The 56,482-nt window shown below is 64.1% G+C and carries 55 protein-coding genes (2 of these 55 cut by a window edge); 24 read left to right on the top strand and 31 right to left on the bottom strand.

From position 1 onward, the window contains the following. Positions 1–292, bottom strand: the beginning of a protein-coding gene (locus tag LQ232_RS03665) for a glyoxal oxidase (RefSeq protein WP_230179021.1). It extends 1,277 nt beyond the left edge of the window; only the first 292 of its 1,569 coding nucleotides appear in the window; the start codon lies at positions 290–292; the stop codon falls past the left edge of the window. Positions 293–532: 240 nt separating this feature from the next. Here LQ232_RS03665 and LQ232_RS03660 point away from each other — a divergent pair, with 240 nt between their 5' ends. The 7 genes from LQ232_RS03660 (at position 533) to LQ232_RS03630 (ending at position 6,251) form a co-directional block, all read left to right on the top strand. Continuing rightward, complete coding sequence (locus tag LQ232_RS03660; protein WP_230179020.1) at positions 533–1,813, top strand: polyhydroxyalkanoate depolymerase; 1,281 nt, start codon at positions 533–535, stop codon at positions 1,811–1,813. 16 nt (positions 1,814–1,829) lie between these two features. Beyond that, positions 1,830–2,495 (top strand): electron transport complex subunit RsxB, encoded by a 666-nt coding sequence (rsxB, locus tag LQ232_RS03655; RefSeq protein WP_230179019.1) that lies wholly within the window; start codon positions 1,830–1,832, stop codon positions 2,493–2,495. Between the two features lie 111 nt (positions 2,496–2,606). After that, the gene (locus LQ232_RS03650) at positions 2,607–3,692 is read left to right on the top strand and encodes an alkene reductase (protein ID WP_230179018.1); all 1,086 of its coding nucleotides are present in this window, start codon (positions 2,607–2,609) and stop codon (positions 3,690–3,692) included. A gap of 150 nt (positions 3,693–3,842) precedes the next feature. Continuing rightward, entirely contained in the window at positions 3,843–4,070 is a 228-nt protein-coding gene (locus LQ232_RS03645) for a hypothetical protein (RefSeq protein WP_230179017.1), read from the top strand. Between the two features lie 115 nt (positions 4,071–4,185). Beyond that, positions 4,186–4,800 (top strand): LemA family protein, encoded by a 615-nt coding sequence (locus LQ232_RS03640; protein WP_230179016.1) that lies wholly within the window; start codon positions 4,186–4,188, stop codon positions 4,798–4,800. Positions 4,801–4,813: 13 nt separating this feature from the next. Further along, positions 4,814–5,731, top strand: coding sequence for a YgcG family protein (locus LQ232_RS03635; protein WP_371820081.1), 918 nt, complete (start codon positions 4,814–4,816; stop codon positions 5,729–5,731). Between the two features lie 49 nt (positions 5,732–5,780). Beyond that, entirely contained in the window at positions 5,781–6,251 is a 471-nt protein-coding gene (locus LQ232_RS03630; protein ID WP_230179015.1) for a TPM domain-containing protein, read from the top strand. Here the strand turns inward: LQ232_RS03630 and LQ232_RS03625 are convergent. Next, positions 6,248–6,991: a DNA-formamidopyrimidine glycosylase family protein gene (locus LQ232_RS03625; RefSeq protein ID WP_230179014.1), complete on the bottom strand. Its 744-nt coding sequence runs from the start codon at positions 6,989–6,991 to the stop codon at positions 6,248–6,250. The genes LQ232_RS03630 and LQ232_RS03625 overlap by 4 nt on opposite strands. Positions 6,992–7,068: 77 nt before the next feature. On the opposite strand from LQ232_RS03625, the gene nth reads away from it, so the two are divergent. Continuing rightward, positions 7,069–7,713: an endonuclease III gene (gene nth, locus LQ232_RS03620; protein ID WP_230179013.1), complete on the top strand. Its 645-nt coding sequence runs from the start codon at positions 7,069–7,071 to the stop codon at positions 7,711–7,713. A gap of 16 nt (positions 7,714–7,729) precedes the next feature. Here the strand turns inward: nth and LQ232_RS03615 are convergent, their stop codons facing one another. Both LQ232_RS03615 and LQ232_RS03610 read right to left on the bottom strand, forming a co-directional pair. Further along, a complete protein-coding gene (locus tag LQ232_RS03615) occupies positions 7,730–8,698 on the bottom strand; it encodes an SGNH/GDSL hydrolase family protein (RefSeq protein ID WP_230179012.1) in 969 nt (322 codons plus the stop codon). A 100-nt stretch (positions 8,699–8,798) separates the two neighbouring features. After that, positions 8,799–9,707, bottom strand: coding sequence for an NAD-dependent epimerase/dehydratase family protein (locus tag LQ232_RS03610; RefSeq protein ID WP_230179011.1), 909 nt, complete (start codon positions 9,705–9,707; stop codon positions 8,799–8,801). A 50-nt stretch (positions 9,708–9,757) separates the two neighbouring features. On the opposite strand from LQ232_RS03610, the gene LQ232_RS03605 reads away from it, so the two are divergent. Then, positions 9,758–10,822, top strand: a complete 1,065-nt coding sequence (locus LQ232_RS03605; RefSeq protein WP_230179010.1) for a CDP-6-deoxy-delta-3,4-glucoseen reductase — start codon at positions 9,758–9,760, stop codon at positions 10,820–10,822. Here LQ232_RS03605 and LQ232_RS03600 read toward each other — a convergent pair. From LQ232_RS03600 to LQ232_RS03575, 6 genes are all read right to left on the bottom strand, one after another. Further along, entirely contained in the window at positions 10,807–11,517 is a 711-nt protein-coding gene (locus tag LQ232_RS03600) for an ABC transporter ATP-binding protein (RefSeq protein ID WP_230179009.1), read from the bottom strand. The two genes, LQ232_RS03605 and LQ232_RS03600, sit on opposite strands and share 16 nt — an antisense overlap. Next, entirely contained in the window at positions 11,514–12,302 is a 789-nt protein-coding gene (locus LQ232_RS03595) for an ABC transporter ATP-binding protein (protein ID WP_230179008.1), read from the bottom strand. Before LQ232_RS03595 ends, LQ232_RS03600 begins: the two co-directional genes overlap by 4 nt. Beyond that, positions 12,299–13,378 (bottom strand): branched-chain amino acid ABC transporter permease, encoded by a 1,080-nt coding sequence (locus LQ232_RS03590; RefSeq protein WP_230179007.1) that lies wholly within the window; start codon positions 13,376–13,378, stop codon positions 12,299–12,301. Before LQ232_RS03590 ends, LQ232_RS03595 begins: the two co-directional genes overlap by 4 nt. Further along, positions 13,375–14,298: a branched-chain amino acid ABC transporter permease gene (locus LQ232_RS03585; RefSeq protein ID WP_230179006.1), complete on the bottom strand. Its 924-nt coding sequence runs from the start codon at positions 14,296–14,298 to the stop codon at positions 13,375–13,377. The genes LQ232_RS03590 and LQ232_RS03585 overlap by 4 nt, the downstream gene beginning before the upstream one ends. 129 nt (positions 14,299–14,427) lie before the next feature. After that, positions 14,428–15,900, bottom strand: coding sequence for an aldehyde dehydrogenase family protein (locus tag LQ232_RS03580; RefSeq protein WP_230179005.1), 1,473 nt, complete (start codon positions 15,898–15,900; stop codon positions 14,428–14,430). A gap of 42 nt (positions 15,901–15,942) precedes the next feature. Beyond that, the gene (locus tag LQ232_RS03575) at positions 15,943–16,215 is read right to left on the bottom strand and encodes a hypothetical protein (protein ID WP_230179004.1); all 273 of its coding nucleotides are present in this window, start codon (positions 16,213–16,215) and stop codon (positions 15,943–15,945) included. A 145-nt stretch (positions 16,216–16,360) separates the two neighbouring features. Here LQ232_RS03575 and LQ232_RS03570 point away from each other — a divergent pair, with 145 nt between their 5' ends. Together LQ232_RS03570 and LQ232_RS03565 are read left to right on the top strand one after the other, a co-directional pair. Next, on the top strand, positions 16,361–16,603 hold the full coding sequence (locus tag LQ232_RS03570) for an RNA-binding S4 domain-containing protein (protein ID WP_230179003.1): 243 nt from the start codon (positions 16,361–16,363) through the stop codon (positions 16,601–16,603). Continuing rightward, positions 16,600–18,252 (top strand): acyl-CoA synthetase, encoded by a 1,653-nt coding sequence (locus LQ232_RS03565; RefSeq protein ID WP_230179002.1) that lies wholly within the window; start codon positions 16,600–16,602, stop codon positions 18,250–18,252. Before LQ232_RS03570 ends, LQ232_RS03565 begins: the two co-directional genes overlap by 4 nt. A 609-nt stretch (positions 18,253–18,861) precedes the next feature. Here LQ232_RS03565 and LQ232_RS03560 read toward each other — a convergent pair. Then, positions 18,862–19,341: a hypothetical protein gene (locus tag LQ232_RS03560; protein WP_230179001.1), complete on the bottom strand. Its 480-nt coding sequence runs from the start codon at positions 19,339–19,341 to the stop codon at positions 18,862–18,864. A 131-nt stretch (positions 19,342–19,472) separates the two neighbouring features. Between LQ232_RS03560 and LQ232_RS03555 the strand changes: the two genes are divergently transcribed. Genes LQ232_RS03555 through LQ232_RS03545 form a run of 3 tightly spaced genes read left to right on the top strand, consistent with a single transcriptional unit; the run spans position 19,473 to position 22,505 of the window. Then, a complete protein-coding gene (locus LQ232_RS03555; RefSeq protein ID WP_230179000.1) occupies positions 19,473–21,026 on the top strand; it encodes an AMP-binding protein in 1,554 nt (517 codons plus the stop codon). Further along, the gene (locus LQ232_RS03550; protein WP_230178999.1) at positions 21,023–21,787 is read left to right on the top strand and encodes a class II aldolase/adducin family protein; all 765 of its coding nucleotides are present in this window, start codon (positions 21,023–21,025) and stop codon (positions 21,785–21,787) included. The genes LQ232_RS03555 and LQ232_RS03550 overlap by 4 nt, the downstream gene beginning before the upstream one ends. Before the next feature lie 13 nt (positions 21,788–21,800). Further along, the gene (locus LQ232_RS03545) at positions 21,801–22,505 is read left to right on the top strand and encodes a hypothetical protein (RefSeq protein WP_230178998.1); all 705 of its coding nucleotides are present in this window, start codon (positions 21,801–21,803) and stop codon (positions 22,503–22,505) included. On the opposite strand, the gene LQ232_RS03540 is transcribed toward LQ232_RS03545, so the two are convergent. From LQ232_RS03540 to LQ232_RS03525, 4 genes are all read right to left on the bottom strand, one after another. Beyond that, positions 22,499–23,383 (bottom strand): acyltransferase, encoded by an 885-nt coding sequence (locus LQ232_RS03540; RefSeq protein WP_230178997.1) that lies wholly within the window; start codon positions 23,381–23,383, stop codon positions 22,499–22,501. The two genes, LQ232_RS03545 and LQ232_RS03540, sit on opposite strands and share 7 nt — an antisense overlap. Positions 23,384–23,464: 81 nt before the next feature. Beyond that, positions 23,465–25,228 (bottom strand): ABC transporter ATP-binding protein, encoded by a 1,764-nt coding sequence (locus LQ232_RS03535; RefSeq protein WP_230178996.1) that lies wholly within the window; start codon positions 25,226–25,228, stop codon positions 23,465–23,467. Continuing rightward, entirely contained in the window at positions 25,215–26,978 is a 1,764-nt protein-coding gene (locus LQ232_RS03530; protein WP_230178995.1) for an ABC transporter ATP-binding protein, read from the bottom strand. Before LQ232_RS03530 ends, LQ232_RS03535 begins: the two co-directional genes overlap by 14 nt. Before the next feature lie 3 nt (positions 26,979–26,981). Continuing rightward, a complete protein-coding gene (locus LQ232_RS03525) occupies positions 26,982–27,224 on the bottom strand; it encodes a VF530 family DNA-binding protein (protein ID WP_230178994.1) in 243 nt (80 codons plus the stop codon). A 60-nt stretch (positions 27,225–27,284) separates the two neighbouring features. Between LQ232_RS03525 and LQ232_RS03520 the strand changes: the two genes are divergently transcribed. Both LQ232_RS03520 and fghA read left to right on the top strand, forming a co-directional pair. After that, positions 27,285–28,391 carry an S-(hydroxymethyl)glutathione dehydrogenase/class III alcohol dehydrogenase gene (locus LQ232_RS03520; RefSeq protein WP_230178993.1) on the top strand — a complete coding sequence of 369 codons (1,107 nt, stop codon included), beginning with the start codon at positions 27,285–27,287 and terminating at the stop codon, positions 28,389–28,391. A 1-nt stretch (position 28,392) separates the two neighbouring features. After that, positions 28,393–29,238: an S-formylglutathione hydrolase gene (fghA, locus tag LQ232_RS03515; protein ID WP_305878443.1), complete on the top strand. Its 846-nt coding sequence runs from the start codon at positions 28,393–28,395 to the stop codon at positions 29,236–29,238. Between the two features lie 25 nt (positions 29,239–29,263). Here fghA and LQ232_RS03510 read toward each other — a convergent pair whose 3' ends face one another. Further along, positions 29,264–32,923 carry a hypothetical protein gene (locus LQ232_RS03510; RefSeq protein ID WP_230178992.1) on the bottom strand — a complete coding sequence of 1,220 codons (3,660 nt, stop codon included), beginning with the start codon at positions 32,921–32,923 and terminating at the stop codon, positions 29,264–29,266. A gap of 90 nt (positions 32,924–33,013) precedes the next feature. Here LQ232_RS03510 and dbpA point away from each other — a divergent pair, with 90 nt between their 5' ends. After that, on the top strand, positions 33,014–34,432 hold the full coding sequence (gene dbpA / locus LQ232_RS03505) for an ATP-dependent RNA helicase DbpA (RefSeq protein ID WP_230178991.1): 1,419 nt from the start codon (positions 33,014–33,016) through the stop codon (positions 34,430–34,432). Positions 34,433–34,530: 98 nt separating this feature from the next. Beyond that, positions 34,531–36,906 (top strand): YgiQ family radical SAM protein, encoded by a 2,376-nt coding sequence (locus LQ232_RS03500; RefSeq protein WP_230178990.1) that lies wholly within the window; start codon positions 34,531–34,533, stop codon positions 36,904–36,906. Here LQ232_RS03500 and LQ232_RS03495 read toward each other — a convergent pair. Continuing rightward, positions 36,903–37,454 (bottom strand): glutaredoxin family protein, encoded by a 552-nt coding sequence (locus LQ232_RS03495; RefSeq protein ID WP_230178989.1) that lies wholly within the window; start codon positions 37,452–37,454, stop codon positions 36,903–36,905. The two genes, LQ232_RS03500 and LQ232_RS03495, sit on opposite strands and share 4 nt — an antisense overlap. Positions 37,455–37,563: 109 nt before the next feature. Here LQ232_RS03495 and LQ232_RS03490 point away from each other — a divergent pair, with 109 nt between their 5' ends. Beyond that, a complete protein-coding gene (locus tag LQ232_RS03490) occupies positions 37,564–38,334 on the top strand; it encodes a ParA family protein (RefSeq protein ID WP_230178988.1) in 771 nt (256 codons plus the stop codon). Between the two features lie 21 nt (positions 38,335–38,355). Here LQ232_RS03490 and LQ232_RS03485 read toward each other — a convergent pair whose 3' ends face one another. After that, the gene (locus LQ232_RS03485; RefSeq protein WP_230178987.1) at positions 38,356–39,207 is read right to left on the bottom strand and encodes a PA4780 family RIO1-like protein kinase; all 852 of its coding nucleotides are present in this window, start codon (positions 39,205–39,207) and stop codon (positions 38,356–38,358) included. A 77-nt stretch (positions 39,208–39,284) separates the two neighbouring features. Between LQ232_RS03485 and LQ232_RS03480 the strand changes: the two genes are divergently transcribed. After that, positions 39,285–39,803, top strand: a complete 519-nt coding sequence (locus LQ232_RS03480; protein WP_230178986.1) for a GNAT family N-acetyltransferase — start codon at positions 39,285–39,287, stop codon at positions 39,801–39,803. On the opposite strand, the gene LQ232_RS03475 is transcribed toward LQ232_RS03480, so the two are convergent. After that, entirely contained in the window at positions 39,804–40,688 is an 885-nt protein-coding gene (locus LQ232_RS03475) for an HDOD domain-containing protein (protein WP_230178985.1), read from the bottom strand. Positions 40,689–40,789: 101 nt separating this feature from the next. On the opposite strand from LQ232_RS03475, the gene LQ232_RS03470 reads away from it, so the two are divergent. Beyond that, complete coding sequence (locus LQ232_RS03470) at positions 40,790–41,377, top strand: chalcone isomerase family protein (protein WP_230178984.1); 588 nt, start codon at positions 40,790–40,792, stop codon at positions 41,375–41,377. On the opposite strand, the gene LQ232_RS03465 is transcribed toward LQ232_RS03470, so the two are convergent. Next, complete coding sequence (locus tag LQ232_RS03465; RefSeq protein WP_230178983.1) at positions 41,370–42,791, bottom strand: cytochrome P450; 1,422 nt, start codon at positions 42,789–42,791, stop codon at positions 41,370–41,372. The genes LQ232_RS03470 and LQ232_RS03465 overlap by 8 nt on opposite strands. 101 nt (positions 42,792–42,892) lie before the next feature. Here LQ232_RS03465 and LQ232_RS03460 point away from each other — a divergent pair, with 101 nt between their 5' ends. Continuing rightward, positions 42,893–43,822 (top strand): tRNA-dihydrouridine synthase, encoded by a 930-nt coding sequence (locus tag LQ232_RS03460; RefSeq protein ID WP_230178982.1) that lies wholly within the window; start codon positions 42,893–42,895, stop codon positions 43,820–43,822. A 3-nt stretch (positions 43,823–43,825) separates the two neighbouring features. Here the strand turns inward: LQ232_RS03460 and ppk2 are convergent, their stop codons facing one another. The 4 genes from ppk2 to LQ232_RS03440 form a co-directional block, all read right to left on the bottom strand. Next, complete coding sequence (ppk2, locus tag LQ232_RS03455) at positions 43,826–44,671, bottom strand: polyphosphate kinase 2 (protein WP_230178981.1); 846 nt, start codon at positions 44,669–44,671, stop codon at positions 43,826–43,828. A gap of 60 nt (positions 44,672–44,731) precedes the next feature. Further along, a complete protein-coding gene (locus tag LQ232_RS03450) occupies positions 44,732–45,847 on the bottom strand; it encodes a PA0069 family radical SAM protein (RefSeq protein ID WP_230178980.1) in 1,116 nt (371 codons plus the stop codon). Between the two features lie 58 nt (positions 45,848–45,905). Continuing rightward, a complete protein-coding gene (locus LQ232_RS03445) occupies positions 45,906–46,604 on the bottom strand; it encodes a YkgJ family cysteine cluster protein (RefSeq protein ID WP_230178979.1) in 699 nt (232 codons plus the stop codon). A gap of 243 nt (positions 46,605–46,847) precedes the next feature. Beyond that, the gene (locus tag LQ232_RS03440; protein WP_230178978.1) at positions 46,848–48,074 is read right to left on the bottom strand and encodes a hypothetical protein; all 1,227 of its coding nucleotides are present in this window, start codon (positions 48,072–48,074) and stop codon (positions 46,848–46,850) included. 536 nt (positions 48,075–48,610) lie between these two features. Here LQ232_RS03440 and rpoH point away from each other — a divergent pair. Next, complete coding sequence (gene rpoH / locus LQ232_RS03435; protein ID WP_230178977.1) at positions 48,611–49,537, top strand: RNA polymerase sigma factor RpoH; 927 nt, start codon at positions 48,611–48,613, stop codon at positions 49,535–49,537. A gap of 4 nt (positions 49,538–49,541) precedes the next feature. On the opposite strand, the gene LQ232_RS03430 is transcribed toward rpoH, so the two are convergent. From LQ232_RS03430 to tal, 3 genes are read right to left on the bottom strand one after another with little or no spacing between them, the layout of a single operon-like run. Continuing rightward, positions 49,542–50,201, bottom strand: coding sequence for an HAD family phosphatase (locus tag LQ232_RS03430; RefSeq protein WP_230178976.1), 660 nt, complete (start codon positions 50,199–50,201; stop codon positions 49,542–49,544). Continuing rightward, the gene (pgi, locus tag LQ232_RS03425) at positions 50,198–51,841 is read right to left on the bottom strand and encodes a glucose-6-phosphate isomerase (RefSeq protein WP_230178975.1); all 1,644 of its coding nucleotides are present in this window, start codon (positions 51,839–51,841) and stop codon (positions 50,198–50,200) included. Before pgi ends, LQ232_RS03430 begins: the two co-directional genes overlap by 4 nt. 17 nt (positions 51,842–51,858) lie before the next feature. Beyond that, entirely contained in the window at positions 51,859–52,818 is a 960-nt protein-coding gene (gene tal / locus LQ232_RS03420) for a transaldolase (protein WP_230178974.1), read from the bottom strand. A 100-nt stretch (positions 52,819–52,918) separates the two neighbouring features. Between tal and zwf the strand changes: the two genes are divergently transcribed. Continuing rightward, positions 52,919–54,376 (top strand): glucose-6-phosphate dehydrogenase, encoded by a 1,458-nt coding sequence (zwf, locus tag LQ232_RS03415; RefSeq protein WP_230178973.1) that lies wholly within the window; start codon positions 52,919–52,921, stop codon positions 54,374–54,376. 19 nt (positions 54,377–54,395) lie between these two features. On the opposite strand, the gene LQ232_RS03410 is transcribed toward zwf, so the two are convergent. The 4 genes in view from LQ232_RS03410 to mlaD are tightly spaced (at most 33 nt apart) and all read right to left on the bottom strand, a layout consistent with a single transcriptional unit that may run on beyond the window. After that, on the bottom strand, positions 54,396–54,683 hold the full coding sequence (locus tag LQ232_RS03410; RefSeq protein WP_230178972.1) for a lipid asymmetry maintenance protein MlaB: 288 nt from the start codon (positions 54,681–54,683) through the stop codon (positions 54,396–54,398). 5 nt (positions 54,684–54,688) lie between these two features. Then, positions 54,689–55,378 carry a phospholipid-binding protein MlaC gene (locus LQ232_RS03405; protein ID WP_371820079.1) on the bottom strand — a complete coding sequence of 230 codons (690 nt, stop codon included), beginning with the start codon at positions 55,376–55,378 and terminating at the stop codon, positions 54,689–54,691. Between the two features lie 33 nt (positions 55,379–55,411). Next, positions 55,412–56,254, bottom strand: coding sequence for a VacJ family lipoprotein (locus tag LQ232_RS03400; protein ID WP_230178971.1), 843 nt, complete (start codon positions 56,252–56,254; stop codon positions 55,412–55,414). Beyond that, positions 56,251–56,482 carry the final stretch of an outer membrane lipid asymmetry maintenance protein MlaD gene (gene mlaD / locus LQ232_RS03395; protein WP_230178970.1) on the bottom strand. The gene runs 251 nt beyond the window's last position, so only the last 232 of its 483 coding nucleotides appear in the window; the start codon falls outside the window, past its right edge — the gene reads right to left on this strand; its stop codon occupies positions 56,251–56,253. Before mlaD ends, LQ232_RS03400 begins: the two co-directional genes overlap by 4 nt.

Below are 56,482 nucleotides of genomic sequence, written 5' to 3'. Positions count from 1 at the left end.
CCTTGGTGTCCGAGCCATAACTCATGACGCGACCATCGGGGAGCAGCACGACGTGGATGGGGATGATCGGCCAGTTGGCCACCGGGCCGAAGGTGCCTTTGGTGGCAGCATCGGTCGGGATGGTGCCGGTGGTGGGCGTGGTGGTACCAGGCGTGGTGGTGGTGCCGCCGCCTCCGAACAACTTGAACAGGTCGTCGAAGAAACCGGCATGGCTGGTGGCGGGCAACAGGCCCAAAGTGCCTAGCAGCAGTGCTGTGCAGGCGTGCGAAACGCGCGGAAATCGGTGGATCATGGAGTTGCTCCCCTGGGTGTAACCAAATTTATCACGCGGTTTTTCCAGGTCATCCCTCATCAAGGGGGTGCATGCCCCCCGGAATTGCGGGGTGGACGTGCAGTTGTTGCGCTTCTTGGAAAGGCCCACACGGTGCAAAGATGATCAAAGTCGTCTATGCTGCACCGCACAATGCGCCCAAAAGGTGCGTTGTTTCGAGGTAGCGATAAACAGGCCCGAATTGCACAACTGAGGTCGCCCATGCTCTATCAAATTTACGAAACCAACCGCGCCTGGATCAGCCCGTTCTCCGAGTTCGCCAGTGCCGCATCCAAGCTGTACAGCAACCCTTTGTCCCCTTTTGCCCAGATGCCTCAGGCTCAGCGGGTGTCCGCAGGCTTCGATTTGGTGCACCGCCTCACCAAGGAATACGAGAAGCCCGAGTTCGGCATCAACAAGGTGACCGTGTCTGGCACCGATGTGGTGATCCAGGAGCAGGTGGTCGTGGCCAAGCCCTTCTGCCGCTTGCTGCGCTTCAAACGTTTCACCGACAACGCCAAGCTGCTGGGCACCATGCGTGACCAGCCTTCCGTGTTGGTCGTGGCGCCGCTGTCGGGCCACCATTCCACCCTGCTGCGCGACACCGTCAAAACCCTGCTGCAAGACCACAAGGTCTATATCACCGACTGGATCGACGCGCGCATGGTGCCGATCGACGAAGGCGCTTTCCATCTGGACGACTACGTCAACTACGTGCAGGAGTTCATCCGCGCCGTGGGCCCCGAGGTCCACGTGATTTCCGTGTGCCAGCCTACGGTACCGGTGCTGGCCGCCGTTTCGCTGATGGCCAGCCGTGGCGAAACCACCCCTTTGACAATGACCATGATGGGTGGCCCCATCGACGCCCGCAAATCGCCCACGGCCGTCAACAACCTGGCCATGAACAAGAGTTTCGAATGGTTCGAAACCAATGTGATCTACCGCGTGCCGCCCAACTACCCAGGCGCCACCCGCCGCGTGTATCCGGGGTTCTTGCAGCACACCGGTTTCGTGGCCATGAATCCCGATCGCCACCGCGAGTCGCACTACGACTACTTCCTGGACTTGATGCGGGGCGACGACGACAGTGCTGAAGCCCACCGCGTGTTCTACGACGAGTACAACGCCGTGCTGGACATGCCGGCTGAATACTATCTGGACACCATCCGGATCGTGTTCCAGGATTTCGCCTTGGTGAACGGCACCTGGGAGGTCCGCAATCCCAAGGGCGAGCCCGAACTGGTGAAACCTGCCGACATCAAAACCACCGCATTGCTGACCGTGGAAGGCGAACTGGACGACATCTCCGGCGCTGGCCAGACCGAAGCGGCCCACGACCTGTGCTCCGGCATCCCTGCGTCGCGCCAGAAGCACTACACCGTGGAAGGCGCCGGCCACTACGGCATCTTTGCTGGTCGCCGCTGGCGCGAGATGGTCTACCCGGAAATCCGCAGCTTCATCTCGGCCAACAACAAGTCGGCCAAGGTCAAGAAAGCGGCATGACGTAGACTGCGGCGCCATGTTGGACGCCGCCCGGATCAATGCCCTTTTGCCGCAGACGCAGTGCACGCGCTGCGGCTTTCCTGATTGCGCGAGCTACGCGCAAGCCATCGTGGCGGGCGAGGCTGGCATCAACCAGTGCCCGCCCGGTGGCGAAGAAGGCGTGCAACGCCTGGCCCGGGCCACGGGGCTGCCTGCCCAACCCTTGAGCGCAGCGCATGGCACGGAAGGCCCGCGCCACCTGGCCGTGATTGACGAGAACTGGTGCATTGGCTGCACCTTGTGCATCAAGGCTTGCCCGGTCGATTGCATCGTCGGGGCCGCCAAGCAGATGCACACCGTGATCGAAGACCTGTGCACGGGCTGTGAATTGTGCATTCCCGCCTGCCCGGTGGACTGCATCTCATTGGTGCCCGTGAGCGAGGCCCCCATTGCGCCAACCGGCTGGGCCGCCTGGAGCCCCGCCCTGGCCCAGCAAGCCCAAGGTCGCTACGAATTTCACCAATTGCGCGTTGAGAAAGCCCGTCAGGACAACGACGCGAGATTGCAAGCCAAGGCCGAGCGCAAGCTGGCGAATCTGGCCGAAGAATCGCGCCTGACCGACCCGGTCCAGTTGGACGACAAGCGATCGGTGATCGAGGCCGCCCTGGCCCGCGCACGGGCACGCCGCAGCGCCACCCCTTGAAGCGGCACCCGGCGCAAGCACAAAAGCCAGCAACCTGTCTTGCACACGTTCTTTGACAAGTGACTAGTCTGCAGCTTCCTTCTGCATCCAATCGTCATCTGGGAGATCCGCATGTCAGGCCTGTTCGATCCCATCACCATCGGCCACCTCGAGTTGGCGCACCGCATCGTCATGGCACCGCTGACCCGCAATCGCGCGGGCCCACGGCAAACCCCGACCGACCTGATGGTCACCTACTACGCGCAGCGTGCCAACCCGGACACGGGCGCCGCCCTGATCATCACCGAGGCCACGCAGATCAGCCCGCAAGGCCAGGGCTACCTGGACACGCCGGGCATTTACAGCGCCGAGCAAGTGGCCGGCTGGAAGAAGGTGACCGACGCCGTGCACGTTCACGGCGGCAAGATCGTGGTGCAGCTGTGGCACGTGGGGCGCATCTCGCACACCTCCTTGCAACCCGATGGCGCAGCGCCCGTGGCCCCATCCGCCATCCAGGCCGACACCAAGACTTTCACCGCCAAAGGCTTCGAGCCCGTGTCGGCCCCGCGTGCCTTGGCGCTGGACGAATTGCCTGGCATCGTCGAGCAATACCGCGTGGCGGCGCGCCATGCCATCGAGGCAGGCTTTGATGGTGTGGAGATTCATGCCGCCAACGGCTACCTCCTGGATCAGTTTTTGCGCGACAAGACCAACCACCGCACCGATGACTACGGCGGCTCGATCGAGAACCGCACACGACTGCTGACCGAGGTGCTGCAGGCCGTGGTGGACGAGGTGGGCGCGGAACGCACGGCCATCCGCATTTCGCCGGTCACCCCCGCCAACGACATCAGCGACAGCAACCCGCAAGCACTGTTCAACCACGTGGCCGAGCAGCTGGGCCAATTCAAACTTCTTTACGTGCACGTGATTGAAGGCGCCACCGGTGGTCCGCGGGACAACATTCCGCTGGACTATGCGGCACTGCGGCAGCGCGCCAACGCACCATGGATGGTCAACAACGGCTATGACCTGGCGTTGGCCAAATCGGTGCTGAGCCTGCATGGTGCCGATTTGATCGCTTTTGGGCGGCCTTTCATCAGCAACCCGGACCTGAAGCTTCGGCTGCACGACGGTGCGCCCCTGGCCTCGCTGGACAAGGACACGCTGTATGGCGGAGGCGCCAAGGGCTACACGGATTACCCGCCCTTAGATTAACGCTGTCTGGCATTTGCGACGGTTATTGCCGAAAACAGAGCTGGTTTCCCCCTATTCAAGGGTCATCCGCCTGTCATGGTTGGCCCGCAAAATGCATCCTCACGAAATGGGCACCGCTTGCGCCGTGGCCCATGTTGTGGAGATTGAAACATGCGCGCCTTGATGAACCTTGCCATTGAACCTGCCCTGCACCTCTTCGAGGTGTCGGCGTTGGTGATCCTGAGTCCGACCTCGCAACAAGCGGTCATTCGCGTGTTGAAGGTCTTGGCCGACACGCCCATGGGCGCGGTCAAGATCGTGCGTGACCGCTACCCCAGGTCACGTGCCCACCAGGTGATCTCGCGCCACAACCTGCCGGACAACCTGTCCTTCGCTTGACGCATGACAAGGGCCCCAAAGGCCCTTGAAACAAAGCTGTTCGTTCCCAGTTATGCTGGTGTGCCGATGCGGAAATCCCATCGGTATTTCATACCAGGCTGAGGAAAGAATTGCGATGACTGCTCCTTCAAAACAGCGCTGGCTGAGCGCTTTGGCCACCGCCACGATCGTTGTCTCCCTGTCGGGTTGCGGCTACAACGAGTTCCAGACCCTGGATGAGCAAAGCAAATCGGCATGGTCCGAAGTGCTCAACCAGTACCAGCGCCGCGCCGACCTCATCCCCAACATCGTCAGCACCGTCAAGGGCGAGGCCAGCTTCGAGCAGGACACGCTGACCAAGGTGGTTGAAGCGCGCGCCAAGGCCACCAGCATCCAGGCCACCCCCGAGCTGGTCAACGACCCAGCCGCTTTTCAAAAATTCCAGGCCGCGCAAGGCGAGTTGTCGAGCGCGCTGTCGCGCCTGCTGGTCGTCACCGAGAACTACCCCAACCTGAAGGCCAACCAAGGTTTCCAGGATCTGCGCGTGCAGCTGGAAGGCACCGAGAACCGCATCACGGTGGCGCGCAACCGCTACATCAAGACGGTGCAGGACTACAACATCAAGGTGCGCAGCTTCCCCACCAACCTGACGGCCAAGGTGTTCAGCTACGATCCCAAGCCCAACTTCACGGTGCAGAACGAGGCGCAGATTTCGTCGCCGCCCGTGGTCGATTTCAACACCAAGAAGTGACGGGCACGCCATCGTGAGGCGCGCGCTGTCCTGGCCCTTTTGGCTGCGCTGGACATGGCTGACCTGCCTGGCCACGTTGTCGGTGTTGCTGGCCACGGGGCCCGCGCACGCCGCCGATGACGGTGGCGGCGTGCTGCCCGTGCCCGCACTCAGCGGCCGGGTCATCGACCAGACCAACACCTTGAGTGAGGCCCAACGCGCAGCGCTGGACACCAAGCTGGCCGGCGTTGAAACCCGCTTGGGCACGCAGATGGTGGTGCTGATGGTGCCCTCCACCCAACCCGAAGACATCGCCACGTACGCGCAGCGGGTGGGCGATGCCTGGAAGATCGGCCGACGCGAGGTGGGCGATGGCCTGTTGCTGGTGGTGGCCAAGAACGATCGGCGCGTGCGCATCGAGGTGGCCAAGACCCTGGAAGGGGCCATCCCCGACCTGGCCGCCAAGCAGATCATTACCCGCGCCATCACGCCTTCCTTCAAGGCCGGCGACTACGCGGGCGGCTTGGATCTGGCCATTGATCAACTGGCCGCGCGCGTGCAGGGCGAGAACCTGCCCCTGCCCGAGGCGGCTGCACCCGAGAACCCTGGCTTCCAGTGGAACGACCTGGGCGTGTTTTTGTTCGTGGGCGTGCCCGTGGTGGGCGCCCTGCTGACGTCCATGCTGGGCCGCAAAGCGGGCTCGGTGACCTCGGGCCTGGTCGTGGGTGGGCTGGGCTGGCTGGTCACCGCCAGCACCTTGATTGGCTTTGGTGTGGGCCTGGCCTCGGCCCTGGTCGTGGCCGCCATGGCCAGCGGATCCCGCGGACGCGGCGGCCCCTTCATTGGTGGCGGCGGTTTTGGCGGGGGCGGTGGCTTTGGTGGCGGAGGCGGCGGGTTCTCGTCCGGCGGCGGTGGCGATTTTGGCGGTGGAGGGGCATCCGGTGACTGGTGATCATTCAAAACCGCGCGCACCCTGGCTGCGGTGGGCCCGCCATTGGTGGATGGACGAAGACCACGCGCGGCGGCGGCTGAGCGCTGCCGGCCTGGCTCGCCTTCAGGCCCAAGTCAAGGCCAGTGAGGCCAAGCACTTGGGCGAGTTGCGCCTGTGCATCGAAGGGGGCTTGAGCTGGTCAGACCTGTGGCGAAAGCAGACCGCCAGATTGCGCGCCCTGCACCTGTTCAGCACCTTGCGCGTGTGGGACACCGAGCACAACAACGGCGTGCTGATCTATCTGTTGCTGGCCGACCGCCGCATTGAGATCCTGGCCGACCGGGGCATCATGGCCCGGGCAGGGCACGAGCCTTGGGCTCACATTGCCCAGCAACTCGCGGCCAGCTTGCACGACGGCCACTTCGAGCAAGGCCTGAGCCAAGCCATCGAGGCCGTCACGCAATTGCTGGTGGTGCATTTCCCGGTTGATCCTGATCGCGGCAACCCCAATGAGTTGCCCGACAAAGTCGTGGTGATCTAAACCTCACCGTACCGGATCTGGCAACGTTCGCAATAGAAACTTCGGCGCTGGGTGAGGCCCAGCTTGCCTTTGTGGAAAGGGATGGCGCGCCGAGGGCACATCGCCTTGGTGTGGGCCAGCCAATGCTGCTTGAGCACAAAGGCTTTCTTCCACGCCAGGAACTCGAAGCTGTATACCCGCGCCTCCTTGAGCAACTCACGCAGCTTGGCGGCGGGCATGGCGCCCAGGTTGCTCAAGGGGTGCACACGGATGCGGAACAGGACTTCGTTCTTGATGATGTTGCCCACGCCCGAGAACACGGTCTGATCCAGCAAGGCATCGCAGGCCAGCGTCTGAGGCATGGCCACCAACTTTTTGAGAGCCAGCTTGGGGTCCCATTCATCGGCCATGACGTCGGCGCGCCAATCGTAGGTGTCACCCAGCGCACCTTCAACGAACTTCACCGAGCAAGTGTAGAAGTTCAACTCCTCGCCATGGGCAAACTGCAGTTGCAAGGTGGGCACCGCATCGGCCTTGCGCTCATTGATGCGGTAGCTGCCAAACATCAGCAGGTGAATGCGCACGGTCAGGCCGGGCAACTCGATCAAGAAATGTTTGCCCCAACTTCGGATGGCCAAGATGGGTTGTTGGACCAGCCTGGTCTTGTCGATCAAGGCGCGGCCTTCGGCTTTGACGATGGTCTTGCCCGCGAAACCGGCGGCCAATTCTTTCAAGATCACGATGGAGGGGCCTTCGGGCATGGGCGCTTCTTCCTGGCTAAGCCGAACATGGACCCATGCCAAGCAGCAAGCAGCGCGCCCACCGCTAGACTGGCGCCATGAAAGCCGCCGACATCGTCCCCTTTTTTGCCACCCTGCAAGCCGCCAACCCCGAACCCGAAACCGAGCTGGAGTACAGCACGCCGTTCGAGTTGCTGACCGCCGTGCTGCTGTCGGCCCAGGCCACTGACGTGGGCGTGAACAAAGCCACCAGGAAGCTGTTCCCGGTGGCCAACACGCCGCAAAAAATCCTGGACCTGGGCTTTGAAGGGCTGTGCGATTACATCAAGACCATCGGCTTGTACCGCAGCAAGGCCAAGCATTTGCTGTTGACTTGCCAGATGCTGATCGACCTGCATGGTGGCGAAGTGCCGCGCAGCCGCGAAGCCCTGGAAGCCCTGCCCGGCGTGGGCCGCAAAACCGCCAACGTGGTGTTGAACGTGGCCTTTGGCGAGCACACCCTGGCGGTGGACACGCACATCTTCCGCATTGGCAACCGCACCGGCTTGGCGCCAGGCAAGACGCCCTTGGCGGTGGAGCTGAAGTTGCTCAAACGCGTGCCACCGCAATACCTGCAGCACGCCCACCATTGGCTGATCTTGCACGGGCGTTATGTGTGTCAGGCGCGCAAGCCGCGCTGCTGGGAATGCAGCGTGGCCCGCTATTGCTCGTTCAAGCCGAAAACGCCCGCACCGGCGTCTTGACCACCATAGGCGTCAATCAAATCGCCTTGGCGCGCCTGCGCGCGGCAGATCCCGCGATCAACAGACCGACCAGGGCCAATCCCGCCGTGGCGGGCTCAGGTACCGCAGCGGCCATCGATTGCCCCATGGCCAGGTGCATCCGAGCGGTGGGGTGCACGCCATCCCACAGTGTGTACAGGTCCGGGTTGGCGCACAAAGTGCCATCCGAGCCGGTGTAGTTGCCCGTCCAGCACGCCGCGGTGGAGGTGCCGCCCTCTGCCAGGACAAGGTCCCGGGCAGCGTTCAGTGCCGGGTTGGGGTCGAAAACCCGGATGGTCGCGCCCGCCAGGCTGCCCTGCAGCCCCTGCAAGGCCGAGGTCAGGTTGGTGTTGAACAGCACCGACAGTGCATGGGCCTGCGCTTGCGCCGTCGTGCCGCCGTTGATCGCCTCCAGCGTATTCGACAGGTCGGGCAGCAGAGGCACGAAGAAGTCCCGAGCGCCGGCGCTGTAAAGCTGGCTGACCTGGCCGGTCAGGTTGGCGATGGCCGGCTGGACCACCGCCAGCTTGTCATCGGCCCCGAGAAAATCATTGCCACCGCCCCACAAAAAATAAAGCGCCGAAGCGTCGGCGGTCTTGCCGGCGGCGCTCAAGCTGGAGGTGAACTGATTGACCTCGTTCTGGATGCCCGGCAGGCCAGGGATGCCAGCCCGGTTGGTGGTGCCCGTGAGCGCGCCGCCAAAGGCGTAGTCGACCAGCTTGAGGCCCAGCGTCTGCGCCATCACCTCGACCGCCACCGGGCCATTGCTGAAGCGGCCATTCCAGTAGGGCGCGGTGGGGATGCCAACGCCGAGGTTCGATTTGGTGGCCGCAAACACATTGCCGTTGTCGGACAGGCTGTCGCCAAACGCCACGATCTGGCTGTAGGCCGCGTTGGCCGACATGAAAGGCGACGCCATCAAGACCACGGCCGCGCCGATCGAGGTGAGTGCTGTGTTGAAACGCATGGGATGCTTCCTCTGAATTTTTGGTGGTTGAAATTCAAACATCATCGGCCACAAACACGCGGCACCGCCCTGCAAGCCCTCCCCCATGAGAGGGCCTTGATCAGCCCAGGGCCAAACCCTCGCGGATCGTCGGGCAGCGCAACCGCAGCCTCAACTCCGCATGCAGGCGGTGGTTGTCCAAGCGGCGGGACTCGCTCAGGAAGGACATCTGCATCGGCGACATGGCCAGCGTGGCCTCGGCCCGGCTCAGGCGGGGCGGGCGCGGCAGACCGCACAGGTCGGCCACCAGGTCGAAGTAATCGCCCATCAGCATGTCCTGGTCATCGCAGGCGTGAACGACACGGCCCGGGCGCCCCCGCCACAACGCGGCCACGCAGGCGCGCGCCAGGTCGTCGGCCTGGATGTGGTTGGTGAAGACGTCGTCTTCGCGGTTCAGCACGGGCGATCCTTTGAGCACACGATCGCGGGGATGGCCGCCTTCGCGGTTCACCGCGTAGATGCCGGGGATGCGCAGGATGCTGGCACGCGCGCCAGCATGGCGGCCCCACCACCGCACCAGGGCTTCCGCATGGACACGGCGTTGGGCGCGCGGCGTGGCCGGCGCCACGGCCCGGGTCTCGTTGAAGCGGGCACCAGCCGCGTTGCCATAGACACCAGTGGTGCTGCCATAGACCAGGCTGCGCACCCTGCCCCGCCGCGACAAAGCCTGCAACAGGTGGCGGGTGCGCGTGTCTTCGCTGCCTTGCCCTGGCGGGGGCGCCAGGTGCACCACCCGCGACGCCAGCCCGGCCAACCTGGCCAACGTTGCCGACTGGTCCAGGTTGCCCACCAAAGGCACCAGGCCTGCCCGGCGCAAGGCCTGGGCGCGCTCAGGCTGCGACGTCAAGGCCAGCACGCGGCAACGCGGCAACAACTCGCGCGCCACGCGCAAGCCCACATCGCCGCAACCCACGATCAACACGCGGGTCTGGCGGAAGCGGGCTGGACGGCTGATGGACGGAGCGGGCATGGACGACTGAGGGACAATGGGAGGCCATTTTGACCGCAGTGGAGCGCGTTTTGAGCTTTTCCGTGACCATCCTGCCCAGTGGGCGCCAATTCTCGATGCAACGCGACGAAACCGTGCTGAGCGCGGCCATCAGCGACAACGTCGGCCTGCCCTATGGCTGCAAGGACGGCGCTTGCGGCTCGTGCAAATGCAAGCTCCTTGAAGGCCGCGTGATCCACGGCGTGCACCAGGCCAAGGCCCTGAGCGACGAAGAAGAAGCCGCCGGCTGGATGCTCACCTGTTGCGCCACCCCCCAGACCGACCTGGTGATCGAATCGCGCCAGGTGGTCTCGGCTGGCGATTACCCCATCGTCAAGATGCCCACGCGCGTCATCAGCCTGACGCTGGCCGCCCCCGACGTGATGGTGATGCGGCTGCAACTGCCCACCAACAACACCTTCGGCTTTCGAGCCGGGCAATACATCGAATTCATCCTCAAGGATGGCAGCCGCCGCAGTTACTCCATGGCCAATGCCCTGAGCACCGCGACCCAAACGGTGGAAGGTGCCGCCCCCATCACCAGCATCGAACTGCACCTGCGCCACATGCCCGGCGGCAAGTTCACCGACCACGTTTTTGGCGCGATGAAGGAGAAAGAAATCCTGCGCGTGGAAGGCCCTTACGGCACCTTCTTCCTGCGTGAAGACTCTGACAAGCCCATCGTGCTGCTGGCCTCGGGCACAGGCTTTGCGCCCATCAAGGCCATCATCGAGCACATGCGCTTCAAAGGCATCACGCGGCCCACGGTGCTGTACTGGGGTTGCCGCAGCCGCGCCGACTTGTACCTGCACGACTGGATCGAACAAGCCGCTGCCCAGCTGCCCTGGTTGACCTATGTGCCCGTGCTCTCGGAGCCCAAAACAGGTGACGATTGGACGGGACGCGTCGGCCTGGTGCACCACGCCGTCATGGACGACCTGCCCGATTTGTCAGGCCACGAGGTCTATGCCTGCGGTGCGCCGGTGATGGTGCAGGTGGCCCAGCGTGACTTCGTGAACCTGCATGGCCTGCCAGCAGAGTTTTTCTTCGCGGATGCTTTCACCAGTGAGGCCGACAAGGCTCACAACCCCAAGTAAGCGGCCTGCACCTGCGGGTCGTTCAACAGACTTTGCGCGGGGCCTTCCAGCACCAGCTCGCCCGAGTCCATGACGTAGGCGCGGTTAGCGATCTCCAGGGCGCGGTGGGCGTTTTGCTCGACCAGCAACACGGTCACGCCCTGCTTGGCGATGTCGGTGATGACCTCGAAGATCTTGTCGACCATCAGCGGCGCCAGGCCCATCGAGGGCTCGTCCAGCAGCAAGAGCTTGGGACGCGCCAGCAAGGCCCGGCCCATGGCCAGCATCTGCTGCTCGCCGCCCGACAAGGTGCCGGCCAGTTGGCGATGCCGTTCTTTCAAACGTGGAAACCGCTGGTAGACGGACTCCATGTCGGCATTGACCTCACGGTCGCGGCGCAGGTAGGCGCCCATGCGCAGGTTCTCGTCGATGGTCATGCGGGTGAAGATGCCGCGCCCTTCGGGGACCATGACCAGGCCTTGCGCAACCAGGTCCCAGGCACCCTGCCCTTTGAGGCTGTGGCCCTCGTAGATCACCTCGCCAGACTGGGGTTGCAACAAGCCGCAGATGGCTTTCAAGGTGGTGGTCTTGCCCGCGCCATTGGCGCCGATCAAGCTGACCAGCTCGCCTTCGTTCAAGTAGAGGTTCAAGCCCTTGACAGCCTGGATGCCACCATAGGCCACGCTCAACTGGCGCAGGTCCAGCAAGGTGCTCATGCCGGTGCCCCTTGGTGGGTGGCCGCCGTGCCCAGGTAGGCCTCGATCACAGCCGGATCGCGCTGCACTTCGGCGGGTGTGCCACAAGCAATCAGCTTGCCTTGGTCCAGCACCGTCACGCAATCGCACAAGCCCATCACCAGTTTCACATCGTGCTCAATCAACAAGATGGCGCGGCCCTGGGCCTGGATGCGGCGGATGAGGTCACGCAGTTGCAGCTTCTCGGTGGCGTTCATGCCGGCCGCGGGTTCGTCCAGTGCCAACAGGCGCGGCTCCGTGGCCAGCGCACGGGCGATCTCCAGGCGGCGTTGGTCGCCATAGCTCAGGGTGTGGGCCGTTTGCTTGGCCACAGCGCCCAGGCCCACGAACTCGAGCAAAGCCTGGGCATCGTGGGTGATGCGCGCTTCTTCACGCACGAAGGCGGGTGTTCGTAGCACGGCATGCCACCAGCCCACTTTCATCCGCACATCGCGCCCCACCCGCACGTTGTCCAGCGCCGTCATGTGGGCGAACAGGCGGATGTTCTGGAAGGTGCGCGCGATGCCCGCTTTGGCCACCTTGTGCACGACCGTGGGCTTGTAGCGGCGCCCCGCCAGTTCGAACTGGCCTTTGTCGGACGGCACCAAGCCCGTGATGACATTGAAAAACGTGGTCTTGCCCGCGCCATTGGGGCCGATCAGGCCGTGCACCTGCCCAGGCTGGATGCTCAGGCCCACGCCACTCAGGGCCTGAACCCCGCCAAAGCGCTTGGACACATTGGCCACTTGCAACAAAGCATCGCTCATGAAGCCCCCCCGGCCTGGTCTTCATGGCGCGGCGCCGGCCACAGGCCACGCGGCCGCCACAGCATGATGCTGACCATGGCCAGGGCCACCAGCAACTGCCGCAGGATGGACGCATCGAGCCGCCCGCCCGTCATTGCCTGCAAAGGACCGGCCACGTGGCGCAGCACCTCGGGCAGGGCCGACAGCAAGAAGGCCCCGAGGATCACGCCCGGCACATGGCCCGAGCCGCCCAGCACAACCATGGCCACCACCATGACCGATTCTTGCAGCGAGAACGATTCAGGCGATACAAAGCCCTGGAAGCTGGAGAAGAGCACCCCGGCCATGCCGCCAAACGTGGCGCCCAGGCCAAAGGCCAGCAGCTTGAGGTTGCGGGTGTTCAGGCCCATGGCCTTGGCCGCGATCTCATCTTCGCGGATGGCCATCCAGGCCCGGCCCAGACGGGAGTTTTCAAGGCGCAGGCTGATGACCACCGCCAGCACCACGATGCCCAGGAACAAGTAATAGTGCAAGGTCACCGGTTGCAGCACGTGCCCCGCGATGTGCCAGGGCTCGCCCAGGCTGACGCCGAACACGGTGAAGGGATCGATGCTGTCGATGCCCTTGGGGCCATTGGTGATGTTGACGGGCGCATCCAGGTTGTTCATGAACACGCGGATGATTTCGCCGAAGCCCAAGGTGACGATGGCGAGGTAGTCGCCGCGCAGCTTGAGCGTGGGGGCCCCCAGCAGCACGCCGACCAGCGCCGCGACCCCGGCGCCCAATGGGATCACAGCCCACACCGGTAAGTGCAGACCGGCGGGGAACATCGCCGCCACCGCTGGCAAATGGTTGCTCAGATGCGGCGAGGCCAGCAAGGCGAACAGGTAGGCGCCCACGGCATAAAAAGCCACGTAACCCAGGTCCAGCAGGCCGGCGTAGCCCACCACGATGTTCAAGCCCAGGGCCAGCAGGATGTAGATCAGGGACACATCCAGGATGCGCACCCAGGCCTGGCCAAAGCCTTGAACAATGAGCGGCAGCACCAGCAGCGCCAGTGTCGCCACCAGAAAAATCGGCAGCTTGTTCTTGGTCATGCTCGGTCGGCCACGCGCTCGCCCAGCAGGCCTTGCGGGCGCAAGGTCAGCACCAGGATCAGCACTGCGAAGGCAAAGATGTCTTGGTAGTTGCTGCCCAGCACGCCACCCGTCAGGTCGCCAATGTAGCCGGCGCCCATCGATTCGATCAGGCCCAGCAGCACGCCGCCCAGCATGGCGCCCGGCAGGTTGCCAATGCCGCCAAACACAGCGGCCGTGAAGGCCTTCAGGCCTGGCAGGAAACCCATGGTGTGCTGCACCGAGCCGTAGTTGGCGGCCCACATGACTCCGGCCAGCGCCGCCAGCATGGCCCCGATGACGAAGGTGGCCGAGATCACTCGATCGGGCCGCACACCCATCAATTGCGCCACGCGTGGGTTCTCGGAGGTGGCGCGCATGGCCCGGCCCAGGCGCGTGCCGTGGATCAGCGCCATCAGGCCGGCCAAGGTCATGGCCGTGACCGCGATGATCAGGATCTGGACCAGGTTGGTGGTGGCACCCATGACTTCGATCGGATCGTCGGGCAGCAAAATCGGGAAGGGCTTGTAGTCGGGCTTCCAGATGATCATGGCCAAGGTTTGCAGCAGCAGCGACATGCCCATGGCGGTGATCAGCGGGGCCAGGCGCGGCGCGTTGCGCAAAGGGCGGTAGGCCAGCTTCTCGATCACGAAATTGAGCAGTGCACACACCACCATGGCAGCCAGCAGCGCGAGCAGCAACAGCACCCAGCCCGGCCAGCCCAGCGACTCCAGGCTGGTCACCACCGTCCAGCTGACAAGGGCACCCACCATCAGCACCTCGCCATGCGCGAAGTTGATGAGGTTGATGATGCCGTACACCATGGTGTAGCCCAGGGCCACCAAAGCGTACATGCTGCCCAGTACCAGGCCGTTGATCAGTTGTTGAATGAAGGTGTCCACAGCTCGTTCACATGCAAAACCGACACATGCAAAAAGCCCGCCACGTTGCTGCCTGGCCCTTGATGAGGCGGCAGCGACCAGCGGGCTGGAAGATCGGAAGGATCAATGTCCGATCTTATCAGGACACGTTCAGAACAATGAAGGCCAGCGCAGGCTGTCCACCGTCAGGCGGATCAGCTTCTTCTTGGTGTCCGTGTAGGGCGGGAAGAACATCTTGGCCATCATGATCGGGCCGGACTTGAGCACGGCCCGCTCGTGCGAGAAAGCCTTGAAGCCGAAGTGCCCGTGCGCGTTGCCGATGCCGGAGTTGTTGACGCCGCCGAACGGCAGGTTGCCGTGTGCGTAGTGCAGCACGCAATGGTTGATGGCCACGCCGCCCGAGCTGGTCTTTTGCAGGATCTGGCGGGTGCGCTCGCTGTTGCGGCTCCAGATGTACAGCGCCAGCGGCTTGTGGCCGGCGTTGATCTGGCGCACCACGGCGTCCACGTCGCGGTAAGGGATCAGCGGCAGCACGGGGCCGAAGATCTCTTCGCTCATGATGCTGGCGTCAAGCGGGACCTGGTCGATCAGGGTGGGAGCGACATAGCAGCTGGCAATGTCGACCTCGCCGCCGGTCAGCAGATTGGCGCCCTTGGCCTGCGCCTCTTGCAGCAAGGCGGCCACGCGCTGAGTGTGGCGCTGGTTGATCACGCGCGTGAAATGGGGGCTCTTGCGCTGCTCGGCTGGCGTGGCGCCATAGCGTTCGGCCAGCACCTTGCGGCACTCGGCCACGAAACCGTCCTTGACAGACTCGTGCACGAAGACATGGTCGGGCGCGACGCAGGTCTGGCCACAGTTGGTGAACTTGCCCCACATCAAGGCCTCGGCGGCCAGGCGCAGGTCGGCGGTCTCGTCCAGGATGACGGGCGACTTGCCACCCAGCTCGAGCGTGACACTGGTCAGGTTCTTGGCAGCAGCCGCCATCACCACCTTGCCCACGGCGGGTGAGCCGGTGAAGAAGATGTGGTCGAAAGGCAGATCGAGCAGCACTTGCGACGTGGGCAGACTGCCTTCGAACAGCGCGACTTCGTCGGGTGGGAAGGTGGCCGCGATGATCTCGGCCATGACCACGCTGACCGCCGGTGTCATTTCCGACGGCTTGAGGATGACCGTGTTGCCCGCGGCCAAAGCCGAAACCAGTGGACCGAAGCACAGGTTGAGCGGGAAGTTCCAGGGCGCGATGATCAGGCTGCGGCCACGCGGCTGGTACTCGATCCAGGCCGAGGTCATGGCCGTGGCCATGGTGGGCCAGACCTTGGTCGGGCGCATCCACTTCTTGAGCGAGCCGATGGCGTGGCGGATCTCGTCCAGCACCGGCATGAACTCGGTGCCTTCCACTTCGGATGAAGGCTTGCTGTAGTCCTTGGCAAAGGCCGCGTAGAAATCCTCGCGGCGGGCCATCATGGCGTCGCGCAATTTCTTCAGGCGGGCAATGCGCTCGGCGGCCGTGGACTCGCGCCACTTCAGCGCCGTGGCCAACTGGCGGTCGAAAACTTGACGGATCACGGCGGGGTCGGATTCCCCGGTGTTCGGATCAACGACGTGCATCATGACTTGGCTCATCCTTGTCTCCAATCAATGACAGTGGACTCTGAAAGATTCAGACTACTTGGCAAGCAGACCGGCGCGGATCACGCGGTCAACCAGGTCGGGCAGGGCCACGCCCTCTTGCTCGGCCTGGGCTTGCAGCTGCTTGACCAGGTCGGCGTTCAATTTCACGGCGAAGGGCACCAAGCCGTTGGCCTGGTCGATTTTGCGCTGTTCACGCCGATCCGGCACGGATGCGGCCGCGCTGCCAAAACGGCCAGACGATGGTGCCTGGCGCATCTGGCCCAGGATTTTCGAGGCCTTGTTCTTTTCGAGATCGGTTTTTTTCATCAGCGGCAGGTTTCAAGGCCTGGACAATAAGTCGACAATCCCGCGATTGTGCACCGGCACTGTTCAGTCGTGCACCTTTTCATCCTCGCCAGACGCCAGACTTCCACCAAGCGCAATCCGACCTCCCCTCAAATCCATGGCCACCTTGAAACAAATCACCTTCGAGTTGCGCGGCGACTTCATCGCGCTGGACAGCCTGCTCAAGGCCACCGGTCTGGCGGAAAGCGGCGGCCGCGCCAAAACCATGGTGTCCGAGGGCATGATCCAGGTGGACGGTCAGGACGAGTTGCGCAAGACCTGCAAGATCCGCGCGGGCCAGGTGGTGAGCCTGCACGGCGTGCGCATCCGGGTGGTCACGCCCGAGCAACCCCAGGAGACATCGACATGAGCCACAACATCTTCGACCAGGACCTGCCGCGCAACGAGGCCAATTTCACGGCCCTGAGCCCGCTGTCGTTCATTGAGCGCGCCGCCCTGGTTTACCCTGAGCGCCTGGCCATTGTGCATGGCGCGCTGCGCCAGACCTGGGCCCAAACTTACACGCGTTGCCGCCAACTGGCCAGTGCCTTGAACCAGCGCGGTCTGGGCGTGGGCGACACGGTGGCCGTGATGCTGCCCAACACACCGCCCATGGTCGAAGCCCATTTTGGCGTGCCCATGTCGGGGGCCGTGCTCAATGCCTTGAACACGCGCCTGGACGCCGAAGCCATCGCCTTCATGCTGGACCACGGCGAAGCCAAGGCCGTGCTGGTGGATGTTGAATTCAGCGCCGTGATGGCCCGTGCCCTGGCCCTACGCCAATCCACGCACCCCTTGTTGGTGATCGACGTTGATGACGTGGTCTACACCGGCGAGGGCGAGCGCATCGGGGCGCTGGACTACGAAGCTTTGCTGGCCAGCGGTGACCCGGATTTCAACTGGGCCTTGCCCACCGACGAGTGGAACGCCATCAGCCTGAACTACACCTCGGGCACGACCGGCAACCCCAAGGGCGTGGTCTACCACCACCGCGGTGCGGCCATGAACGCGGTGTCGGCCATCCTGGAATGGGACATGCCCAAACACGCCGTCTACCTGTGGACGCTGCCCATGTTCCACTGCAACGGCTGGTGCTTCCCATGGGCCGTGGCCGCGCGCGGCGGGGTGAACGTGTGCCTGCGCAAGGTCGAGCCCAAGGCGGTGTTCGACGCCTTCCGCGAGCACCAGGTCACCCACTATTGCGGCGCACCCATCGTGCACGCCTCACTGGTGAACGCGCCTGAAGCGTTGCGCCAGGGCATTCCGCGCGGCATCCAGGCCATGGTGGCCGGCGCGGCACCACCGGCGGCCATGATCGAAGGCATGGAAAAACTGGGCATCAACCTGACGCACGTGTATGGCCTGACCGAGGTGTATGGCCCGGCCTCGGTCTGCGTGAAGCACGATGATTGGGATGCGCTGGACATCGGGGAGCGGGCGCGGTTGAATGCGCGCCAGGGCGTGAGCTACCACCTGCAGCGCAGCGTGGCCGTGATGGATGCCAGCACCATGCAGCCTGTGCCGCTGGACGGTGAAACCATGGGCGAGATCATGTTCCGCGGCAACATCACGATGAAGGGTTACCTGAAGAACCCCAAGGCCACGCAAGAGGCCTTTGCCGGTGGCTGGTTCCACACAGGGGATCTGGCGGTGCAATACCCCGATGGCTACGTCAAGATCAAGGACCGCAGCAAGGACATCATCATCATCTCCGGCGGCGAGAACATCTCGTCGATCGAGGTGGAGGATGTGCTCTACCGGCACCCTGCGGTGCTGGCGGCAGCAGTGGTGGCCAAGCCGGATGACAAGTGGGGCGAAACGCCTTGCGCGTTCATCGAGCTGAAGGCGGATGCCCAGGTCACGGCCGAGGACATCGTGGCGCATTGCCGGCGGCACTTGGCGGGGTTCAAGGTACCCAAGGCGGTGGTGTTTGGCGAGTTGCCCAAGACATCGACGGGCAAGATTCAGAAGTTTGAATTGCGCAAGGTGGCGGGGTCGGCTCGGGCGATTGACACTTGAATCGTTGCAGGCCCCTTCCGAAGCGCTTGGTGATGCAGCGCGGGGCGAGGGCTGGGCCGGCATCCGGCAGGGCTTCAGCTTGGTGGTCCCGCTGGTAGCGGGACTGCCTTGCGATGTCCGCACCGAGGTGGGGCCGTGGAACTCGCTGCGCGGCCTGTGGCCGCTGCGCTCAAACAACCACGGCCAGTTAGATGTTGATGCGCGCTGCGCGCGCCCACCTCGGCGCGAACATCACAAGCACCAAGCAAGGCGCCCCGCCGGATGCCGGCCCGGCCCTTGTTTCGCCCCGCTGGTGGCCTGCCACCATCGCAACCGTGCTGCGCCACCAGCGGGGTGACCAGGGATGAGGCGGTGGCGGGCAGGGCGACTTCGGGGGCGTCGAGGAGCACAGGCCGCGGCGGGTTGCCCCTCGCAAAGCGAGGGGTCGGCGAGGACTGTTTGAGCTGCCGAAGGACAGCGAGTTCCGCAGCCGCCCGCCGTGGCTGAGCACCGCAGAGCAGTCCGCCGCAACGCGGTGGACCGCCACCATAGGAGCCCTGCCCGCCACCGCCTCATCCCCACCCCGCGCTGTCCCGACAAAGCGACAACGCACGCAAGCACGCCAAAAAACTAACCTACAGCAGCCCCCACCACTCGGGGCAACTGCTTCATTCCCCCAATGAATTCAGACGGAATGTTGGCATCGCTCAACAAAGTAGCGCCATCATGAAAGCTCACGGTGGTCGACCCATCGCGCTGGGTTTCAACCAGCACTTTCATGGGCAAATGCGGGTTCGCGTTCGAGGTATCCTGAACCACCGGCGTGTGGCCATCCGTGTCACCCAACACCAGGACCAGGGCCGGCGCCTTGCTCATGTCCTGACCGCCAGGCCGCTGCGGCGACACCTTGGCCAGCACCGACATGCCGCGCGAGCGCGCCGCCTGCATCAGCTTGGTCACGGTGTCGTCCAGGTTGTGCCTGCTGGTCAGGGTCACCCAGCCGACCTTCGAATCGGGGACATCCTCGCTGTCGCGAAGCTCCGGCAAACGCCCGGCCGCCATCAGGACCAGGGCCATGCAGCCAGTCATCCAGTATCGTTTCAAGCGCATGTTGGTTACCTCCAAAGCAGTCCACATAGGATGGGGGCGAGCCCCGTGAAGTTCAAGTCCTGGCAGGTTTCAGTTCGTAAAGCCGACCGGCTGCCAAATGCCGCATGATGGCGGGCTCAGGTTGCCCCACCATGACGCCCATGAATCTGTTCACCGCCCTCACCGCCGCCTGGCCAGCCACGCTGGACGAACCCGCCATCCTGACGGACACCGGCCATCACTACACCTGGCGTGACCTGGACCGTGCCACCGCCATGATGGCCAACCTGCTGCGCGGCCTGCGCCTGAAAGGCCATGCAGGTCGCCCACCCGTGGTCGCCGCGCACGTGGACAAATCGGTCGAGGCGCTGATGCTGTACCTGGCCACCTTGCGGGCCGGTTGCGCCTTCCTGCCTTTGAACCCGGCCTACCGGCAAAGCGAGTTGGACTACTTTGTGAACGATGCCCGGCCCTCGGTGCTGGTGTGCCGGTCGATGGACCAGGACTGGGTCGTGCCACTGGCGGCGCACGGCCGCGTCGCGCACTTGTTCACCCTGAACGACGACCGCACGGGCAGCTTGCTGGTGCACGCCGCCTCGCAATCGGACCAGCACCCGATTGACTCTGTTGAAGCGGATGACCTGGCCGCCATCCTGTACACCTCGGGCACCACCGGCCGCAGCAAGGGCGCCCTGCTATCCCATGGCAACCTGCTCAGCAATGCTCGGACCTTGCTGCGGCACTGGGACTGGCGCACCGATGACGTGCTGGTGCACGCCCTGCCCATTTTCCACATCCATGGCCTGTTCGTGGCGGGTCACTGCGCGCTGCTGTCGGGCACGGCCATGCGCTGGCTGAACAAGTTCGACGCCAGCAGCGTGATGGAGCAGATCCAGGACACCACCGAGCCCCGCGCCACAGTGTTCATGGGCGTGCCCACCATGTATGGCCGCCTGCTCGACACCGCTTATCTGCAGCCTGCTGCGTGCGCGGACATGCGCCTGTTCATCAGTGGATCGGCCCCCTTGTTGAGCGCCACCGCCGAAACCTTCGCCCAGCGCAGCGGCCACCAGATTCTGGAGCGCTACGGCATGAGCGAGACTGGCATGCTGTGCTCCAACCCGTGCCGCCCGCGTGAAGGACTGCGGGTGCCCGGCAGCGTGGGCCGGCCCTTGCCTGGCGTGGGCCTGCGCATCACCAACGACCACGATCAACTTTGCCCGACCTGCACCGTGGGCCATGTGCAGGTGCGCGGGCCCAATGTGTTCAAGGGCTACCTCGGCATGCCTGAGAAAACCCGCGAGGCCTTCACGCCCGATGGTTGGTTCAGGACCGGTGACGTGGGCCGCATCGATGCGCAAGGCTATGTGCACTTGAGCGGCCGCGCCAAGGACCTGATCATCACGGGCGGCTTCAACGTCTACCCGGCCGAGGTCGAGGGCCACCTCGACAAGCTACCCGGCGTGGTCGAATCGGCCGTGGTCGGCGTGCCTCACCCGGACTTTGGCGAAGGCGTGATTGCCATCGTGGTGCCGCAGGCAGACCATGCCGTCGACGAACAAGCCCTGATCCAGACCATGAAGGACACCATCGCCGGCTTCAAGGTGCCCAAGCGCGTGTTCTTCGCCACCGACCTGCCCCGCAATGCCATGGGCAAGGTGCAGAAAAACCTGCTTCGCCAGCAACACCAGGAGACTTTCGCATGAGCCTGAACATCCCCTCACTGAAAGACCGCGTCAGCCCCGAAGAGTGGCAGCTGCGCGTGGACCTGGCCGCCTGCTACCGCCTCGTCGCAGCCTACGGCTGGAGCGACCTGGTCTTCACGCACGTGTCCGCACGCATCCCCGGGCCCGAGCACCACTTCCTGATCAACCCCTATGGTCTGATGTTCGACGAGATCACCGCGTCCAGCCTGGTCAAGGTCGACCAGGACTGCAACAAGCTCAGTGACTCGCCCTTCCCCGTCAACCCGGCCGGCTTCACCATCCACAGCGCCGTGCACGCTGTGCGCGAAGACGCGGGCTGTGTGCTTCACACCCACACGCGATCGGGCGTGGCGGTGTCGGCGCAGAAGGACGGCGTGCTGCCCATCTCGCAACAAAGCACCTTCGTGCTGGCCTCGCTGGCGTACCATGACTACGAGGGCGTGGCCTTCCGCGACGAAGAGAAGCCCCGCCTGCAAGCTGATCTGGGCCACAAGAACTTCCTGATGCTGCGCAACCATGGCCTGCTGACCGTGGGCTCCACCATCGCCGATGCCTTCCTGTCGATGTACATCTTCGAGAGCACCTGCCAGATCCAGATCGCGGCACAAGCCGGCGGTGCGGCCTTGACGCAGGTCAATCCTCAGATCGTTGATGGCGTGGCCCATGCCATGAAAGTGCAGACTGGCAGCTTGGGCGGGGCTTTTGTGTGGCCGGCCTTGATCCGCAAGCTGGAGCGCACGGACCCCAGCTACCAAACCTGAAGCAGCGCGCAGCATGAAAAAGTGGGGATTGATCGCAGGCTTGCTGGTGGCCTCTGTGGCCGTGGCCACCTTCGTCGCGCTGGACCATGGCGCGCCCGCAGAATCCAATGCCGACCCAAACCCCATGAACGTGTTGCCGTGGCACATCGAGCCACTGCCCTCGGGCGACACGCAGGTGTTTGGCTTGCGGCTGTCCGCGCGACCCGAAGCCGCCAGCACGCTGGGCGATGTGCAGCGCCGCTGGGCATCAGACTTCCAGATGGCCGTGGTGGCCGCGCCCGGCGAAACCGGCAGCCTGGAAGCCTATGTGGAAACCGCCACCATGGGTTTCATCATCGGCAAACTGGTGGTGACCGCGCAGCTCGGCCCGCAAGTGATCAATGGCTTTCGCGAACGTGCCGCCAAGGTCGACTACATGAACAGCAGCACGCGCAAATACCGGCTGAGCCCTGAAGACCAGGCCCTGGCCTTGCGCGCGCCTATCCTGGCGCTGGCCTTCATCCCTCAGGCCAACCTGGATGAGGACATCGTGAAGGCGCGCTTTGGGATGCCCGCCGAACGGGTGCGCAGCAACGCCCATGCAGAGCATTGGCTTTACCCGGACAAGGGCCTGGGCATCACGCTCGACAGCGAGGGCAAGGAGCTGCTGCAGTATGTGGCGCCCGCCCAGTTCATGCGCTTGCGTGAACCGTTGAGGACACCCGCCAAAGTTCAGTGAGGCTTGAAGCCGGCCGTCAGCTCGTTGATGCGGCGGTCCTTCTCGGCCCACAAGCCGTTGACCCAGGTTTGCAAGCGTGCGCGGTAGCCCGTGTCGCGGCCCGTGTCAGTCTTCAGGTCTTGCGGGATGGCGACCTGGCGCACGTCCACGATCACATCGCTCAGCCGGCCACAGATCAGATCGGTGAAAGTGGGCACGCCCTTGGGGTAGACGATGGTCACGTCCAGCATCGCGTCGAACTGCTCGCCCATCACTGCCAGCGCCATGCCGATGCCGCCCGTCTTGGGCTTGAGCAGGTGCTGATGCGGTGATTGCTGTGCGTCGTGCTTGCTGGGCGTGAAGCGGGTGCCTTCCAGAAAGCTGATCACCGACGTGGGCACCACGCGGAATTTTTCGCAGGCCTTGCGCGCGGCTTCCAGGTCTTTGGACGCGCTCGCCTTGCCACCCTTGCGGGACATGAAGGGGAAGTCGAGCGCCCACCAGGCCAGGCCGATGATGGGCACGTAGATCAGCTCTTTCTTGATGAAGAACTTGAGCAGCGGGATGCGGCCGCCAAACACCTTCTGCAGCACCAGGATGTCCACCCAGCTTTGGTGGTTGCTGCTGACCAGGTACCAGCCCTTGCGCTTGAAGTTCTCAACGCCGGTGATTTGCCAATGGGTGTGCCCGACTGCATCGATCCACAGGCCATTGTTGGCCACCCAGATGTCGCCGATCTTGTTCAAGGCGTAATCGGTCACTTGACGCACCGCCCGGAACGGCAACACCAGCTTGAGCAGTGCAAAAGGGATCATGGCGGTGAACCCGACCAAGGTGTTCAAGGCCAGAACAGTGCTGGCCAGGATGGCCTTGACGAGGTACACAAGTCTTTGAAACATGGCGGTTGAACGCGGACCAGTGGCCCGCCTTCTGAATGGCGACAGAGCGCAATTATGGTGCCTAGAGGCCGCGCCGCCTGTTCAGGCCGCTTCCTGGGCCTGCCATTGCTGCAGGAGGTAAAGGCGCTGATAGCGCCCTTCGGGCAAGGCCATCAAGGCGTCGTGCGAGCCCTGCTCGGCAATGCGGCCATGGTGCAGCACCACGATGGCATCGGCATCTCGGATGGTGGACAGGCGGTGCGCGATGGCCACCACGGTGACCTGGCCATGCAAGGCGTCCAGGGCTTTTTGCACCAGGCGCTCGGTGTCGCTGTCGATGTGCGAGGTGGCCTCGTCCAGAAAGAGGATGCGCGGCTGACCGGCCAAGGCCCGCGCCATGGCCAGCAACTGCTTCTGGCCCACCGACAGGCGCGCGCCGCCTTCACCCAGCGGGGTGTCGTAGCCGTTTTCAAGCGCGAGGATGAAATCATGCACCTGGGCGGCACGTGCAGCGGTTTCGATCTGGGCCGGGCTCAAGCCGCGCCCCATGTCGATGTTCTCGCGGGCGCTGGCGGCCAGCAGGAAGGGCTCTTGCGGCACCAGGCCCACGGCATGGCGGAAGGCCTCGTCGTCGATGTCGTCGACCGGCTGGCCATCGATGGTCACGCTGCCAGCGGGCGCCTGGTAAAAGCGCAGCATCAGGGACAAGAGCGTGGACTTGCCACTGCCCGTGTGGCCCACGATGCCGATGAACTGGCCCGGCGCGATGTTCAAGTTGACGTCGTGCAACACGGGCGGGTTGGCCGCGTAGGCAAAGGTCAGGTGCCGGATATCGATGGCGCCTTGCGTGACGCGGCCTTGTCCACTGGTGCGCAGGGATTCGGCCTCTTGCAGCAAGGTGTTGACGCGCGCCGCCGCCACCATCGATTGCTGCAGTTGCGAGAACTGCGTCGTGATCTGGATGAGCGGCTCCACCACGCGGGCCATGGTACTGATGAAGGCGTACAGCACGCCGATCTCGACCGTGCTCAGGGTGCCGCCCTGGCTGCGCAAACCAAACACCATCATCACCAGCGCCAGCAGGGAGATGTTCAACAGATCGAGCGCGGGGCGCAGCAGCCAGGCGTTGGCGCGCAGCTCGTCACGGCGGGCCTGCAGCTGGGCGTGCGCAGTCTGTGCAAAGCGCTCGGCAAAACGGGGCGTGGCGTTGCTGGCCTGCAAAACCGCCATGCCAGCGATGGACTCGCCCATCTGCGCGTTCAAATCACTGCGCAACTGGCGCGAACGCGTCACGGCCGGGGCGCTCAGGCGCTGGTAAAGCCACACGATGGCGGTGACGGCGGGCACCAGCAAGGCCACCACCAGCATCAGTTGCCAATCCAGGTAAGCCATCGCGAACAGGGCGGCGACCAGGGCCACCACGCTGTCGAGCATCACGAACAGCACTTGCACATACAGGGCCTTGACCGCCTCGGTGTCGTTGGTGACGCGGCTGACCAGCTGGCCGGTGATGGCCTGGTCAAAGTAGGCCATGGGCAGGCGCAGCACGTGGCCATACACCTCTTCGCGCAGGCGCAGCACCGAGCGCATGGCCAGGCCCGCCAGGCGGATCAACTGGCCGTAGCGGATCCAGCTGGCGATCCAGGTTGCGAAGAGCGCGCCCAGCAGCAGGCCCGCCATCTCGGGCAAGGTGCCTTGGTGCGGCATCAGGTGCCGGTCGATGAAGGCCTTGCCCAGGATGGGGCCCAGCGCTTCCAGGCCGGCCGCCAGCATCAACCACAGCAGGCCGCGCCGCAGGTGGTGCAATTCGGGTTGGGCCGCGCGGCGCAGCAGGGCCAGTGCCTGGCCTCGGTCAAGCGGCTGCATCGTCGGCCTCCAGTTGTTGCTCAAGCTGTTGGTAGCGCCATTGGCGGGCGTACCAGCCCTCCCGCACCAAGAGTTGGGCATGGCTGCCTTGCTCGGCCACCACGCCTTCTTTCAGCACCTGGATGTGGTCGGCATCGGCCACGGAACTGAGCCGGTGGCTGACGACGATCACGATGCGCTCGGGGCGCTGGGCGCGCAGCTCGCGCAGGTGCCGCAGGATGCTGGCCTCGGTGTCGGTGTCCACCGCCGACAAGGCATCGTCCAGCAGCAGCAAGGGTGCGTCGGCCAACAAGGCGCGGGCAATGGCCACACGCTGGCGCTGACCGCCCGACAAGGTCACGCCGCGCTCGCCCACCGGGGTGTCATAGCCTTGGGGTAAACGCATGATGTCGTCGTGCACGGCGGCCATGCGGGCCACGTGCTCCACTTCAGCGCGCGTGGCCTGGGGCTTGGCCAACGCGATGTTCTCGGCCACTGAAGCCGAGAACAAAAAGGGCTCTTGCGGCACCCAACTCACGGCCCGGCGCAAGGTGTCCAGCGTGTAATCGGCCAAGGCCACGCCGCCCCATTGCACGCTGCCCGAATCGGGCGCGAATTGGCGCAGCAGCAAACGCACCACCGTGGATTTGCCCGAACCCGTGGGGCCCACCAGGCCCAGGGTCTGACCGGCTTGAACCGACAGCGACACGCCCGCCAAAGCCCGTGTGGGATGACCGGGGTAGGAGAACACCACATCTTGGGTCCGCAGGGCGCCGGGCTGGATGCTGTGCACGGTGCCATGGTCCTGCACCGTGAGCGGGGCCTCCAGCACGGGTTGCAGGCGGTCCCACGCAGCGCGGCCCCGCTCGATCAGGGAGAGCACCCAGCCAGCCGCGAACATGGGCCAGATCATCTGCCCCAGGTACAGGCTGAAGCTGGTCAACTGGCCGATGGTCAACTCCTTGTGCCAGACCAGGTAGCCGCCCATGGCCAGGCTCAGCATGGTGGCCGCGCCCAAGGTGAGGCTCACGGCCGGCTCGTAGGCGGCCTCCCAGCGCTGCGCCTTCAGGCTGGACTGGGCGGCTTTGTCCGCCAGCGTGGTGAAGTCGGCGGTGCTGCGCGCCTCCAGGCCCAGCGCCCGCACGGTGCGCACACCCGACAAGGTCTCGTGCACCTGGTCATTGAGGTGCCCGAAGTTGTCCAGCGATTGGCGGGAGGCCGTGTGCACGTGGTTGGAGATCCACCAGAAAGCCCAGCCCATGATGGGAAACGGCAGCAAGGCCACAAGGGTCAGGCGCCAGTCCACGCCCAGCACCATCGAGCCGATCACCAGCAACAGTGTCAAGGTGCCATCGAAACCTGCCAGCACGGCCTCGCCCGCGGCTTGTTCGACCGCGTCGATGTCATTCGTGGCCAGGGCCATGAGGTCGCCGGTGCGGCGATCCTGGTAGAAGTGAGGGCCCTGCAGGCTCAGGCGTTCGTACAGGCGGGTGCGCAGGTCCACGCCCAGCCGGTAAGCCGCCGCGTACAACAGTTGCCGCCAGGTCACGCGCATGAAGTAGATGGCCAGGCCAGCCAGCACCATCAGGCCCACCTCGCGGATCAGCCCATCGGTGTCCAGCCGGCGTGCCACCAGGCCATCGACCAGGTGCCCCACCTGGCGCGGCAGCCAGACGGTGAGCAAGGCGATGGCGACCAGCATCACGGCCGAAGGGCCGTAGGCACGCCAGTGGCGAAAAATGAATTTGGTGACGAGCGCGGACAGGGACATGGGTCAGCTGTGTCCCGACCGGCGCCGCTCCCGCAGCATGAACAAATACAGGCCTTCGACCTTTTCACGCGCCCAAGGCGTCTTGCGCAAAAAACGCAGGCTGGACGAGATGCTGGGATCGGACTGGAAACAGCGGATGTTGATGAGCCGGCCCAACTCCGGCCAGCCATAGCCGGCCACCAGTTCGTTGAGGATCGTTTCGAGCGTCAGCCCGTGCAACGGGTCCTGGCTGGGGGGATTTTTCATGGCGGCATCATGCCGCACTTATCATGTCCCCACCTCACCGAATGCCTTGAAAGAACGCCCATGAAGACACGTGCCGCCGTCGCCTGGAAAGCCGGACAACCCCTGACCATTGAAACCGTCGACCTGGAAGGCCCGCGCGAGGGCGAAGTGCTGGTCGAGGTCAAGGCCACCGGCATCTGCCACACCGATTACTACACGCTGTCGGGCGCCGACCCGGAAGGACTGTTCCCCGCCATCCTGGGCCACGAAGGCGCGGGCATCGTGGTGGATGTGGGCCCCGGCGTCAGCTCGCTGCGCAAGGACGACCACGTCATCCCGCTGTACACGCCTGAGTGCCGCCAGTGCAAGTTCTGCCTGTCGCGCAAGACCAATCTGTGCCAGAAGATCCGCGGCACGCAAGGCAAGGGCCTGATGCCCGATGGCAGCTCGCGCTTCTCACTCAATGGCGATCCGCTGCTGCACTACATGGGCACCTCCACCTTCAGCAATTTCATCGTGGTGCCCGAGATCGCATTGGCCAAGATCCGGCCTGACGCGCCTTTCGACAAGGTCTGCTACATCGGCTGCGGCGTGACCACCGGCGTGGGCGCGGTGCTGTTCAGTGCGCAGGTCGAGGCCGGCGCCAACGTGGTCGTGTTCGGCCTGGGCGGCATCGGCCTGAACGTGATCCAGGCGGCCAAGATGGTGGGCGCCGACAAGATCATCGGCGTGGACCTGAACCCCAAGCGCGAAGCCATGGCCCGCCAGTTCGGCATGACGCATTTCATCAACCCCAAGGATGTGCCCAATGTGGTCGACGCCATCGTGCAACTGACCGACGGCGGCGCCGACTACAGCTTCGAGTGCATCGGCAACACCACCACGATGCGCCAGGCGCTGGAATGCACGCACAAGGGCTGGGGCCGCAGCATCATCATCGGCGTGGCCGAGGCCGGCGCCGAGATCAGCACCCGCCCTTTCCAGTTGGTGACCGGCCGCAAGTGGGAGGGTTCGGCCTTCGGTGGTGCGCGCGGCCGCACCGACGTGCCCAAAATCGTCGACTGGTACATGGACGGCAAGATCAACATCGACGACCTGATCACGCACAAGCTGTCGCTGGACCAGATCAACGAGGGCTTTGACCTGATGAAGAGCGGCGAGTCGATCCGCTCGGTGGTGATGTACTGACATGGCCATCGAGACGCTCAGCGAACACGCCTGCTTTGGCGGCGTGCAAGGCTTTTACCAGCATGCCTCCAGCACCATCGGCCTGCCGATGCGCTTTGGCGTGTACCGGCCGCCGCAGGCGCTGAGCTCGCCCAGCACCCCCGTGCTGTTTTACCTGGCCGGCCTGACCTGCACGGAAGAGACCTTCGCCATCAAGGCCGGCGCGCAACAATACGCCGCCGAGCACGGCCTGATCCTGGTCAGCCCCGACACGAGCCCACGCAACACGGGCATCGAGGGGGCCGATGCCAGCTGGGACTTCGGCACCGCGGCCGGCTTCTACCTGGACGCCACGGCCGAACCCTGGGCGCGCCATTGGCGCATGGAAAGCTACCTGACGACCGAGCTGTTGCCGCTGGTGCTGCGGCACTTCAAGGGCGATGCGGCTCGCACAGGCATCTTTGGCCATTCCATGGGTGGGCACGGCGCCTTGACCTTGGCCTTGAAGCACCCGGATCTGTTCAAGAGCGTGTCGGCCTTCGCACCCATCGCGGCGCCCACGCAATGCCCTTGGGGCCGCAAGGCACTGCAAGGCTACCTGGGCGACGAGTCGGCCGCCTGGGCGCGGCACGACGCCACTGAGCTGGTCAGGGCTGGCGCCACCTGCCCGCCCATCCTGATCGACCAGGGCCTGGCCGACAAGTTCCTGGCCGAGCAATTGCATCCCCACCTGCTGGAAGCCGCCTGCCAGCAACAAGGCCAACCCCTCGCCATTCGGCGGCATGAAGGCTATGACCACGGCTACTACTTCATCAGCACCTTCATGCGCGACCACATCGCGCACCACGCGTCGATCTTGAAGGCCTGAGGCGCCACCAAGCCACTGCCGCGCCTCACGCCGGGCCCATGGCCGGCTTGTTGGACGAGGTTTGCTGAGCGCTGGGCGGCAACCACAACTCGATCACGCCCGGACGCCGGTTGAGCGACTTGGGCAGGTCGCGCACCCAGACCTTGTCCGACGTTTCACCCGGCCCCACCCAAGGCACGCCCAGCAGCCCCGCCATGGCTTTGGCGCATGCCCGGCTGGCGGGATCGTGCAGCACGAAGGTCGGTTGAGGCCAGGGCGCGGGTCGACGCTGCTGGCGCACTTGCGCGCTGAGCGTGACGTTCTCGATCGGCGCCACCTGGACCAGGTCTCCTGCCTGCATCTGCAGCAGCTGGCGCAAGGTGGTGGCCGGGCCCCGAGAGAACTCGTCGTAGATCTGCACGTACAGGATCGTGTTGCCCTGCGCCCGGCGGCAGGCCTCCAGAGACACGATCGGGGCCGCCGTGGTGGGCGCCACCACCGCCGGATCATCAGGCACGGCTGGGGGTGGCTGCTCGGTAGGCGCCTGTGCGGTGGTGGTCAGCGGGCCTTTGGCGCTCCAGTTTTTCAGCTGATCCCACACCGCCTTGGCCGCCAAGGCCTGCACGCCCGGCGAGCTGCCCGAATCCCAATAACTCAGCGCCGAGCTGGCCGGCTGGAAAGACGCCACCAGTTGCAGCTCATTGCGCATGCGCAAAGCGGTGGCCGGGCATTCGGTCTGGGCCGCCAGGGGCTTGGCAAAGTCTTTCGCAATGCGGGTGGCCACCAGGTCCACGCCCTCGCGCTCCAGCAAGCTCAACATGGGACTGCCCCGCATGACCTGCAGCAGCGTTTTCGTCTGCACATACAGGAACTCGGGCATCTTCGGGCAATCAGCATCAACGCCCTGCAGGCCCTTCGAGACCTCGGCAAACAGCTTGCTGGCCTCGGTTCGCGACTCGGTCTCCTTGCGCTGCACCTGGTCGATCGTTTGCCAGGCCGACAAGATCAAGGTGCCCGAGGCGCCCAGGCCCAAGGTTGTGCCGATGGCGGTGGCGCGCACGGTGCGACGCCACCAGGGGGCCGATTGGCCCTTGTCCGGGGCATCCTTGCCATCGCGCAAACGCGCCGCCACACGGATGCCGTGGTGGGCCTTGCTGCGCCAGCCAGGCAGTTGTGCCAGCCAGGTCTCGTGCAGGGCCAGTCCAAAATCTTCGCCCAGGCGGTGGTAGCTCTCCCATTGGGCTTCATCGAAGGACTGATCACCCGTGGACTCGTGCGGAAAATCCTCGTGCTTTTGCGCATAGGCCAGCAGGTCCACGTCCAGCGCGTTGTGCAGATTGGGCTTGACGATCAGCAGCGTGCCCTCCGGGCGCGTCAACACGGCCTGCCCATCGGCGCGCGTGATGGTTCGCTCGCGGTAGCGGATGCGCGCCAGCAAGACGCCCCGGCAGGAATGGCTGTTGCACACATCTTCGGGCGATAACACTGTCAGGCCCGAGCCCGCCAAGGTGAACAGGCGGCAAGCCTCTTCACGCGAGTAGAAATCGATCTCGGCCCCAAAGTCGATGCGGGCCTTGCGCACCAGGTTCTCGATGTCCCCGAACTCGTAGCGTGGATCGCAACTCGCGTCGGACAGGATGATGAAATCCAGCTCGCGCTTGATCAAGGCATAGACACCCGTGTTCTCAAAATGGCCACCGTCCGACAGGTACCACCAGGGTCGATCGCCCCCGAAGTAAACGGCCGATGCTTCACTGGCCAACATCAGCGGTTTGGGCAAAAAGCGCCATGACAGGTCGCTCAGCCAACGCAGTGGCACAAGCGCCCCGGGCGAGCGGATCCAGTGGCCCAGGCGCACGCCCAGAAAGTACAACAGCAGCGCCAGCCCGCGCGTGGTGTAGGCCCCCGCACCCGGCGAGGCGGCCGCGCCAGACACCGCCACCCACCGACCCAGCGTGCCCGCGTCGTGGTCGGCCTGCATGGGGATGAAGCGCGAAGGCCCGACCTCCAGGCCGCGCCAGGTGGCGGTCACGGCCGCGCCCTTGCGGTCTGCGTTGTACAGGCCACTCAAGTCATCCCTTGTCTGGTTCAGGCAGGTGTTGACCAGGTGGATGGGGCCGCCCCGCACCTCGGGCTGGTAGTGCCTCAGGCCCATGTCGTCGCCCTCTTCCACCGCCGTGACATCGGCACTGCCAGGCCCGCCGCCGTCCAGGCCTCGCCGGGGATTGCCCACTGCCAGGTAGGCCCTGGTCAGGCGCGCCCGGTAGAAGCTGTGCAGCGACGAGGTGTTGGGCATCTGCGCGTTACCCGCGGTCAAGGCCACCCAGATGAACCAGATCAAGGCCACCAAGGCTGCCCGCATCCATGAAGGCGTGTTGATCAGCGGGGCGAAGGTGTCGGGCGCGAAGACGAACCATTGCAACAGCACCAACCAACCCAGCACCAGCACCAGCAAGCCCGCCAGGCTGCCCACGTTGATCAGGCGCGGCAACCATTCGCGGGCGCGCCCGCCAGCCTCGGACGCCATCTGTTGCAAGGGCTGCACCATGGTGCGCAAACCCAGGGCGACCAAGCCCCCAAAACCCACGCCGCGCCACAGGTAGTTGTCATTGCCCGCCTGGGATTGAAGCTCTTCCAGTAACCACCAGCTCAGCACATCCAGCGCGCCCAGGCCCGCGACGGCACACGCCGCCAGTGTGACCATGCGCAAAGCCCGGGTGAGGGTATTGCGCAAACGGGCCACGGCCAGGGCATGGGGATCGCGGCTGAAAAACAACCAGCCTTGGGACAAGGACTGCCCCACCACGATGGACAGCAAAGCCAACACCGCCGCGCTGATGGCGGTCAGGCCATCGTGGCGGGGGTCCAGCAACTGCGCCGCCAAGGACCAGCGCACCAACACCCAAGTCCCGAAAGCACAGCCCGACAGGAACAGCACATCACCCACGCTGGGCCCCGAGGTCTTGGCCCCAGGGTTGGGTGTATCGCGCGCCGACCAGTAACCGGAGATGAGACCGGGCGCGGTCAGCAGCCAACCGGCCAGCGCCAGCACCCACCAGGGTGTCTGCCAGAAGGCCCAGCCTTTTGGGTCAAGCACCTGGGTGCTGTGCTGCCACAAGTGCGGTGCCACCACGATCAGGCCCAGCAGCATGCAGGCCACCATGAACTCGGCATGGATGGCCAGCACCGCCCGCAGGTAGGTGACGACCGCCGTGCCCCAATCGCGCGAGCCCGAGGTTGACAGATAGCGCCCATTGCGCCGCAACCACTCGAGCACGGGCGAGGAGGCGTCGGCCATCAGGCCTTGCGCACGCGCCATGCCAAAGCTGGACACCAGGCGTCCGAACATGCCGCCGATGTAGCCCCCACCGGACACCGTGGACAGGTAATCGACACGCCCCAGCAAACCATCGGCGTCCAGCGTGCGCTGATCGGCTGGCACACCGCCTGTCCCACCTCGCTTGTTCTGGGCCAGGCCGCGCATCAAGCCCAGGGCAAAGGTGGCGCTGCGCACGCCGCCGCCCGACAGCGCCAGGCCCACCCGCGGTAGCGTCAACTCGGCTTCCATGTGCACCGACAACTCGCCGAGCACCTCGCGCCGCCGCGCCAGCAAGGCGTCATGCTCGGCGGCTTGCAGTGGCGATTCGGCACCCTTGGGCGCCGCTTGGCCGGGATGTTCCAGCGAAGAGGGGATGGAGGTGGTCATGCCCCATGCTGCTGCAAATTGAGGCAACTGCCAACCGATACGGGGGCGACAAATTAGGGGGAGGCAGGCCCGGCGCGGATAATCCGCCACATGAACGCCCCCACACCGAACGCCAAGCCCTCCGCCGATCAGCCCTTCAGCACCCTGAGCCTGGCCCCCGCCATGCTGGACAACCTGACGCAGTTGGGCTACCTGTCCATGACGCCGATCCAGGCCGCCAGCCTGCCCATTGCTTTGGCAGGCCAAGATCTGATCGCGCAGGCCAAAACAGGCAGCGGCAAGACCGCCGCCTTCGCCCTGGCCCTGTTGACGCGCCTGGACCCGAAGAACTTCGCCGTGCAGGCCTTGGTGCTGTGCCCCACGCGCGAGCTGGCCGACCAGGTCACGCAAGAGATCCGCCGCCTCGCCCGTTTCGAAGACAACGTCAAGATCCTGAGCCTGTGTGGCGGCACGCCCATGCGCGGCCAGATCGACAGCCTGGAGCACGGCGCGCACATCGTCGTGGGCACGCCTGGCCGCCTGATGGACCATCTGGAGCGTGAAACGCTGAACCTGTCCGCCCTGAACACCCTGGTGCTGGACGAGGCCGACCGCATGCTGGACATGGGCTTCTTCGACGACATCGTGAAGGTGGCCAAGCAGTGCCCCAAGGACCGTCAGACCTTGCTGTTCTCGGCCACCTACCCCGAAGGCATCGCCAAACTCAGCCAGCAGTTCTTGCGCAACCCGCAAGAAGTCAAGCTGACCCAGCAGCATGACGACAGCAAGATCCGCCAGCGCTGGTACGAGGTCACCGAGAACGAGCGCCTGCACACGGTGTCATTGCTGCTCAAGCACTACCGCCCCGTCAGCACTCTGGCCTTTTGCAACACCAAGCAGCAATGCCGCGACCTGGTCGATGTGCTCAAGGCCCAAGGCATCGAAGCCCTCGCCCTGCATGGTGATCTGGAACAACGTGACCGCGACCAGGTGCTGATCCAGTTCGCCAACCGCAGTTGCTCGGTCCTGGTGGCCACCGACGTGGCCGCGCGCGGCCTGGACATCGCTCAGTTGGAGGCCGTGATCAATGTCGACATCACGCCCGACACCGAGATCCACGTGCACCGCATCGGCCGCACCGGCCGTGCCGACCAGAACGGCTGGGCCCTGAACCTGGCCACGATGAACGAGATGGGCCGCGTGGGCAACATCGAAGTGGCGCAGGGCAAGCCCTCCGAATGGCACCCTGTCAGTGAGCTGACACCGGCCAGCGATGAGCCTTTGTTGCCCCCGATGATCACCCTGCAGATCCTGGGTGGCCGCAAGGAAAAGATCCGGCCCGGCGACGTGCTGGGTGCCCTGACCGGCGAGGCCGGCTTCAGCGGCGCGCAGATCGGCAAGATCAACGTGACCGATTTCCACACCTACGTGGCCGTCGAGCGCGGCATCGCACGCCAGGCCGTCAGCAAACTGTCCGCGGGCAAGGTCAAGGGCAAAAAGGTCAAGGTTCGATTCCTGAACGAGCTTTGAAATCCCCGGAATCAGGGTCACCCTACTCAGAAAGTGGCCTTCGATCGGGGCCAAAAGTGGACAATAGAGGGTTGCCCCTCCGACGCCCGCTCTCCGACATGTCCGCCACCGCCTCGCCGATCACCATCCCCAAAGCTGAAAAAACCCTGAACGGCTACCGCCCGTACTGGGCCAAGCGCTTTGGCACGGCCAAGTATTTGCCCATGAGCCGGGACGAGATGACGGCGCTCGGCTGGGACAGCTGCGACATCATCATCGTCACGGGCGACGCCTACGTGGACCACCCCAGCTTCGGCATGGCCGTGATCGGCCGCATGCTGGAGGCGCAGGGCTTCCGCGTCGGCATCATCGCGCAGCCCGACTGGCAAAGCGCCGATCCGTTCAAGGTGCTGGGCAAGCCCAACCTGTTCTATGGCGTCACCGCCGGGAACATGGACTCGATGATCAACCGCTACACCGCCGACCGCAAGATCCGCAGCGACGACGTGTACACCCCCGGCGGCCAAGGCGGCAGCCGCCCCGACCGTGCCTCGCTGGTCTACGCGCAGCGCTGCAAGGAAGCCTACAACGACGTGCCCATCATCATGGGCGGCATCGAAGGCTCGCTGCGCCGCATCGCGCACTACGACTACTGGCAGGACAAGGTCCGCCGCTCCATCCTGGCCGATGCCAAGGCCGACCTGCTGCTCTACGGCAACGCCGAACGCGCCATCGTCGAGATCGCGCACCGTTTGGCCGCGCGCGAGCCCATCGAGCAGATCACCGATGTGCGCGGCACCGCCTTCATGCGCCGCACCAACGACCCCACGGCCGCCGGTTGGTTCGAGCTGGACTCATCCGAAGTCGACATGCCCGGCCGCGTTGACGAGCACATCAACCCGTACCAGACAACGTCGGAACAGGCCGAAGCCCAGGGCAGCACCTGCGCCAAGGAAGACGCGGCCAAGGCCGACGGCCCGCCAGCCCCCATGGGCAACGCCGTCAAGCCGATCAACTTCGTGCGCAGCCCGCTGGCCGCTGCCCGCCCCACCGGCAAGATCAACATGCCGCCGCGCGACCGCACCGTCATCCGCCTGCCCTCCTACGAGCAGGTCAAGAGCGACCCGGTGCTCTACGCCCACGCCAACCGCGTGCTGCACCTGGAGACCAACCCCGGCAACGCCCGCGCCCTGGTGCAGGCCCATGGCCACCGCGACGTGTGGATCAACCCGCCGCCCATCCCGCTGACCACGGCCGAGATGGACTTCACCTTCGACCTGCAATACGCACGTTCGCCCCACCCGGCCTACGCCGATGAAAAGGGCGGCCACGACGGCGCCACCAAGATCCCCGCCTGGGAGATGATCCGCTTCAGCGTGAACATCATGCGCGGCTGCTTCGGCGGCTGCACCTTCTGCTCCATCACCGAGCACGAAGGCCGCATCATCCAGAGCCGCAGCGAAGACTCGGTGATCAAGGAAATCGAAGCCATCCGCGACAGCGTGAAAGGCTTCACTGGTGTCATCTCTGATCTGGGCGGCCCCACGGCCAACATGTACCGCATCGGCTGCAAATCACCAGAGATCGAAGCGGCTTGCCGCAAGCCCTCCTGTGTCTACCCCGATGTGTGCCCCAACCTGAACACCGACCACGGCCCGCTCATCAAGATGTACCGCCGCGCGCGGGCCTTGAAGGGCGTCAAGAAGATTTTGATCAGTTCGGGCCTGCGCTACGACCTGGCCATCAAATCGCCCGAGTACGTGAAAGAGCTGGTCACGCACCACGTGGGCGGCTACCTCAAGATCGCACCCGAGCACACCGAGCAAGGCCCGCTCACCAAGATGATGAAGCCGGGCATCGGCAGCTACGACCGCTTCAAGCAGCTGTTCGAGAAGTTCAGCGAAGAAGCCGGCAAGAAGCAGTACCTCATCCCCTACTTCATCGCCGCCCACCCGGGCACCAGCGACGAAGACATGATGAACCTGGCCATCTGGCTCAAGCGCAATGGTTTCAAGGCCGACCAGGTGCAGACCTTCTACCCATCACCCATGGCCACCGCCACGGCGATGTACCACACCGGCCGCAACCCGCTGCGCAAGATCACGCGCGACAGCGAAACGGTCGACATCGTGCGCGGCGACCGCCGCCGTCGCCTGCACAAGGCTTTCTTGCGCTACCACGATGCCAACAACTGGCCCCTGCTGCGCGAGGCCTTGAAAGACATGGGCCGCGCTGATTTGATCGGCAATGGCAAGCACCACCTGATTCCGACCTACCAGCCGGTGATCGATGGCAGCTACCAGACCGCGCGCCGCAAGAACTCGACCCCCACTGGCGCGGTCAAGACCTCGCCCGTGACCAAGGGCCGCATCCTGACCCAGCACACCGGCCTGCCCCCGCGCGAGACCGGTGCCAGCGCATCGCCCACCCGGTCGGTGAAAAGCGTGGGTGGTGGCATGGCCCACAAGGCCGTGGGGCGCAAGAAGCCCCGCTAAGATTTCAGCAGGGCCAGAAACTCGTCCGAATCAAAGCCGTTCTTCATGGGCTTGCCCTTGACCATCAGGAAGGGCACGCCCACGCCGCCCAACTCCTGCAGCTTGCGTTCACAGTCCATGCTGGCTTGCGCATCGCATTCGGTGAAGGCAAAGCCGTTCTGCGTCAACCAGCCCTTGGCTTGCGCGCAATAAGGGCAGGTCGTGGTGGTGTAGATGATCACATCGCCCGACTTGACCAACGCGGCCAGGGCCTGCACATCACCGGCTGAAGATTGCTCAGTGGCACCGCCCTCTGACCGGTGCTTGGCGGACACCTGCCACCCCATCCACGCGCCATAGGCCAGCACGGCCGCCGCCACCCACTTGCCCCACGCGAACTGGCTTTGTTGGCGGGCCACGAACACGTCGGTGCGCAACGGCTGGGGCCTCAAGCCTTCGGAGGCCTTGGCATAAGCCACGCCGCAAGCGGGGCATTGCCAATCGGGGGCCAGCGCTCCGGGCTGGCGAACATGGTGGCACTTGGGGCAGCTCTGCATCATGTCATTCATGGGGTGGTTGGATCAATGACCACTCTGCCTGAAATCACGCCGCCCGCGTCACCAGAATGTGCATTGTTGCAGTGCACAATGCGCATTCATCAGCAGAAGGGACCGGACCATGCGCTACGTTGTGTTCAACCAAAAAGGTGGTGTTGGCAAATCCACCATCACCTGCAACCTGGCCGCCATCAGCGCCAGCCAAGGCCTGCGCACGCTCGTGGTCGACCTGGACCCCCAAGGCAACTCCACCCACTACCTGATGGGCGATGGTTTGGAAGAGGGCACGCCCAACCTGGCCGAGTTCTTTGACCAGACCCTGAAGTTCAGCGCACGGCCCAAGAGCACCGCCGACTTCGTGGTGGCCACCCAATGGGACAACCTGGACCTGATGCCCTCCAGCCCCGAGCTGGAAGAGCTGCAAAGCAAGCTCGAGTCGCGCCACAAGATCTACAAACTGCGCGACGCCCTGGCCGAGCTGGACGAGGCCTACGACCGCGTCTACATCGACACCCCACCCGCCCTGAACTTCTACACGCGCTCCGCACTGATCGCCGCGCAGGGCTGCCTGATCCCTTTTGACTGCGACGATTTCTCGCGCCGCGCCCTGTACGCCTTGCTGGAGAACGTGCAAGAGATCCAGGCCGACCACAACCAGGGCCTGCAGGTCGATGGCATCGTGGTGAACCAGTTCCAGCCGCGCGCCAACCTGCCCCAAAAGCTGGTGCAGGAACTGATCGACGAAGGCCTGCCCGTGCTGCAGCCTTACCTGAGCGCGTCGGTGCGCATCCGCGAATCACACCAGCAGGCCACGCCCATGATCCACCTGGATCCGCGCCACAAACTCACCCAGGATTTCGTGGCCCTGCACGATGCCCTGCGCTCCTCATAGAACGAACCCTCGCTGCAGCCCTTACTGAGCCGGCGTTTGAAGTCGCAGCCTGCGGGCGGCTTCTTCGTCCTTGGCGTCGTCGATCTCGCGCAGCACCGCGCCCAGGTCGACGGCTTTTTCGCTTCGGGCGAACTGGCCGGTGAGCTGCACCTCGGGGTGCAGGCCACCCGCCTCGTACAAGGCCCAGATCTCGCGGCCGTAGTCGGTGGCCAGCAGTTCGGGCGCGTACTGCCCAAAGTAGTTGCGCAGATTGGCCACATCGCGCTCCAGCATGTCGGAGGCGTGGTTGTTGCCAGCGGCATCCACCGCCTGGGGCAGGTCGATGATGACTGGGCCATCGGCGCCCACCAGGATGTTGAACTCCGACAAGTCACCATGAACCACGCCGGCGCACAGCATGCGCACCACTTCCATGATCAGGGTGTGGTGATACTGGCGGGCCAGCTCGGGCTCGAAGGACAGGTCGTTGAGGCGCGGTGCGGCGTCGCCATCGGCCCCCGTCACCAACTCCATCAGCAACACGCCTTCGTGGAAGTTGTAGGGCTTGGGCACGCGCACGCCCGCGCCAGCCAGCCGGTACAGGGCATCGACTTCGGCGTTTTGCCACGCGGCCTCTTGCGCCTGGCGGCCATAGCGCGTACCTTTGGCCATGGCGCGGGCCTGCCGGCTGTTCTTCGTCTTGCGGTTCTCGGTGTAGTCCACCGCCTGGCGAAAACTGCGTTTGTTGGCCTCTTTGTAGACCTTGGCGCAGCGGATGTCGTCACCGCAGCGCACCACGAAGACCATGGCTTCCTTGCCGCTCATCAGCTGGCGGACCACCCCATCGATCAAGCCATCTTCAATCAGCGGTTCCAGTCTTTTGGGGATTTTCATGGTGCGCATTGTGCGCTGCCCGGATGCGACGACAATCCTCGTCCAGAACTTATCCGTCCAACCACCTCCAATCTGTCATGTCCCGATATCAGGTTCGCTCCGCCATTCCCCGCGATGCCATGGCCATTGCCGACATTTACGCCGCCGCCGTGCAGGCTTCCTACAAGGACCTGGTGCCCGACGAGCTGCTGAGCACCCTCTTCGCCAACAAGCGCCAGGGCTATTGGCGCGAAGCCATCGAAATGGGCGAGCCGCAAATCCAGGTGGCCGCCGAGGGCGAGCAGGTGGTGGGCTTCGTGGGCTACGACCGCTCGCGCGATCCCAAGACCCCGTCCACCATGGGCGAGATCTGGCAGATCTACGTCAGGCCTGACCTGTGGTCCACTGGCGCCGGCCTGGCCCTGTGGGATGGCGCCCGCGACGGCCTGGAAGACGAAGGCTGCACCCACGTTTCGCTGTGGCTGCCGCTGCGCAACGAACGTGCCCTGGCCTTCCACGAAAAAGCCGGCTTCAAGCGCGAATTGAAAACCGCCCAGACGGTGGACGTGGGCGGCGTGAAGATCGAGACGATCCGCCTGGTGCGGGCCATCGGCTGATCAACCGATCTCCAGCGTCTCCATGACCTCGTCTTCCCAGACGGCGAGTTCATCGACCGAGATCTGGAGCCACGCCAGCGCCTTTGCGCCATAGGCCGTCCATTCTTTTTCGGGCTGCAAGCCCTCTTGCAGGCGCAGCAGGTGATCGGCCAGCAAACCGGCGGCCACCAGGGTGTGCACCTCGGGCTCGGTGAAGCGATCACCCAGCGCGGCCAGATCGTGGTGCAGCCGGATGGCGGCCATCAGGCTGGGCGACAAACGCCACACCCGGGCCACCAAGGCGCCCACCACGGCGTGGTCGGTGCGGTGGTTGGCGTTTTCAGTGGCCACATAAGAGCGATCGACGCGGGCCTGGGCCTCCACCATGGTGCCCACATAGCCCTTCACGCTTTGCATCATCACTGGCAGGCCCACGTGGCAGAAGAGGCCATAGGTGTAGGCCAGATCGGGCGACATGCCGGGCAGGCGTTTCGCGATGAAAGCCATGGCCAGGGCCCGCTTGGTGGCGCGCTCCCAGAAGCCCTGCAGGTGCGGACTGCTGACACGGATGGCGTTTTGCGCCAGAAAGCCCGTCAGGATCGCCGCGGTGTCGGTCAAGCCCAGGCGGTTCATGGCCTGGCCGATGCTTTGCACTGGCTGGCCACTGGCGTACAGCGGCCCATTGGCCGATCGCAGCATGGTGGCCGACATGGCCACATCACTGGAGGCGATGCGGGCCACTTCGTTCAAGTCGGGCTCGCTGGCCGCCATGGCTTTCTGCAAGCGCGTCAGCAATTCCGGACAAGGCGGGATGACGATGTGCTGCAGCGGCCCTTTCGCCCTGGCGTGATCCAGCTCTTGCTGGATGGCAGAGGTGCGCGTCGGCGCCAGATCCGTGGTCGTCATGGAGAAAAGGCCTAAAGTGGTGCACTGCCAGGGTATCGGCGTTTTGCCCGGAAAATGAAGAGGGAAAAATGGTTGGCCCAGAACTGAAAAGGAAGCCCGCTTTGAAAACCAGACGCCCGTGGTGGTATTTGGCCTGGTCATGCCTCATGGTGATCGGTGCGGCCCAGGCCGAACCGCCGCGTGAGCTGGAAGGCGTGCCCATCGAAGACACCGCGCAGGTGGCCGGAACCAAGCTGGTGCTCAACGGTGCGTCGGTTCAAAAGCGCGGATTTTTCAAGACCAACACCTGCGCCCTCTACCTGACCGAAAGGCGCCACACGCTGGACGAGGTTGTCAAGCTGGCCGGACCCAAGCGCGTGCACCTGGTCATGCTCCGCGACGTGAAGGGCTTCCTCATCGCACGCCAGTTCCTCAATGACTTCGCGGCCAGTGCCACCGAGGCCGAAGCCCAGGCGCTGACCGCCGAGGTCGAAGCCATCGCGGCGGGCTACGCCAAGATCGACATGCTGCACAAGGGCGATGTGGTGCTGATCGACTGGGTCCCCCAGGAGGGCATCGTGGCCTCGCTCAATGGCCACCCCATGGGGCCAGCTCACGACAACGAATCGCTCTGGGATGTGTCACTGCGCCCGGTGATGGGCCCCCTGGCGCCTCGCGAATTGCGCGAGCACTTGCTGGGGCTCAATTGACACGGGACTTCAGGCGCATCGTCAGGCCCACCGGGGTCATCGTGAACGACATCAACTCTTGCGCTTCGCCGCCCTGGGGGGTGTCCACGCGCTCGATGTCGAACTGATTCAGCAAGGTGGCCATGGCCACTTTCATTTCGACCATCGCCAGGTAACGCCCCGGGCACACGCGGGGCCCGCCACCAAAGGGGGTGGACACCTTCCTGGCTGTGCCATCGGCCAGCCAGCGTTCGGGCATGAAGGCCACGCCATTTGGGAAGTGCCGATCGTCCAGCGCGTCGTGGCGCGAGATGCACCACACCAACGTGCCCGTGGGCACCAGCACATCACCCACCACCGTGTCGCGCAAGGCCTGCTGCACCCGGAAGGGCGCCACCGGTTTGAGGCGCATGGTTTCCTGGATGCAGGCGTCCAGGTAAGGCAGGTCGCCCACCTGGTCCATCGTGAAGCCCGACAAGTCCGCCCCCACCACGCAGCGCACCTCGTCTTGCGCCCGCTTCAAGGCCTCGGGGTGGCGGTGCAACAGATGGATCAACCAGGCCAGCGTGTTGGCCGTGGTGTCTTCACCGGCCAGCAGCATGGTGAACACATTGCCCGCCACGACCTCGTCGTTCACGCCGCTGTCCGGCTGGTCGGCGGCCACGATCAGGGCCTCGATCAGGTTGGTGGGCTGCTCACGCCGCGCAGGCTCGCGTCGCATGCGTTCGCGTGCCTGCTCGATGAAGCCGCTGATGGCCTGGTTCACCGTTTTCAAACTGTGGTCCAGGTCGTGGTCGGAGGGTAATTTGACGTAGCGCCAATACGGCAGCAGGGTGTTGAGCCGCTTGAACAAGGCCGGGAATATCTTGTCCAGGTGGCGCTGGATCACGTCTTCATCCGATTCCAGGGTGTTCATCTCCACGCCAAACGCCAGTCCGGCGATGGCGTCCACCGTGAAACGCATCAGGTCGCTTTGCAGGTCGATCGCCTGCCCTTGCGCGGCGGCCTTCTGCCAACGTCCATCCAGGCGCTGCGCCACCTTCAACAATGCCGGAAAATAAGCACGCACATGGGTGGGCGAAAAGGCCGCCATCACCATGCGCCGCTGGTGGTGCCAGTCCTGGCCCTCGGCGCTGAACAGGCCTTGTGCGCCGCCCAGCTCCTTGACCACCCGCTCCAGGCTGGCCGGGCGCCGAAAGCCCTCGGGCCGGTCTTTCATCACGGCATGGATGGCCTCGTGGTCGGTCACCACCAGCACCTGCGTGGGCCCCAGGCGCACCCGGAAAGTCGGCCCGTACTCACGCGCCCATTGCTCAAAATCCAGGTGGATGCGCGGGCGCTTGATTTGCAAGGCGTTGCCCACGACGGGCAAGGGTCGCGGGCCGGGCAGTTGGTCCAATCGGCGCAGGGGTGGATGGCTCAGCAAAGTGCTCAAGGGGGATGGCTCCATCTCGGTGGGCCTTCAGTCTCGCATGCAAGACACGCCGGGCCAAGCTCCGTACACTACGGCCCGGCCCATCCCTCCTGATTTTTTTCATGACCATCCTGCTCGCGCCCATGGAAGGCCTCCTGGATTTCCCCCTGCGCGACATCCTGACCCGCGTGGGCGGCATCGACCGCTGCGTGTCCGAGTTCATCCGCATCACCGACCAGTTGCTGCCCGAGCGGGTGTTCACGCGCATCGTGCCCGAACTGCTCAACGGCGGCCGCACGCACGCGGGGGTGCCTGTGCGGGCGCAATTGCTGGGCTCCGACCCCAGCTGCCTGGCCGAGAACGCCGCCCGGCTGGCCACCTTGGGCCCCGCCGGCATCGACCTGAACTTTGGCTGCCCGGCCAAGGTCGTGAACCGGCACGGCGGAGGCGCGGCCTTGCTGGTCGATCCCGAGCTGTTGCACGCCATCGTGGCCGCGGTGCGCCGCGCCGTGCCGGCCCACATGCCCGTGTCGGCCAAGATGCGGTTGGGCTACCTCGACGACTCGATGGCAGTGGAATGCGCCCAGGCCCTGGCCAGCGGTGGCGCCGAAGAGCTGGTGGTGCACGCCCGCACCCGGGCCGACGCCTACCGCCCGCCCGCCTACTGGGACCGCGTGAACGAAATCCGCCTGGCGGTGAACATCCCCGTGGTCGCCAATGGCGAGATCTGGAACGTGGACGATGCCCGCCGTTGCCAGCAGGCCTCGGGCTGCCAGGACTTGATGTTGGGGCGCGGCATGGTCGTCAATCCCGGGCTGGCGCTCAGCATCGCCACGCCGGGGCACCCAGGCCTGCCCTGGTCATCGCTGTTGCCTTTGATGGCGGAATTCTGGAAGCTGATCCAGACCCGTGTCGAGCCTCGCCACCGGGCCGGCCGCATCAAGCAGTGGCTCAATTTCTTGAGGCGTCACTACCCCGAGGCGGAAGAGGCCTATGGCCGCGTTCGCACCACCAACGACCACACGGTGGTGGGTCAAACCTTGTTCGCTTGATGATCAAGCAACCTTGACCGAGGGAATGGGCTTGAGGGGCCCGCCAAACTCTTCCTTGGCCGGTTTACCGGGCAAGGGCGGGAACGCCAGCTGGGTCTCGGGCACCTGGCAGTCCGGCAACTGATCCAGCAAGTGGCGAATCAAGGTCAAACGCCCGCGGCGCTGGTCATTGAAATCCACCAGCGTCCAGGGCGCATGCTTGGTGTGCGTGGACTCCAGCATGGCATCGCGCGCCTGCCCATATTCCTTGTATTTCAGGCGTGCTTCCAGATCGATGGGCGACAACTTCCAACGCTTGAGCGGGTCGTTCAAGCGCTCAGCCATGCGCTGCTCCTGCTCTTCCTGATCCACCGTGAGCCAGTACTTGAAGAGCAGGATGCCATCGTCCACCAGCAGCTTTTCGAACACCGGCGTCTGCTTCATGAAGCGCTGAACCTGCTCATCGCTGCTGTAGCCCATCACCTTTTCAACCCCGGCGCGGTTGTACCAGCTGCGGTCCATCAGCACGATGTGGCCGCCAGCCGGCAAATGCGCCACGTGACGTTGAAAATACCACTGGCTTTGCTCGATCTCAGTGGGTTTGCTCAGCGCCACCACATGGCACATGCGCGGGTTGAGCGTCTCGCTGATGGCGTTGATGACGCCGCCCTTGCCCGCCGTGTCCCGGCCCTCCAGCACGATCAGCAAGCGCTTTTGACGGTGCTGCACCCAACGCGCCAGATTGTTCAGCTCGATCTGCAACGGGCCCAGCAAATCGCCGTATTGCTGTTTGCTCAGGCGCGCGCCTGATTTGGCGCCCTTGCCTTTGTCGCCATTGCCATTTCCATTGCTGTCCTTGTTGTTGCCCATGACACGTGCCCGATGCTGAAGTGACGGTGCAAGCTTTATAACCCTGCAAGGCCGACCGCGTCAGAACAAGGTCCCTTGCCGAGAGGCGGCCTCGGAAGGCGGCGCCTGAGGGCGCTTGAATAGGCCGATGTCCAACTCAACCAGGGGCCTGCGTGCCAGCCCATTCCGTGCCGCCGCCTTGGCCACCCGCTGTGCGATCAACTCGGCCCACAGGCCATGGCCCCGCATGCGGTGGGCAAAATCGGCTTCGTAATCTTTGCCGCCGCGCATGTCGCGGATGCGGGCCATGATGCGGTCGGCCCGCTCGGGCACGTGGTGCTGCAGCCATTCCTGGAACAAGGGGTTGACCTCCCAGGGCAAGCGCACCACCGTGTAGTGGATGGACCCGGCACCGGCCTCGGCCGCCGCCTTGATCACCTGCTCGATCTCAGGCTCGTTCAAAAACGGGATGATGGGGGCCACGTTGACGCCGACCGGCACCCCTGCCTCGGCCAGGCGCTTGACGGTCAACAAACGCCGGTGAGGAGCCGCCGCACGCGGCTCCAGCTTGCGGCACAGCACCGGATCAAGCGTGGTGATGCTGACCAGCACCAGCGCCTGATGGCGCCGCGCCGCCAAGCTGATCAAATCCAGATCCCGCTCAACGCCGCTGGATTTGGTCACGATCGAGAAAGGGTGCTGGCACTCGGTGAGCACCTGCAGCACCGAACGGGTGATGCCCAGCTCGCGCTCAATAGGCTGGTAGCAATCGGTGGCCGAGCCCAGGTTGATGGCGCTGGGCTGGTAGCTCGCCTTGGCCAGCTCTCGCCTCAGGCAATCGGCCGCGTTGACCTTGGCCACCAGGCGGGTCTCGAAATCCAGGCCGGGCGACAGGTTCAGGTAGCTGTGGGTGGGACGGGCATAGCAATAGATGCAGCCATGCTCACAGCCCCGGTAGGGATTGATGGACCAGGTGAAGGGCAAGTCTGGCGAGTCATTGCGGCTCAGGATGGTCTTGGCGTGCTCGTGCGTGACCTGGGTCTGCACTGGAGGCGCTTCAGCGTCCTCATCCCCGCCATCGGCCGGCCAGCCATCGTCGATCCGCTCCCGCCCTTCTTTGTTGAAGCGGTGCAGGATGCGGGTGGCAGTGCCACGCCCTTTGAAGGGCTTGGCCAGCAGGCGGTCGTCAGGCAGCATGATACTGTGTATTTATACAGCACATTGCGGCGACTGCCAAGCCCAAAAAATACAATCGCTATGACCCCGATCCTTCCTCAAAACTGGACGTGGTCGCCTTCAAGAAGGCGCGTTTCCCGCTCTTGAATCGCTTGGCGCTATCAGGGCTCCGCATGGCCTCCAAAAAGGCCGCCGACAAGTGGTAGGCCCGCGTGTCCAACCCCAACTCCTCTACCGCTTTCTTGAAGCCTGCCGCACTGCCCATCGCCGTGTGGAAGACCTCGTCCGCGTAGGTATTGGGCCAGGTGCTGAAGGGGTCCTCAAACGCCTTCTGGCAGTTGTCTTTGTCGGTCGAATGGTAATTGCGGCAAACCGATGGCCGGGCCGCGTAGACCGAACAGCTGTGGTTGACCAAAAATGGGCAAGTCGGCCTGAGGGTGAGCCGATCCGCCTCAGTCGCGGCCTTGCGCTCGTTCACATTGCGGGTGGCGCGTTCCATCACGCTGCGCAGTTGCTCTGGCGTGAAATGCTTGGTCACGTAGGCTTGAACCTCGAACACCTCAAAGGGGTGGGCCACAACCTCAAACTGGCGGCAACAATAGCTGCAGCCAGCCTCGCAAGCCAAGGCCTGGGATGAGGTCTGAACAGCGTTGTTCAGACGCGCTTCATGGCGCGCGTAAAACCGCACCACCGACTCCCGCATGGTGAGTTTTTGTAGATCTCCACGCGCTTCGGCCAATTCAGGCAACGCGTGTTCAAGCATCCGCTCTTCGGACATGGGAACTCTCCTGGCAGGGCGCCCTAGATATCAAACTATGCCGAATTTTCTTCGTTCAATTCTGAATTTCAATACGGGCTTTCAGCGCAGATCAGCCAAGTGCTCGTCGCCCGTCCCTTCTCGACAAGCGCCACAAGCGAATGGCACTTACCGAAAGCCTGAGAATATTCAATCCACATTCAATTCGCATTTGAATAAAAAAAGGGCGCCATGAAGACGCCCCTTCAAATCAGCAGTGGTGGCTTAGATCAGTGGAGCATCAACCAGCAGGGCATCCGGTTGCGGCTTCGGACAAGTCACCGGAACGTTCTGGCCATTGCCATTGAACTGCAGAGCGCCCGCTGCGCTGCCCATGCCGATCACCATGGACTCGGCGGTACCGTCCGGCTTGAACGGTCCTGCCGTGACCGTGCCATTGACTGGCAAGGACACAACAACCGGCTTATCGCGCTGGAGTGTGGTGGCAGGGATGTCCGTTCCGCCTGGCAGCACGTTCGGGTTCGCTGGTGTGCCGTGGTCCACGATCAACTCGAGCTCACTGACTTTCCCTTGTACCGAGGTGATTCCCGCGTCCATGAGCCGGTTCACGGTCGATGCTGGCAAAGTGAATGCACCTGACGCCTCGGTGATGGACAGGGTGCCTGCGCGTTTCACGGCGAGTGGAATCACCCCGCCAACAGCCACGCCAACGTCGTATTGCTGCCCTCCGATATTGCACTTGTACGGCGCGTGGACGATGCCCACCAAGTTGCCGGCCGCCACCTTGGGATAGGACAGCGGCTCACCCTCGTACAGCGCCGCCTTGCTCGGATCGACTTCGTTGCCCACCGCAACCGACAAGAGAGCATTGCCCTGTGAGGCTGCGCACTCCGCATGGACCTTGATTTTGAAACCAATCTTGGATTTCAGCGTCACATCTGCGGAAGCTCCTTCAAAGCGGAACTGAATGCGGCCATCGGCGGGGGCGGTGTAAGGCCCTACCCGGAAATCGCCTGTTTTCGGCAAACCGACGGTGATGGCCCGCCCTGCCGTGACAGGAACATCCGCCACGCTCAGGTCGTAGAGTTTCGCAAGATCAACCGTGGCGGGGGTCGACCGCGTTGCGCCGATCCGCAGGCTGGAAACGATGGCATCGGCCTTGTCGATGGCAACGAGCCCTCCGAGTGACGAAAGCCAAGGTGGCAGCGTCAGCGCCCCGCTTCCCTGCGACAGGTAAAACTCTTGTCCGGGCCCAAGCTGGACAGGCGCGATGCCTTGGATGTCAACGGTGCCCGCGATCTTGATGATGTTGAGGGTGCCCACGCTGATCTGGCAAGAGATTGGCAGCGTGAAGCGGCCGGTATCCGCGCCGATGGAAGGCACCAAGGCCGGATCCAACGCGCTTGCCGTGTTTGGCGTTAGCGTCACGGCTGCAATGGCAGCAAGCGCGATCGTGCCGCGTAGGCGGTTTAAAAGGGTGGACGATTTCAAAGTATCTACTCCTAGGGTTTTATTAGTCCAAACAGGTCTATGCGCTGAAGAAGTCAGCGGGGCGAGATTAGAAGTTGTTCAAATAAATCGATTAGGCAAAAACCCTGAACGATTAACGTTTCCAATATTTCATTTAATTACGGCACTGATTTAATCCTTGCACATCAATCACTTATCAAAAGTTCGCGATGCGAGGAACTCAATGCGACACATGTAATTGCACCCATTAATCCCCGAGTTTCATTTTTGAAGGCGGCATGTGCTGTTGATGCACACCGCAGTGGCTTGATCGATGACGAGTCATTGCCAACTGCGCATGTTCTGGCCAGGTGCGCCACGCAAGATCGCGTTAAAAATCCGCTTGCTGGTGGTAGATCCCGGAAAGTTCAAGATGGCAACTCCAGACCGGCATTTGCGGCCAATGAAAGAGCCCCTGGAAGCCCCTTCCGGGGAACTTTTCAGCACTTAGCACTCAAAGCAATAGAGTGCTAATATTTCTGCTCACAGCAAAGGATGATTCCGAAAGGACGCCAACGATGACTGCCGCTACCGCCTTGACCACCCGTGATCCCTGGACCCTGGTTCCCTCGCTGGGCAACCTGGACGCCTACATTCGCGCCGTGCAAGACATTCCCATGCTCAAAGTGGAAGAAGAGCAGGATCTGGCGCGCAAACTCCGTTCTGAGGGCGACGTTCAGGCTGCCGGGCGCTTGGTGCTGTCCCACCTGCGCCTGGTGGTGTCCATCTCGCGCCAGTACGTGGGCTACGGCCTGCCCCAGGGCGACCTGATCCAGGAAGGCAATGTGGGCTTGATGAAGGCCGTCAAGCGCTTTGACCCTGATCAGGGCGTGCGCCTGGTGAGCTACGCCATGCACTGGATCAAGGCCGAGATCCACGAGTACATCTTGAAGAATTGGCGCATGGTCAAGGTCGCCACGACCAAGGCCCAGCGCAAGCTGTTCTTCAACCTGCGCTCGCTCAAGCACCAGTACAAGGGCGATGCCGATGATGCCCACGTGGGCCGCATGGGTTTCAGCGAATCAGAAATCCAGCGCGTGGCGCACGAACTGGATGTGCGCCCCGAAGACGTCATCGAAATGGAAACCCGCATGTCGGGTGGCGATGTGGCGCTCGAAGCCCCGGCCGACGACGACCATGAGGGCCCTGCCGCCCCCATGGCTTATTTGTCGGACGATGCGCATGAGCCCACTCGCGTCATTGAGGCCCATCACCGCGACTGGCTGGCCAGCGACGGCATCACGCACGCCCTGAACCAGCTGGACGACCGCAGCCGCCGCATCGTTGAAGAACGCTGGCTGAAAGTGAATGACAATGGCTCGGGCGGCATGACGCTGCATGATTTGGCCGCCAACTACGGCGTCAGCGCCGAGCGCATTCGTCAAATCGAAGTGGCCGCGATGAAAAAAATGCGCAAAGCTTTGAGCGAAACCGAAACAGCTTGAAGCTTCAAGGCGCTTGATCGGGGCTGGGCAAGGCGCCCAGCTTGATCAACTCGCGCTCGCATTGGCCCGCATCCACGAACTGAACCGTTTTCCATCCCAGTTGCTGGGCGGCGGCCACATTGCCCGCGTGGTCATCGATGAACACACAGCGGCTGGGCGCCAGCCCAAACTGCTCCGCCGCAGTGGCGAAGATGGCCGCCTCGGGCTTGATCTGCCCCACCTCGCATGAAAACACGCCATCGCGAAAGTGCTGCATGACAGCATGTTCGCGCAACAGGTAGTCGGCATAGGGGCTGGGCATGTTCGACAGGTAATGCAGTCGCGTGCCAGCCACGGCCAGGCGTTCAATCCAACTCACCGTGGCGGCGATGGGCGCCAGGTGAACAGGAATGGCATCCAGCAAATGGTGCAGGTCTGGGTAAGCCAGCCCGGTGCGCTGGGCCAATCTGTGGTCAATCTCGGGCCGCTGCAAACGGCCCCGGTCAAACTCGGTCCAGTCGCTGCCGGGCGTGAAAGACTGGAAGATGCTCAGGGCCAAGGCCTGCGCCTGGTCGCGTGTGGTGGCCAGGTGCGGCCACAGCGACAAGATCAGATCAGGCGGGCTCCAGTTGAAGACCACGCCGCCCAAGTCGAACACCACCGCCTCGCACGGCAAGTCCTTCATCGAAGGCGCCCGATGAGGGCCGCCGTGGCGGCATCCAGGCCAGAGACATCGCCTGTGGCCAAGCGGGGGAGCAGGTCCTTGCTCAGCGCCTTGCCCAGCTCCACGCCCCATTGGTCGAAAGAGTTGATGCCCCACAAGGCACCGCTCACAAAAGTACGGTGCTCGTAAAGCGCCACCAGGGCGCCCAGGGATTCGGGCGTGAGCTGGTCCAGCACCAAGGTCAGGCTGGGGCGGTTGCCAGCGAACGTGCGGTGCCGCGCCAGCACATCAACCGCCAAGCCGCTGGAGGCCGCCGTGGGCACGGTTTCCTGCACGGCCTCCTGCTGGGTCTTGCCCCACATCAAGGCCTGCGCTTGGGCCAGCCCATTGCTCAGCAAGACCTGGTGCTGTTGCGCCATCAAAGCCTGCAGCGCAGGCGACCATTGGCTTTCATCGCGGTGAGTGGCTTGCCTGACCAGGATGAACTCCAGCGGGATGACATCCGAGCCTTGGTGCAGCATCTGGAAGAAGGCGTGCTGGCCGTTGGTGCCCGGCTCGCCCCACACCACGTCGCTGGTGGCGTATGGCAAAGGCTCGCCATCCTGGTCCACGCTCTTGCCGTTGCTTTCCATCAGCAGCTGCTGAAGGTAAGCGGGCAAACGCCTCAGCCCATGGTGGTAAGGCGCGATGCCGTGGCTGGTGTAGCCCTTGAAATTGCGGTACCAGACGTCGAGCAGCCCCAGCCACACAGGCAGGTTGGATTCAAGCGGTGCCTGCGCGAAATGCAGGTCCATGGCGTGGGCACCCGCCAGCAAGGCCTTGAAGTGATCGCGGCCCAAGGCCAGCGCAATGGGCAGGCCGATCGACGACCACATCGAGAATCGCCCGCCCACCCAATCCCAGAAGCCAAAGGTCGTGGTCACGCCAAAAGCGGCCGCGCCTTCCACATTGGTGGTGGTGGCCACGAAATGCCGGGCGATGTCCTGGCCGCCCTGCTCCAGAAACCATTGGCGCGCGGCTTGCGCATTGGCCATGGTTTCCTGGGTGGTGAAGGTCTTGGAGGCGATGATGAACAGCGTGTGCTCGGGCCGCACGCGGCGCAGCACCGCCGCCAGATCGTGGCCATCCACATTGGAGACGAAATGGAAATTCAAGCCCGGGTGCACGAAGGGATCCAGGGCCGGGACCACCATTTGCGGCCCCAGATCCGAGCCGCCAATGCCGATGTTGACCACGTCGTGGATGTCACCGCCAGCCGGCCCGCCTGCGGTGGCGCGGATGCCCTCCACATACGCCAGCATCTGGTCCAAGGTCTCGTGCACCAGATCGCTGTGCGGGGCCTGGCCACGGGGGGCGCGCAAGGCCGTGTGCAACACCTCACGGCCTTCAGTCTGGTTGATGGGCTCGCCAGCCAGCAGCGCATCGCGCCGGGCCTCGATGCCGCATTCACGGGCCAGGTCCAGCAGATGGCGGGTGGTGGCCACATCCCAATGGGCACGCGACGCGTCCACGAAGACGCCGGCGGCCTCGAAACCGAAACGGCTGGCGCGCTGCGGGTCCTGGGCGAACAGGTCGCGCAAATCCAGGCCGCGGCCATGCGCCTCGAAATGCCCCTTCAAGGCCTGCCAGGCCACCGTTTGATCACAGCGCGGAAAAGTCATGCCCACCGCTCCAGCCATCAGCGCAACGCTTCGATGAGCGCGTCGAGCTTGGCCGAATCCACCGCGAACGATCGGATGCCTTCAGCCAGCTTCTCGACGCCCATGGCGTCGTCGTTCAAGGCATAGCGGAAAGCGGCCTCGGTCAGCGGTGGCACGGGTTCAGTGGCCCCCGTGTTGCCCCCACCCAGCTGCCTGAGCACCGGCTGGCCGCCCGCGTCCGTGGCCTGCAACTGGGCCAGCAGTTCAGGGCTGATGGTGAGCAGATCGCAACCGGCCAGGGCCAGGATCTGGCCCACGTTGCGGAAGCTGGCGCCCATCACCTCGGTGCGGATGCCCTGCTGCTTGTAATAAGCGTGGATGCGTGTCACCGACTTCACGCCGGGGTCGTTCAGGCCCGCATTGGCAGCCTCGTCCCAGGCGCTGCCGGCAGTCTTTTTGTACCAGTCGTAGATGCGGCCCACGAACGGCGAAATCAGTTGCACGCCCGCGTCACCACACGCCTGGGCCTGGCAGAACGAGAACAGCAAGGTCAGGTTGCAGTGGATGCCTTCCAGCTCCAGCTGACGCGCGGCCTGGACGCCCTCCCAGGTGGAGGCGATCTTGATCAGCACGCGAGCGCGGTCAATGCCGGCGGCCTGGTACAGCCCGATGATGCGGCGTGCACGGGCCAGCGTGCCCTCGGTGTCAAAGCTCAGCCGCGCGTCCACCTCGGTGGAGACGCGGCCCGGCACGACCTTCAGGATCTCAAGGCCAAAACGCACCAGCACCTGGTCGACGATGGCATCCAGCGCCTCGCCCCGGTGGGCGGCCACGGTGTCGGCCAGCAAGGGCGCATAGTCGGCCTTTTGAACCGCCTTCAGGATGAGCGACGGGTTGGTCGTGGCGTCTTGCGGCGTGAACTGTGACAACTGCTTGAAGTCGCCGGTGTCGGCCACGACTGTGGTGAATTGCTTGAGCTGGTCGAGTTGGGAAGCCATGAAGTGAGCTCTTGCTCTCAAATTGTTTTATCGTGGGCTTGATTTTGAATGGTTTTTCGTGACAAACCGCTGCGATACCTTTTTTACACCCTCTTGAGCCATGTCTTTTGACCTCGTTTTTTTTGGCGGCACCGGCGATCTGACCTGGCGCAAACTCATGCCGGCTTTGTTCCAGGCCTGGCGCCATGGCAAGCTGCCCGCCCATGGCCGCATCCTGGCCGTGGCCCGCGATGACCGCGACGACGCCGGCTACCGAGCCTGGCTGAAGGATCGGCTGCAGGAGGCCGAGAGCGCCAAGCGGCCCAGCGAGGAGGAGTTCGCGCGGTTCTCCGAGCTGATCCACTACCTGCGCATGGACCTGTCGCAACCCACCGACTACCAGCGCCTCAAGGAATGGCTCGCCGCACGCAATGCCGACACGGTGGTCATTTACCTGGCCACCAGCCCGCACCTCTTCCCCTCGATCTGCGAGCAATTGGGCGCCTGCGGCCTGAACCACGACCGCGTGCGTGTGGTGCTTGAAAAGCCCTTGGGCCATGACCTGGCCAGCGCCCAGGAAATCAACCGCGTGGTGCGCTCGGTGTTCTCTGAACAACAGGCCCTGCGCATCGACCATTACCTGGGCAAGCCTTCGGTGCAGAACCTGATGGCCCTGCGTTTTGGCAATGTGCTGTTCGAGCCTCTGTGGCGGCGCGAAAGCATCGCCAACATCCAGATCACCCTGGCCGAGAGCATTGGCGTGGGCACGCGCGGCGATTTCTACGACCGCACCGGCGCCTTGCGCGACATGATCCAGAACCACGCCCTGCAACTGCTGACCATGATCGCGATGGAGCCGCCGTCCAGCGCAAACGCCGACGCCATCCGCGACGAGAAACTCAAGGTGCTGCGTTCGCTCAAACCATTTGATGCCATCTCCGTGGCCCGCGACGTGGTGCGGGGCCAGTACCGGGCTGGCAATGTCGAGGGCCATGCCGCCGTGGGCTACATTGAAGAAAACAAGGTGCCGCCCGGCAGCCACACGGAAACTTTCGTGGCCCTGCGTTGCGAGATCCAGAATTGGCGTTGGGCGGGCGTGCCTTTTTACCTGCGCACCGGCAAGCGCTTGGCCCAGCGTCAGGCGGAGATCGTGGTCAATTTCAAGGCCACGCCGCACCCTATTTTTCCGGGGCCCAACGCGGCCAACAAGCTGGTGATCAAGCTGCAACCCGAAGACGGCCTGGAGTTGCAGCTGTTGGCGGCCAAAGGCACCTCGTCTGGTGCCGAGCACGAGGCCTTGTCCCCCGTTTCACTGGACCTGGATTTCGACAAGGCCTTCCCGACCAACCGCGTGGGCGCTTACGAGCGCATGCTGCTGGACGCGCTGGCGGGCCGCTTGAACCTGTTCGTGCGCTCAGACGAGCAGGAACAGGCCTGGCGCTGGGTCGAGCCCATCCTGGAGGCCTGGAGCGCCCAGCCCAATGGGCTTCGCCCCTATGCGGCGGGCACCTGGGGGCCACCGGCCGCCAGCGCCTTGGTGGCACGCGACGGATTTGCCTGGGCCGAGGAAGAGTGCTGAGGCTGCGCCGTCTCGGCGATCAAACCGATTGCAGCAGCCCATCGACGCCGTAAAGGCGCGCCAATTCCTGCAATTTTCTGGGCAGCGATTGCACGGCAAAGGCCCGGCCCTTGGCCCGTGCCATGCGCTGGCACTCCAGCAACACGGCCAAAGCGCTGGAATCGAACTGCTCCAGTGTCGAGCCGTCCACGGTCAGCATGGCCGCCTCGCCAGAGCCAGCGGCCGCCGCACGGTCCAGCGTCTCCCGGAACAAACGCAAGGTGGCACCCACCTGGGCATGGGTCAGCACAGCGGGCAACATCAGCATCGGAATCAGCCCGCTGGCTTCTTGGCGGCCAACTGCTTGTTGCGCTCGGCCAGCTTGGCGATCAGGCCATCGACGCCAGAGGCCGTGACTTCCTGGGCAAAGCTGCTGCGGTAGGTTTCCACCAACCACGCACCCAGCACATTCACGTCGTAGATCTTCCAGCCATCGCCCGCTTTTTCGACGCGGTAGTCGATCTGCACGGGGTCGCCCTTGCCGCGCACCAGCGAACGCACGATCACCTCGGTGTCTTCCGGGCGCGAACGCACCGGCTTGAACTCCACGACCTGGTCCTTGATCTGGGCCACGGCACCAGCGTAGGTGTAGGTCAGCAAGGTGCGGAATTCGTCTTGCAGGCGCTTTTGCTGCTCAGGCGTGGCCTGGCGCCAGTTGCGGCCCACGGCAGAGGCCGTCATGCGCTGGAAGTTGACGTAAGGCAGCACCTTGGCTTCGATCACCGCAATTGCCTTGCGCAGGTCACCCGACTGGATGGCCTTGTCGCCACGCACGGTGTTGATCAGATCCGCGGTGATGCCTTTGACGAACAGGTCGGCCGTCTGGGCACCCATGGCAGCGCTTGAATCGGTCGACGCTGCCATCGCGGTTTGCGCCAGCACGGCGGGACCAGCCGAGGCCAAAGCCACGGCAAATGCCACGGAACGCAGCACGGTGCGGGTGGAAAGCTTTGAAATGTTCAAGATCTTCGTCCTAAGGATGATGGTCATGCTGTCTTAACGCACGAACTCGTCCGCGCGTAGACCTTGCAGCTCGGCCACGGTGATGGCAGACCAGTGGGGGCCATCTTTTTCAGCATCGACCTTGGATTGCGGGGCCACGGGGGCGGCAGCGGGGTCGCTGTCATAGTCTTCTTCGTCCTCTTCGGGCGGCTCGCCGTTGTAAACCTGGCTCTGCCGGCGCTGCAAGTAGGCATCGCGCACGAAAGAATACGGGTCCAGGGCCACATCGCCCAGAAGATTGGTGACATCCAGCACGCTAGCGCGGGCATTGATCACCTGCAAAATGGACACGACATTGGCGGTCTCGTCGTTGAGCACCAAACGGGGGCTGAAATACAGATCCCCCGGGATGCTCACCGAATCGCGCAGGGTGGAGGGACCCAAAAACGGCCACACGATGTAGGCGCCAGGCTTGACACCCCAGACGCCCAGCGTTTGCCCGAAATCCTCACTCTGGCGCTCCAGGCGCATGGGAGTGGCGATGTCGATCAAACCCGCCAGCCCGAGGGTGGTGTTGACACTGACCCGCATGACCTGCGTGGCCCCGTCACCGGGATGGCCTTGCAGAAAGAGGTTGAGGGCCGACCAAAGGTCTTTGAAATTGCCACCAAAATTGCTGATCGCCGTGCGCACGGGTTGAGGCGTCACGGCCTTGTAACCCGTGGCCACGGGCTTGAGCACGTTGTCGTCCAGCGATTGGTTGAACGAAAACACTTTGCGGTTCATCGACTCCAGTGGATCTGGATTCTGGCGTGTGGCGCAGCCTTGCAATAAAGCTGTTGATGCGATGACCAAACCGCCCAGGCCTGTCTTGACCCAGTCCAGATTTTGATTCACTTCTTCTCTCCCGAAGCACCACCGCCATCCGCCGCCTTGCTGTACAAAAACTGACTGATCAGGTTTTCAAGCACGATGGCCGATTGGGTGGTTTTGATGGCATCACCCTGAGCCAGGTTGGTTTGTTCGTAGCCTGGCTCCAGGCCAATGTACTGCTCGCCCAACAAACCTGCTGTGAGGATTTTGGCGGAACTGTCTTTGGGAAAGCTCACGCCCTTGTTCAAAGCG

It is taken from the genome of Aquabacterium sp. CECT 9606, from assembly GCF_918741295.1.
GTDB lineage: Bacteria > Pseudomonadota > Gammaproteobacteria > Burkholderiales > Burkholderiaceae_C > Aquabacterium.
The sequence above is the reverse complement of the archived record's forward strand: the minus strand, read 5'-3'. Positions and strand labels throughout refer to the sequence as shown.

Coding starts and splice junctions, on each gene's coding strand:
- LQ232_RS03510 (WP_230178992.1), bottom strand. CDS start 32,923: ATGACCACCTCCATCCCCTCTTCGCTGGAACATCCCGGCCAAGCGGCG.
- tal (WP_230178974.1), bottom strand. CDS start 52,818: ATGGCTTCCCAACTCGACCAGCTCAAGCAATTCACCACAGTCGTGGCC.
- LQ232_RS03590 (WP_230179007.1), bottom strand. CDS start 13,378: ATGACCAAGAACAAGCTGCCGATTTTTCTGGTGGCGACACTGGCGCTG.
- zwf (WP_230178973.1), top strand. CDS start 52,919: ATGTCTTTTGACCTCGTTTTTTTTGGCGGCACCGGCGATCTGACCTGG.
- LQ232_RS03615 (WP_230179012.1), bottom strand. CDS start 8,698: ATGCGTTTCAACACAGCACTCACCTCGATCGGCGCGGCCGTGGTCTTG.
- LQ232_RS03575 (WP_230179004.1), bottom strand. CDS start 16,215: ATGAAAAAAACCGATCTCGAAAAGAACAAGGCCTCGAAAATCCTGGGC.
- LQ232_RS03630 (WP_230179015.1), top strand. CDS start 5,781: ATGGACGAAGACCACGCGCGGCGGCGGCTGAGCGCTGCCGGCCTGGCT.
- LQ232_RS03555 (WP_230179000.1), top strand. CDS start 19,473: ATGACGCCCATGAATCTGTTCACCGCCCTCACCGCCGCCTGGCCAGCC.
- LQ232_RS03625 (WP_230179014.1), bottom strand. CDS start 6,991: ATGCCCGAAGGCCCCTCCATCGTGATCTTGAAAGAATTGGCCGCCGGT.
- rsxB (WP_230179019.1), top strand. CDS start 1,830: ATGTTGGACGCCGCCCGGATCAATGCCCTTTTGCCGCAGACGCAGTGC.
- LQ232_RS03545 (WP_230178998.1), top strand. CDS start 21,801: ATGAAAAAGTGGGGATTGATCGCAGGCTTGCTGGTGGCCTCTGTGGCC.
- LQ232_RS03450 (WP_230178980.1), bottom strand. CDS start 45,847: ATGCTGCCTGACGACCGCCTGCTGGCCAAGCCCTTCAAAGGGCGTGGC.
- LQ232_RS03460 (WP_230178982.1), top strand. CDS start 42,893: ATGACCATCCTGCTCGCGCCCATGGAAGGCCTCCTGGATTTCCCCCTG.
- LQ232_RS03490 (WP_230178988.1), top strand. CDS start 37,564: ATGCGCTACGTTGTGTTCAACCAAAAAGGTGGTGTTGGCAAATCCACC.
- LQ232_RS03525 (WP_230178994.1), bottom strand. CDS start 27,224: ATGAAAAATCCCCCCAGCCAGGACCCGTTGCACGGGCTGACGCTCGAA.
- LQ232_RS03645 (WP_230179017.1), top strand. CDS start 3,843: ATGCGCGCCTTGATGAACCTTGCCATTGAACCTGCCCTGCACCTCTTC.
- LQ232_RS03410 (WP_230178972.1), bottom strand. CDS start 54,683: ATGCTGATGTTGCCCGCTGTGCTGACCCATGCCCAGGTGGGTGCCACC.
- LQ232_RS03475 (WP_230178985.1), bottom strand. CDS start 40,688: ATGACGACCACGGATCTGGCGCCGACGCGCACCTCTGCCATCCAGCAA.
- LQ232_RS03495 (WP_230178989.1), bottom strand. CDS start 37,454: ATGAATGACATGATGCAGAGCTGCCCCAAGTGCCACCATGTTCGCCAG.
- LQ232_RS03565 (WP_230179002.1), top strand. CDS start 16,600: ATGAGCCACAACATCTTCGACCAGGACCTGCCGCGCAACGAGGCCAAT.
- rpoH (WP_230178977.1), top strand. CDS start 48,611: ATGACTGCCGCTACCGCCTTGACCACCCGTGATCCCTGGACCCTGGTT.
- LQ232_RS03520 (WP_230178993.1), top strand. CDS start 27,285: ATGAAGACACGTGCCGCCGTCGCCTGGAAAGCCGGACAACCCCTGACC.
- LQ232_RS03610 (WP_230179011.1), bottom strand. CDS start 9,707: ATGCCCGCTCCGTCCATCAGCCGTCCAGCCCGCTTCCGCCAGACCCGC.
- fghA (WP_305878443.1), top strand. CDS start 28,393: ATGGCCATCGAGACGCTCAGCGAACACGCCTGCTTTGGCGGCGTGCAA.
- LQ232_RS03580 (WP_230179005.1), bottom strand. CDS start 15,900: ATGAGCCAAGTCATGATGCACGTCGTTGATCCGAACACCGGGGAATCC.
- LQ232_RS03500 (WP_230178990.1), top strand. CDS start 34,531: ATGTCCGCCACCGCCTCGCCGATCACCATCCCCAAAGCTGAAAAAACC.
- LQ232_RS03600 (WP_230179009.1), bottom strand. CDS start 11,517: ATGAGCACCTTGCTGGACCTGCGCCAGTTGAGCGTGGCCTATGGTGGC.
- LQ232_RS03530 (WP_230178995.1), bottom strand. CDS start 26,978: ATGTCCCTGTCCGCGCTCGTCACCAAATTCATTTTTCGCCACTGGCGT.
- LQ232_RS03595 (WP_230179008.1), bottom strand. CDS start 12,302: ATGAGCGATGCTTTGTTGCAAGTGGCCAATGTGTCCAAGCGCTTTGGC.
- LQ232_RS03480 (WP_230178986.1), top strand. CDS start 39,285: ATGTCCCGATATCAGGTTCGCTCCGCCATTCCCCGCGATGCCATGGCC.
- LQ232_RS03485 (WP_230178987.1), bottom strand. CDS start 39,207: ATGAAAATCCCCAAAAGACTGGAACCGCTGATTGAAGATGGCTTGATC.
- pgi (WP_230178975.1), bottom strand. CDS start 51,841: ATGACTTTTCCGCGCTGTGATCAAACGGTGGCCTGGCAGGCCTTGAAG.
- LQ232_RS03640 (WP_230179016.1), top strand. CDS start 4,186: ATGACTGCTCCTTCAAAACAGCGCTGGCTGAGCGCTTTGGCCACCGCC.
- LQ232_RS03535 (WP_230178996.1), bottom strand. CDS start 25,228: ATGCAGCCGCTTGACCGAGGCCAGGCACTGGCCCTGCTGCGCCGCGCG.
- nth (WP_230179013.1), top strand. CDS start 7,069: ATGAAAGCCGCCGACATCGTCCCCTTTTTTGCCACCCTGCAAGCCGCC.
- LQ232_RS03660 (WP_230179020.1), top strand. CDS start 533: ATGCTCTATCAAATTTACGAAACCAACCGCGCCTGGATCAGCCCGTTC.
- LQ232_RS03445 (WP_230178979.1), bottom strand. CDS start 46,604: ATGTCCGAAGAGCGGATGCTTGAACACGCGTTGCCTGAATTGGCCGAA.
- dbpA (WP_230178991.1), top strand. CDS start 33,014: ATGAACGCCCCCACACCGAACGCCAAGCCCTCCGCCGATCAGCCCTTC.
- LQ232_RS03560 (WP_230179001.1), bottom strand. CDS start 19,341: ATGCGCTTGAAACGATACTGGATGACTGGCTGCATGGCCCTGGTCCTG.
- LQ232_RS03550 (WP_230178999.1), top strand. CDS start 21,023: ATGAGCCTGAACATCCCCTCACTGAAAGACCGCGTCAGCCCCGAAGAG.
- LQ232_RS03430 (WP_230178976.1), bottom strand. CDS start 50,201: ATGAAGGACTTGCCGTGCGAGGCGGTGGTGTTCGACTTGGGCGGCGTG.
- LQ232_RS03540 (WP_230178997.1), bottom strand. CDS start 23,383: ATGTTTCAAAGACTTGTGTACCTCGTCAAGGCCATCCTGGCCAGCACT.
- LQ232_RS03650 (WP_230179018.1), top strand. CDS start 2,607: ATGTCAGGCCTGTTCGATCCCATCACCATCGGCCACCTCGAGTTGGCG.
- ppk2 (WP_230178981.1), bottom strand. CDS start 44,671: ATGGGCAACAACAAGGACAGCAATGGAAATGGCAATGGCGACAAAGGC.